Source organism: Bacillus cereus group sp. N21, assembly GCF_016483395.1.
Taxonomy (GTDB): Bacteria; Bacillota; Bacilli; order Bacillales; family Bacillaceae_G; genus Bacillus_A; species Bacillus_A pseudomycoides.
The window spans coordinates 173,014-216,373 of record NZ_JAEHBX010000003.1; the positions used below are offsets into that span (position 1 = coordinate 173,014).

The following is a 43,360-nucleotide window of genomic DNA, read 5'->3' on the forward strand; positions in this document are numbered from 1 at the left end:
TCAGATGATAAGAAGAATTCATATTCTTCTTGTGTAATTCCCATATTTTCATGGTAAGGTAATCTTTCTCCAGGTTGTACAGTTTTTAAATATTCCATGTACCAATCATAATTTTTCCGAATACTCGCTTGCGTTTTTTTCGTAATTTCCTCAAATTTTTGTTTCTTATCTTCTTGCATTTGTATTGTCATAATATCAGCAGGTGTTTCTGATTTTACTAATAATGGTGTGATGAAATCCTTTGTGCTCTGATTGGTAGGTGATAAAACTTCTTCAGTTTTTTTCGGATTGGTATCCTGTTTATCCTCATTTTTTGTAGATTTAGTTGTTTCTTCTGCCGCAATCTTTTTTGTATCGACTGGTTTACTTTCAGTAGAATTATTACATCCAGCCAATAAAAAGAAAGTTGTAAGTGTCCCTAGTATGATTTTTTTCATTAAAAATTCCCCCATATTTTTTTCATAAAAACAAACAATACCATAATTATACATTGGAAATATTACCATAACAATTCGCTATTTTTGAAAGTACTTTAAGTTCTTCAATTTCTAGTTATTAGTATTGATTATTTGCAGCTTATTACAGGTGATTCGACCAATAGAGGAAACGTGTTTCAAGAAATGGGTGAGGTTTCCCGTAAACTGCTAGCACGTGATTTAAACGTATGCGTCGTAGTGCTGTCGCAATTGTCCCACGGGGTAGAGTCGCGTCAAGATAAGCGTCTGCTTTGGTCTGATCTAAGGGAGAAAGGGCAGATTGAGCAGAATGCGGGTGTGATTATGTATCGGGATGATTATTATGATAAGGAGACGGAGTATAAAGATATAACAGAAATTCAGATAGCAAAGCACTGAAATGAACTTGTTGGGATGATGAAGCTGCGGTTTTTGAAGGAGTTTGAGAAGTTTATGGAGGGGCTAAAAACAGACTAGTTCAAACTGATAAAATTCTTGCACTAGAACCACAAAAAAGAGCAGTGCTAATGCTCTTTTTTATTAATTGTCCAAGTGAATACTGAAAAAAGCACTATTTAGTAGATAGATTACTGTCTACTTATGCTGCCTTCCTATTACAATACCGCTCACCATATATAAAACGGAAGCAATATAAAAAATGGTACCAATCGTTAAAAAATCTACTAGATACCCTGTTGCAATGACAGCTACTGCACCACCAATTGAAGTCCATACGTGGTATTTTCCTATTTCATAGCCTGCTTCTTTACTTTCTACTTTTCGGGCAAGTGATGTTTTTTCTGTGTTTCGTTGTACAGCACCTAAGCAGCCCATTATAATTTGCAGAATGTAAACATGCCAAACTTCTGTAGCAATGGGAAAAAAGAGCATTAATACCGCCATGGACCAAGCGTATACAATTAATAGTTTTTTATCTCCAAATTTGTCAGAGATCTTTCCGATTAGTGGATAGACTAAAGCGGAAGTTAACGCAAATAAGCCATATGCCCAACCAAATTGAGAGAAACTATCTCCAACATTCCGAAGCAGTAGTATGTAAAAGGGGAATACCATACTACCGGCCATCATAATTATACTTTGCGAAGTTACAAATCTTCTATATGTCATTCACTGTACTCCTTATAAAATAAATTTACAAATCGTTCTTGCGGATCACTCTCTTTCTTTTTTTGAAAGAATTCCTCTATACGTGGATATGCCTTCTTAAGTTGCTGCTTTGTTGGATAAGAATAATAAGGTAAATAATAACTTCCATTGTGCTTTAAAGTAACATCTATCATCTTCCCTAACACTGCTTTCGTTTTCTTTATTTCACTCTCAGAACGTCCTTGATTAATAAGAAGCACAAGTGCAAACATATCATCCTTTGCATAGGATAAAACCGCATTCTCATTTTTTTCTACATAACGGATCGTAATGTTAAGAAGGTTTAATTCTTCTTTGTTTAATACATTTCGCAAATCATCTATATACGCTGTAAAGTGATCGATAGGTACGAAATATTCTTGTAAAACCTCTGTTCGATTTGGATTTTCGTATTCCATAAACGTACTATCTGATCGCATCACATTATTTCGAGTTTCATATGTTCCATTTATGCGTTCAATGTAGTTCCTTTGCATATCCCAAAACGTATTCTTTCCCCAGTCACTATACCTTGATAATCCAAGGAATAATTTCGGTGCAGCAATAATATTTTCTTCCTTTAGTTTGCTGTATTCTTCCCGTTTATTTTGGTTCTCTGCTAAAATATAATCTGTCACATACATTTCTTTTAAAAATGAGGTTGGAGCTACGGAAATACGCGCTAGGTGCATTCGAACATTCTCGTCCTTTTTTACCTTCTCTTTAAAATAAGCTGTATACTCCTTATAATCTAGCGTTTTTGTCTGCATTTCATATAGTTCGTCATCCGTTAACTTAAGCGTCACATCTAAGATCACACCGAATAATCCGTAACCTCCAATAACATAAGGAAACAAATCAGCATTTTCTTCTCTACTTACATTTTTAACCGTACCATCTGCCATTAACAATCGAAATGATTCTACTGTATCAATGAGTGCTTCATGACGAATATCACGTCCATGTACATTTACACTTAATGAACCGCCAACTGTAAAAATATTTTGAGACTGCATCACTTGAACAGCAAGACCATATGGATTTACTTTCTTTTGAATATCATCCCATGTCACGCCGCTTTGCACGCGAATTCTCTTCTTCTCTGGATCAAACTCTAATATTTTGTTATAACCTTTCATATCTAGCACTGTACCATTTGGATAATAGGTCTGTCCGCCTTGGCTATGCTGCATTCCCGCAATTGAAATCTTCTCACCTGAAGCATTTGCATCTTTAACTAGCTTCTTTAAGGTCTGCTCATCTTCCACATTTTCAACCCGTTTAATCTTTGTAGGAAGCAATCTGCCCACATCACTCATAACAGGATTGGCTATTTGTTTTGTATATGTATATATAGATGCCATACATAATAAGCTGTATACAGTAATACCTATTATTATTGTTTGTTTTTTCAACACGCACTCTCCTTTTTTAGTTGTAATGTATATATGAGATTTATATTATATCTTTTTCTAAAGCCAAGGAACATTATGTAAATAAAAAAGCACGTTATCGGAAGAAAAATTTCTTCTGTGACAACGTGCTCGTTCACATGTATAGAACTCGATAGGAATACATCCTGAGAGCCATCAGCAGGGGAGGAGTGACCCCCTTACTGATGGTAATTTTACGTTATTGCACGCCACTTTCTAAAATCGAAAATGTTTTCCTTTCACAATCAATCTCTGCCATGACACCATAAGGCAAAATAAACTTAGGTTCAGTATGACCAAAATTTAAGTTATAAAGAATCGGTAAATCTTCTAAACGATATTCTTTCATAACTGTTAGAATTTCATGTTTATATTCTTCATAATATTTCTCGTCTTTCGGTTTGCCGAAAATGATTCCATTTGTGTTTTGTAAAATGCCTTGCACCGCATAATTTCGTAACCAATATCTTATATAAGTTGGATCTGGTTTGTCTTCAGATGTTTCAAAGAATAGAATGCTGTTATCCCAATATTTTTTCTCAGGCCAAAGTTCTGTTCCTTTTGCGAATTCCAGTACTTCTATACAACCTCCAATTAAACGGTCTTGTACGATACCGGAGCCTTGAAGTAGTTCATATCCAGTATTCTGCTGCATTGTCCGCCGTTTATTCTTGTTCGATTCGATCCATTCTAAACGCTCACTTGTCCATTCTGTAGCGGGTTGAATGTTGCCAATCGTCTCATTTGAAAAAAGGATTCGATTTACCATTTCAATCGTATATGGATCCATTTCAACGTTTTCAGCAAAATCGGTTAAAATAGCTGGACCGTAAAAAGAAGAAATGCCTGCTTTATGACAAAATAAATGTGGAATGGTCACATCTGAATAGCCCATAAAAATTTTTGGATTCTCACGTATAACATCAAAATCAATATAAGGAAGCAAGCGAATACTATCTGTACCACCAATATTCGCAAAGATGCCTTTAATACTTTTATCTTGAAATGCCGTCATTAAATCTATCGCACGAGCTTGTGGATTCTCGTAAATATAATCAGAGCCTTTCAAACTATTTGGCATAGGTACAACCACAAGACCAAAAACTTCTTCTAACCTTTTTATCCCTTGCTCATAACGCCATCTCAGTTCCGGATCACCTGCGCCCCCCCAAGAAGGACTAATTGTTGCGACGCGATCGCCCGGTTGTAATCTCTTTGGTTTTCTTAACACATTAACTCCCACCCTTAATCATTCGATTCACTATACGATTCACATAGTTGAAGAATATAGCATATGACTTTTTTCTACATCATCAAAAAATTCCCTGCTATTATGCTAGAGGGGGGAGAATTCAATTGTTTGTCTTTTTTCTTATTTTTCACCTGGATTATGGAATGGAAAAATATTATGTAATTCAAGTAAAAGTCGTCCTGTACGTTCTACGTTCATTGGATTTCCACTTTGCGCTGTATATTCCTCTAGTCTCCAAGAGGGTAGCTCTTCTCCTTCATTTGGTAAATCATAATCTCCACCGCATGGATCAGATAGACGATATAGAATCTCGTTAATAGCTGATCTAGCTATCCAGTACGCAAACAATCCTATCTTTTCAGGTGGTATGCCTGCTTGCACCATTTCTTTTATAATCAAGTTGTTTGTATCAGGTGTTGCTTGTTCATTCGCACGCTTAATAGAGTTTTGAACCCAGCTTTCATTATTATATAAATACATATCCAATATTTCTTGGAATGGCCTTAAAAAACGAAAGCTGGCAAGAACAGCTTCTTTACCTTCTATCTCATCTTTAGCCCAATATTCAGGGTACTGTACGCCGAATTCTTTTAATATTTCGGTTACATTTTCTTTCGTTGGTTCTTTTTTTAACTCTTCTAAAAGGGGGATTAAATTATCCTTCATATAATCCATATGGTTTCTCCTTTGTCTGTATTTTCTGGTAATCCTGTATTCATTATAATATTAAAAATTAAGATTCGGTTAAAACAGTAACAGTAATTCCTTTAAAAACTTTTGCAACTACTTGGCTGCAAAGGAAACGAGTTATTGTTAGCTTCGTGACAATAGGGTACTACTAAATAAGAAGAAACAGTTTGTTTACATACGAATGTTAGATTGGGGATGCTGAAAAATTTTGGAGGGACAACAATGACTAATTTTCGTAAAAAGATGATGGGACTAACATTAGCGGGAACGGTAGCACTAGGTTCATTAGGTGCAGGAAGCATGATGAACGATAACGAGGTAAAAGCTGAGGCAAAAAAAGCAGGGCAGCAACCCAAAAATGTCATTATGATGGTTATGGATGGGACAAGCTCTTCAGCCACAACATTGGCTCGATGGTATAAAGGTGCACCTCTTGCACTAGATCAAATCGTATCAGGAGGTGTTCGTACTTATTCGGCAGAATCAGCTATTACGGATTCTGCGCCGGCAGCAACAGCTTTAGCGACAGGAAATAAATCAAATTCAAGCTACGTGGGCGTATTACCTTCTGTTGTGAATTCACCTGGCTTAGAACCAATCAAAGAAGAAGACAAGTTTCGTCCAGTTGCCAACGTCTTAGAAGGAGCAGAACATTCTGGCCGCGCAACAGGAATTATTGCTACATCGGAAATTCAGCATGCTACTCCGGCTGGTTTTTCTGCTCACCATGTTATTCGCAAAAATTTTGAGGTGATTGGTGAGCAGCAAGTGTATCAAAATATAGAAGTCGTGTTAGGTGGGGGAAAGGCAGTACTTCAGCCTGCGGCAAGCAGTGGAATCCGGCAAGACAACGAAGATTTAATAAAAGTGATTCAAGACAAAGGGTACGACTTTGTGGAAACAAAGGATGCCCTGTTAAACTCCAAATCCGATAAAATTTGGGGCTCGTTCTCCAATACTGCACTTGCGTTCGATATGGATCGTGAAGCGACCAACCCTGAGCAGCCAACACTTTCCCAAATGACGAGAAAAGCAATTCAAACATTATCAAAAGATAAAGATGGTTTCTTCTTATTTGTAGAAGGCAGTAAGCCAGATTGGGCAGCACATGCAAATGACCCAATCGGGATGATTAGCGATGTATTGGCATTTGATGCTGCAGTTACAGAAGCGTTACAGTTTGCGAAAAAAGATGGGAACACGATGGTCATTGCTTTAGCGGACCATGGTAACAGCGGTATTTCCATTGGTAATAAAAATACTACAAAAGGATATGATACCACACCGGTATCTGCCTACATTGCTCCACTGAAAAAGGCAAAAATGACACTTGAAGGTGCTACAAATAAACTAAAAGATGATTTATCTAATATTAAAGAGGTAGCTGCACTTTACGGTTTAGATAACCTAACTGATGATGAAAAAGAAAAGTTAAAAGTTGCACAAAAGAAAGCCGATGTAGGTCCAATCTTTACTAAATTATTGGCAAACCGTGCGAACATCGGCTTTACAACAGGTGGTCATACGGGTGAAGATGTATTCTTATACTCTTACGGCCCCGGGAAGCCATACGGTTTCGTCCAAAATACGGACATTGTGAAGACAATGGCCAAAGCAATGGGCTTTCACTTAGGAGAATTAACAAACAAATTATTCTTAGATGCTGAAATAGCCTTTAAACAAATTGGTGCAACTGTAACAATTGACAAAAAAGATGTAGCAAACCCAGTGCTTGTAGTAAAACACAATAAAGCGAAGGCTCAATTGTTTGTTAATAAAAATATGATCCGTATCGATGGAAAAGATTATGAATTAGGAAGCGTCGTTGTAGAAAGCAATGGAAAATTCTATGTACCTGAAAAAGCAATTCATCTATTCACAAAGCATTCTCGCTAAACTAAAAAAGAATCAAAAAGGCCTGCCAACTGCTTAGCCTAGTTAGGCTAAGTGGTTGGCAATTTTCTTGATATTCTGTGCGGCAGCTATAAAGTGAAACTTTAATCAGTGGGGGTTTTCTCCATCCCCACTGATTATTAGCTGAACCAATCGGGCTTTTACGGACAGTTCATCTCCCACCTAACTTCTTCGCTTCCGCTGAATTTTGAGGTGGGAGTGTTACTGTCCGTTAATGCGGGATAAATCCAGTTGATTGGAAAACGAGAAAGGGAGAATTACAAGAGAAATTGCCTTTTTCATTTCCTATTATTTTAGGATTAGATGCTTCAGGTATTGTAGTGAAAGTAGGTACAAATATAACAAAATATAAGCCTGGTGATGAAGTGTATACAAAACTAGCGAATGTTATCATTCACAGCTAAGTATTCTTCATACTGATTCACCCTATGAGTCCCCACCATCGAATGAATCACTATGGCTTGCTGCATCGGAACTATCGCTGCTAGTTCCTGAATCATGGTCGATATTTGAATCTTCATTAGCATTTTTCATAGCTGCAGCAAGAAAAGATGTTGTCATCACTGCATTCATCCAATCTGCTTCAGCATCTTTGGTAGTTATGTTTGAGTCTTTATGTCCTGCCGTATCTGTTATTGAAGAATGTTTTTTTAGTTCTTTTTCAACAGAACGACGATTATTCATTTGTTTTCCGAAAATCTTCATGAGTACTAATAAGATGAAACAAACTATGGATATTATTAGGATAAACAAAATGAAGTATAAAGATAAATTCAATATCTCTGTCATATATATACCTTCCTTTCTTACGGGAGAGTTAATGCGTTAAATTCTTCCTGAAGTTTCGTATTTATCATAGGTACATTTCCTCCTTGAAATCCATTGTAAAGACTGAACTACATTATGTCCACATGACTATACTAGATCCAATTACACATAGACCTACTATTCTAGTTTTGTTTGTAAACATTTGGTATAATGTTATACTGGTATTATTATATTTATATTTTAAGGTTTATACATAATAGTTCATTACTCATGAAAGAAAAGAGGTACAAAATGATGAGTACGAAAAAAACAGTAGCAATATCCACACTAGCTTTAGCAATGATAACGGGAGCTGACACCATTAATGCTGAAGTTCCTGATACCGTCAAAATACACGATTCTATCAAACAACATGCAGAAGAGAGAGTATCTGAATTAAAGCAGGCGAAACAACATGCAGAAGAGAGAGTATCTGAATTAAAGCAGGCGAAGCAAAATGCAGAAGAGAAGGTCTCAGAATTAAAACAGGCGAAGCAAAATGCAGAAGAGAAAGTATCAGAATTAAAACAAACGAAGCAAAATGCAGAAGAGAAAGTATCAGAATTAAAACAGACGAAGCAAAATGCAGAAGAGAAAGTCTCTGAATTAAAACAGACGAAGCAAAATACAGAAGAAAAATTGTCTGAATTAAAGCAGATTAAGCAAAATGCAGAAGAAAAATTGTCTGAATTAAAACAGACGAAACAAAACGCAGAAGAGAAATTGTCTGAATTAAAGCAGATCAAGCAAAATGCAGAAGAGAAATTGTCTGAATTAAAACAGACAAAGCAAAATGCAGAAGAGAAAGTATCTGAATTAAAACAGACGAAGCAAAATATAGAAGAGAAATTAACTGAATTAGCACGTACGAAGCAAAATATAGAAGAGAAAGTCTCTGAATTAAAACAGATCAAGCAAACTATAGAAAATAAATTAACTGAATTAGCACGTACGAAGCAAAATGTAGCAGAAGAGAAAGTCTCTGAATTGAAACAGACGAAGCAAAATGTAGAAAATAAATTAACTGAATTAACACGTACGAAGCAAAATGTAGAAGAGAAAATAGCTGAATTAACACAGACAAAGCAAAATGTAGAAAAGAAAGTCTCTGAATTAACACGGGCGAAACAAACTAACACTCCTCTTAAAATGAAAAGCGATAACAGGGAACTTCCTAACGCCGGAGGTACAGAATCCAATACAATGCCTTTAGGGATGTTATCAATTTTAGGTGGAATTATATTAATAGTGCGAAATAGAATTAAAAATACGTTTCGATAGAATTCAACTAATAGTCTGAATTCTACAATATATACAAAAATTGTTATGGCGTATAGTGAAATGTAATCTTCCAAATGAGGTGAAGTAGATGACTTTCCGTATTGTTCGAAGTAGCTAGTTTTCGGGTTGAAAAAAACGCGTATCAGCGATCAAGGGAGAAGTCTGTCTTTTTTCGGAAATATAACCTTTGAATCCGTTGCGGTAGTCACTATTTTTATCACACTAAGGCACTGGACTATTTCGTTAACAAGTCTCAAAAACTTAGTTTTTACACTCTTTTGGAAGGTGGATACACAAAATGAATGAATTAGATTACAAAAATTTTTATGATAAAGTCGGAAGATCAAACGGTTGGGATTTTAGTAAACTGAAATACGTAACAGAAGGTGCTACGTGGGAGTTTTATGAAGAAGTCATAGAGAGATGCAAATCCTCAGATGTTTTGCTAGATATTGGTACAGGCGGGGGAGAGAATATATTAAGAATTGCACCGGCAGCCTTATTCATGATTGGGATTGATAATTCAAGTGGAATGATAGAAACAGCACAGTCTAATTTGGAAAAAGCAAGTGTATCAAACGTTAGATTTTTCAAAATGGAGTCCGAAGGCTTGATGTTTCCACATTCTTTTTTTGACATTGTGTCTTGTTGTCATGCGCCTTTTGTTGCAGCAGAAATAGCAAAAGTAATAAAAAAGGGTGGTATCTTTTTGACGCAGCAAGTCAGCGAACATGATAAATGGAACTTAAAAGCAGCGTTTGGAAGAGGACAATGCTTAGGGGAAAAAGACGGCACATTAAAAGAAAAGTATGTTCGAGAGTTGAAGTCTGCAGGCTTTACTGATGTGCAAATATTAGAATATGATGCGATTGATTATTACCAAACACCTGAAGACCTCCTATTCCTATTAAAACACACATCTATCATACCAAGGTTTGGTGAAGAGAAAGAGGACTTTGGTAATTTGGAAAAATTCATCATAACAAACAAAACGGAAAAAGGAATCCGTACAAATTCAAAACGGTTTATGATAATCGCTAATAAATCTTAATCTTTTTACATTAATAAGGGTGTTCAATATAAATGATAAAAGCCGATTTCCGTAGTTGATAGGAGAACGGCTTTTTTTGCGTGGTACCTGTGATTGTCTTGTGGTTAAAATTTCACTAAACGAATTTATACATAAGAATATCATCTACATATTTATTATCAGTCATTTTAAACTCTTTAATTTTACGACCTTCTTCAATGAAGCCCATCTTTTTGTACAACGATATTGCACTATGATTTGTTGAGAAAACTCCTAAACTTACTTTTTCAATGACAGGATTTTTCTCTGCCCAGTCTAATAAAGCTTGTAGTAGCATTGTCCCAATTCCTAGTCCTCTGTAATTTCTACTGATCATGATTCCAAAGGAACCTGTATGAGACAATCGTTTTTTATTTTCGCTAAGGAAAACGATCCAGCCAACCACTTCACCATCTTTTTCAGCAACAAGTAATGTTTCTCTTTCATTCTCCAATACGCCTTGTACCCATTCCTTTTGCTCGGATGACGTTTTATTAAATTCTTCGGATAACGAAATGAGAAACTTGCCTTCGGAAACAACGGATTTCTGTATGTCTAAAATGGCCTCGGAATCTTCTATTTTTCCTGTACGAATCATGTAGCTGGCAGTATCTTTTGAAATTGACAATTATATTCCCCCTTATAAAATATTTTGTTAATATTCTATCTTTCTTTTATAATCTCCTACTTAAACGAAAATGCTCCGTTTCTTTTAGAAGGAAGTTTTCATTTATTGGCGTATCTATTAAGTTGTCACGGGGTTTCAGAAACCTTGGCGATGGAAAGAATTAGAAGCATCGGGTTTGGTATTTACTTATATAAGGGAGTGGGGAAGTCTATGATTCATAAAGTTGGTCAAATTATGTTGTATGTAAATAACCAAGATGAGGCAGTGGATTTTTGGACAGAAAAAGTAGGGTTTACTGTAGTTTCTGAAGAAAATAACGATCAAGGAATGAGATGGATTGAAATTGCTCCAACAAACGGCGCAGAAACAAGCATCATTCTGCACAATAAGGAATTCGTTGCTAAAATGTCACCTGGATTAAATCTTGGTACACCTTCTTTAATGTTTTTTACGGAAAATCTCGATGAATTACGAAGCAACCTATTAAATAAAAATATCACAGTCGGAGAAATTGTAAATATGCCTTCTGGCAGAGTATTTAACTTTGCGGATCATGAAGAGAATTACTTTGCTGTGATGGAGAAGAAATAAATTGAAAAATCCGCTGCTTTTTGTTCAAAAAGCAGGGGGTTTTTCTATGTTTCATAATCGGATTTATTTTCAAAACGCTTTCATTTTACTATGTTTTCAGATAAAACGAATCCCCATACAATGATATTTGTAATTACTAAGCTCTTTCCACATATGTATTCGCTCCTAATCTGTTGAAGTTCTATAGTTCTTCTTGATGATATCTCGCATGTCTCTGATAAAGAATAGAAGGAACATTATACCTATGATGCCACTAATCCAAAAATATGTATTTCCGGTTGTGAATTTGTCATAGAAGGTATAGGCATTCCAAGTTATAAGGATTACTGAACATATAGTAGAGGTTACTAATGAACCTAAACTTCTCATAATTGTCACCTCGATTCAAAACGTTGTAATTTTATATAATTATACATATAAATAAAAGGATTTAGAAGTAGTCAGGTTACAGTAACTGGGATAATTGCTAGAAAAATATGCTTAACGTTGTAAAAACACAAAATCCTGACGCTACCCCATTAATTGGACAGAGCTTTTACTTTTTCAAAAAAATCTTTTAAGTGTATAAATTCCTCTTCATTTCCGCGGGTTGAAAAAACATCTTGATCTTGATGGGAAACAACAATAGAAGGAATCGTTTTAAAAAAGGCAAAAGGTTGTTTTTTCTCTTTTATTTTATGAATTTTATGGTAAGGTATCTGTAATGAAATAGGAAGCTCGCCAAATATTTCGCTATAAAATAAAAGCTGTCGTTCCGTGTAAGCTAGAATACCTCTCATAGGTGTAGAACTCCCATAGCCAGATATACCGCTTTGCATTTCATAATAAGCTGAAATCATACCTTGTATATTCTCATTTGAAGACATTTTCTGTTGAAATTCTTGCATTGCATGTTCTCTTAAACTCATATAAATACCTCCTTAGATTAAAATTCATTTTGAATTTTTCACAAAAAACGTGAGACGAAATATTAACAAGAAAGCTAATATTGCTAAAAACGGGATGGTTATAAATTTTTGAAAAATAAAATCAACAGCTGAGAAATCTTCATACAAATGACAAAAAGCACTTTTGGTATGCGTCATCTGTATTGTGTATTGATACGAAAAAATAAGTAATCCTATCCCAGAGAAATACTTAATATACTCATTTGCATGAGAATATTTTTTTATTAAAGATACAATATATATTATGAAAATCGGATATAAGCATATCCTTTGATACCAACATAAACTACATGGAACTAGTTTCATAATTTCACTTATAAATAAACTATCTATTGTTCCAATAAATGATATCATTGTCACATAGGACATATAATTATTATAACGTATTAATTTTGTAATATTCACCTATTTTTTTCATCTATGCTCACTCATTATCGTTATTTGTCACTATGCTCATTTAAAAACTCATTCAGTTTTTTCTGTAAGGGGTAGCAAACTTAAGTATTTGTAGTACAGAAAAGGATAGATAAGGTTTCTACTTTATCTATCCTCTTTTTATCACATATAATGTGGAATGTTTTTACCTAAAGATGTCAATTTTCTCGTTTTGGGGTATTTGTTTTTCTAAGCTTGATGGGCATGGCGTGCTACCCCTTAAAGAATTTTTGCATTTCCGGATTGTTTGGGAAGATTTGATCAGCTGAGCAACATAAAAATATACAAGAAATAGAAAATTGGGGTTAAACCGATGATAATATGTCCTATAAGGTTGACTCTCCAATGAATGTTTCGGACTCTATTCTTTCCTAACAGAAAAGTTATAACTAACACCGTTATAAGTGGACAGAAAAAAGAAATGGTGTCCCAAGGGCTGATTCTTTCAAAAATAATCCGATTTAATAATGGCAATAACAGAATAAAATTAATGATTAATAGAAGATATCCTATTACGATTCTCATTTTTCACCAACCTTTACATTTTTATCTTAATTTTAACATTCTTCTGATGATTACAAAAGAAGCTTCTTTCTTGTCCGTGACAAAATATGAAAGCCACCAAGCTTATTTTACTTGATGGCTTTCATTTTCTTTTGTTTATTAAAGAATTTTTGCATTTCAGGACTATTTGGGAATATCTCTTCAGCTTTATAAGAATGAAAATCTACTGGCTGGATCCGTTGTCGTTGTTTTAATTTTTCTTCGCCACGCATTACTCTAAGTACGTGCTAAACAGATTTAGGAAGTTCGCTTATTTGAATTTTAGTCATAATACCAACACCTCATTATATAAATCATTACAAATAAATTGTAGTTCCTTTTTCACGATTACTGGTCAAATCTCTTTACAATCCTCAAACCGAACATCGTAGTGAAAAACAAAACTATCATTACGTAGCCTAGAACGTAATCTACTCGTATCATTGAATCCTTATTGGAAATATATAAAGCAAATAGTATTACAGAGGTAGCACCACATTCCCATCAACTTAAGAATTTTATAACGCCCCAAAACAAAAAAATTGTACATTTTCACCTGGAGGTGTCAATATTGAGAAACCTCGCAGTTGCTTTTTTACGTTTTTTAAGAAGCAGAATGACATTCCTCAATTCAAATCTAAAAAGAATAAAGTTCAATCCTACACAATAAAACAAATAGAAATATTGCTATTGTTGAAAAAATCATGTTAATAAAACCCGGTCTCGTTACATTTGCAAAAAGCTAACGGGATTATGTTATTATTTTAGTAATTTACACAAGAGATAATTTCTTTTAAAGTAAATACGAAAATATATTTTAAATAGAACGGATGGATCTTGACATATATGAAAAATAATTCTCTTAAAGTCACCTTCGATAATTTGGAAGAGTTTGCTGATATAATCAGTGAGATTCTGCAATGCCCTATTACAGTAGAAGATGTAAATCATCGTCTCCTTGCATATAGTACCCATGACGAAAGAACAGACTCTGCAAGAATTGCAACTATTATGGGTAGGCGTGTACCTGAAAAAGTAATTAATAACTTATGGAAAGAGGGGGTTATTCCTACTCTTTTAAAAAGTCGTGAACCTATTCACGTAAAAAAGATAGATAATATTGGCCTCGGTGACAGAGTTGCGATTTCCATTTGGAATAAAGAGGACGTACTGGGATTCATTTGGGCTTTAGAAATCAAGCGCTCTTTAACTGAACAAGATTATGCCTTGATGAAAAAATCTGCTGAAGCTGTAAAAAGTAAGCTTCTTCAGCTCCAAACCAGAAAAAATAAAAAGGACGAACGTTCACAAGAATTTTTTTGGAAGCTACTAACTAATCATATACAAACAAATGAGGAAATTATTGAAAACTTTCAGGTACTTCATATTACGCCGGCTTCCTTATTTAACGTTGTCGTATTTCATTTTGAACAAGAAATTACGAGTGAAAAAGAAAAACAAATTTCTTATTTGTTAAAAACAAGCGAACATTTGAAAATTCTACTTTATACAATTGATCGTAACAAGTTAATTCTTCTTACTTCGTTAGATAATCTCAGTCAACCTTCTCATGAAATTAACAATTTCGTCGAAAGATTTGTTAACACGATGGAAAAACGATATGAAATTAAATCTATCAAACCAGCGTTCAGCAGTGTATATAGTGATTATCAAAAAATCAGTAAAGCTTATAAAGAAACATTAATCGTATTATCTATAAAGGAAAAATTTCCTTCCGACACAGCTAATATTCATGGCTATCAAAACATGGGGATTTATCAATTAATTGACCTTCTACTTGAGCAAAGAAAGCAGGAGGAGTATGAAAACCAAGCATTGCAGAAGCTCCATAAGTATGATTGTAAATATAATAGTAATCTTGTTGAAACGTTGGAAATATTTTTAAACAATGACAGTAATACCAGCGAAGTAGCTAAAGTTTTAAATATTCACGTCAATACACTAAGCTATAGACTTAAAAGAATCTGTGAAATCAGTGAAATCGATTTAAAAGATCCGAATCAAAAAATGGTTCTATACTTGGATCTTAAGTTACAAAAATTCATGTAGCAGCATCCTTTTGTGAAATTCCACAAAAGGATGCTGCTTTTTTCTTTTTTCTACACGATGAGAAAAAAGAAAAAAGCACTTTATAATTATATCGCAACAAAATAACTCAAAAATTTTTAAGTTACATCATATGTATTGTTAGCTAAAAGTGATTGGAGATATCATACACACTTATGTATGTGTGTATATTGATATAGAGATTTATCAAGAAAGGGATTTGATTCATGAGAAATTTTTGTAATACCCAAAAAATAATAATTACAATAGTAGCAATTGGTTATTATATGTTTCAATCGATTAATTCACCTGCAAAAGCTGTGGCCAAGCAAGAAAATACTGTACAGCTAGCAAGTGAACAACCAAAAATTAAAATAAAAAAAGCAACACCAACCCATTTTAATGGTAAGGAGAGAAAGGTTGTTTATCTTACTTTCGATGATGGACCAGGTAAATATACGGCTGATTTGTTAAACATCTTAAAAGAAAATGATGTGAAAGCAACATTTTTCTTAATTGGCGAAAATGTAAAACAGTTTCCAGAGTTGGTGAAACGTGAAAAGGAAGAAGGGCATTATGTGGGCATGCATAGTATGACACATGATTTTAAAAAATTATATACAAGTGGCGAATATGTAAATGAAATGAAAGAAGATCAAGGTTTAATAGCAAATATTATTAAAGAATCCCCAAAACTAACTCGTCCTCCATATGGATCCATGCCAGGATTAAATGAAGCACTTCGAAATAGAACAGTAGAAGCTAATTTAAAAGTATGGGATTGGACTATTGATTCTTTAGATTGGAAGTATAATAAGATGCCAGTTGATGCCGCTTCATCTCAGATTGTTCAAAATGTCCTAACAAATGCAAACCAGTCCAAAGAAGTGATTCTAATGCACGATATTCATCCACAATCTGTTGCTGCGGTACTAGCTATTATAAAAGGATTAAAAGAAAAAGGATATGAGTTTGAAGCGTATCATGAAGACGAGCATTTTTCAGTGAATTTTTGGCATGATAAACGTATATAACATCATAGGAGGAATTAACATTGATTTATAGGGAAATGGTATTAATAGGAATCTTATCAATTGGATTTCTAGGTGGTTGTTTGGGGGCAAAACCCGAAGATCAATTATATGTAGCTTTTGAAAATGCAGCAAATCAAGAAAAAGCATTATTTGATAATGTAAAAACATTTGAGCAGTTAGAAACAAAAGAACAGGAATTGTATAATCAAATTATACAAGAAGGGAAAGAGCAAAATGAGGGAGTAATACAAAAAATAGAGCAAGCCATTGCAACTGTAAATGAACGTGAAAAATTGGTAAAAGATGAAAAGGATGTATTAGAAAAAGCCCAAAAAGAAACCGCATCAGTTCATAGTTATATAGATAAAATTGAGGACAAAAGGTTAAAAAATCAAGCGGAAAAAGTAGAAGAAGTTTATAAAAATCGCTATGAAGTTTTTCAAAAAATAAATAATAGTTATAAAGAGGAATTAATAGCTGAAAAAGAACTTTATGAAAAGTTAAAAGGTAAAGAAACAAAACTAAAAGAGATTGGTGAGAAAGTTAAAACTATCAATACATTAAACGAGGAAACGCTAAAAGAAAAAGAAAAATTCAATCAATATACTAAAGAGTATAATGAGGGAAAACTAAAATTCTATGAAGACGCGAAGATTAAAATAAAAGAGAAAAAGTAAGAAAAATAATTATCAATTTAAGTATCTTGCCTCCTCATCCCTAAAGACAAATCAAAGTTCTAAATAGCATTTCGTTTAAAGGAGGTTTTTCATGAGCTATGATACTGTTTCATCTTTACAACGCATGCAACGACTACAGCAAGCAGCAACAGGACAAAAAGATGTTTTAAAACGAGTAAATTCAGGTTTGGAAATTGTAATGTTTATTACGGGAGTATTCTTAGCTCTCTCGACTTTCACATTATCTTTCTGGATATATTTCTTTTATTTTTTAATAAAGGAATATACTGCTAAAACATATCTAGTAAAAAACATGGATACTGGTGAAAAATTTCGAGTTGATAAACAAGAATTTAAACAATACAAAAAAGTGTTCAGAGCGAAAGAGGTAGCAATGGAATTGATTAGTTAGTAGCTTTAATAAGTAAAAGTAATAGGACTTTAAACGTAAGAATATAGGGGTAATAATTCTTTTTTGTGGTTATTTCCTGACTTAATTTATGAGAATATATTTTGCACATCATATCAAAAAGGAGTCTCTTATGAAATATTTCTCAATATGTTTAGTAATTTTATTTCTAATTGTGGTATTTAGTTGTATTATTTTGGGTTCTCATGCAAATAGCTGAAAGAAAGCGCCCTTGAGGATGTCTTTTTTTATAGAATCGATGAACAGACACAATATAAAAAATAATTAATCAAATAATTAAAAACGAGAAAACATTATAATGAAATGGGGGAATCAATTGTTACGTAAAAGACATTTGTATGTGCTTAGTGCTCTCTGCTCCATTATATTAGTTGGATGTAAATCTCAGGTTAAAGAAGCATCTTTAGTAAGTGATATAGGCGAGAAATCTATAGGAATAAAAGACATTGGGGATACACAGATAAATTTAGTAGATCCTACTAGTGGAAAAATAGTCAAACAAATAAATTTAACTTCATTAGGATATTTTCAAGATGAAAATCAATATAAATTAAATATTAAAAAAATCGCTAATGAAATAGGCAAACAGATTGATCAAAAAATGATACCTTCTCATATGACTAGTGATGGAATATGGAAAGAAGGAAAGCCTTCATATGAATTATTTGAAAAAGAGTTAGTAGAGGATTTAATGGATGTGGGAATGTGGGAACGTTCCCGTGCATTGCCAATTGTTAAGAAACGGCCTATTGCTCAATCAAAAGATGCAAATCGAAATAGCGAAGTAATTGGAAAATATGTGACGGACATAGTTGGCACAGCTAATGGTAAGATAGAAAACATTCGTTTGTCGGCAAATACTATTAATGGTGTAATATTAGGAAAAGGTGATCGTTTTTCCTTTAATGCTTTAATAGGAGATACAACACCTGATAAAGGATATCAGCTTGGAAAAGAAATCGTTGCGGGAAAATTAGTAGATGGTTATGGAGGAGGGGTTTGTCAAACTTCTTCTACACTTTATAATGCAGCGGATCAAGCAGGATTAAAAATGATAGAAAGATATAGTCATTCAAAGCCAGTTGGCTATGTACCTATAGGAAGAGATGCAACTATAGCGTATCCTTATTTCGATTTAGTATTTGAAAATACGAATGATGTACTGGTAGAGATCTTTATGAAGGTAGAAGGTAATAGATTAACCGCGGAAATACATAGGTTAATCTAAAAGATCTGTTTGGAGAGTTATTCTAATTCCTACCTTCCATTAGGTGTCCTGCCGCATGCCCATCAAGTTAAGAAAAACAAATACCCCAAAGCAAAAATGCCATCCCTTCTATTCTCTTTTTTTACCATCTTATTATCTGAATTGTACTAAAAAAGCATTGTTTTAGGATACAATAGAGTCAAAAGATGAACTATTAGAATAGATCGAATCATTGATATATCAATGTTAATAGAGGGGGAATTATATGATTCGTGAAGCTGAACCAAAAGACAGTCATGTAATTGAAAATCTATATAAAAAATTAGCACCACATAGTAAAAACATTAAGGTTTTACCAGAAAGAATTGAGCAGATAAGGAATGATTCTAATAATTTCTTATTTGTGTATGAGGAAGATTGTAAAGTTAAAGGAAGTATATTTATGACTTTTTGTCTTGATCCTGGATATCAATTTAGACCATATACCGTTCTAGAGTATGTGATTGTAAATGAAGATTTTCGAGGTAATGGGATAGGTGAAAAGTTACTAAAACATGTAGAACGGCTATCAATTGCAAGGGGATCCACAAGAATTATCCTATTAAGTAGTATAAATAGAATAGAAGCACATAAATTCTTTTCTAAAAATGGTTATAATGGCACTATAAGTAAGGGATTCAAGAAGTATATACCGATTAATTAAGTTTTCGTTATGGGGATAATTCAAAACCTTAGATTAATAGTAATTGTGTGTTTTTTAAATTGGATTTTTTGAGATATAAGCGGAGGGGAAAAGGCATGATAAATCAAGCTGAATTACTATGGAAACGTATAATTAATAGAGGTTCAAGCCTTGAAGTGAACTTTCAAAAAACATTAAACCTCCAACCGGGTGCAAGTGATGAAGATTTTCAGTTAATTGAAACTACACTGGGTATTACACTTCCTAAAGAAATGAAAAGTTTTTACAGGGTGTATAACGGACAAATTTGGGAACCTGGGGTTGAATCTTTTGTAAGAAATTTGGTTCTTTCCCCAACTTCTCAAATTATAGACAATTGGACATTTCTACAGGATGAATTCGATCCAGATGATTTAGAGTCGAATATTGAAAATGAACTTAAACCTGTTCTTTGGAATTCTAAGTGGATTCCAATTGCAGAAAATGGTGGTGGGGATTATCTTTGTATTGATACAGATCCATCAGAATCTGGAGTAGTAGGACAAGTGCTATATTTTTGGCATGATTGGGGAAAACGTTCTGTTGAGGCAAAAGGCTTATTTGAATTCATAGAAATCTGTTTGAAAGAAGATAATAGAATGCAGTGTTCTAATGAAAATTAGAGTTACAAAAGAGGATGTGAATTATTATTTACATCCTTTTTTGTTTTTTAAATTAAATCATCAGAATCGCACCAGTTAGAGCAATAGAATTGTAGATGAATTTACATCAACTTAAGAGTTTTAAGTAGACCCTAAACAAAAAAATTTCTTTACAGCTAGTTATTTATAAGAGCGCCTCTTATTTAAACCTATATTTTGATGCAATTTTGCATATCCTAATAAAGGGAATCTATATACAGAGTGTGATTGAATTATATTAATAACATTAAAGGTAATGAACATGCAGGTTTCCCTTTTTGTTTATTAGTTTCATCAGAAAAGAAGTCAGATCTTTGAAAGACTTTTGTAACATTTATGAAAGTCATTTGAAACATATTTAAACTAAGATGTACATGTCGAAGGTGATTTTATTTCAGTCGGAAGTAAAAAGTATTAGCAATGTATAGTATAATTTCATCTTTTGTATTCATGTAGAGATGATAAAAAAAGGGAGAGATTGCATAAATCTAATTTAAGAAAAACATATGATTATCCAGTAGGTATTTTATTAACTCTTACATCTAAGTAAAAAACAGAAAATCAAGTTCAGCTTCATTATCACTAGCATATAGAGATAACTTTTATTATCCTGGTAGATTCCTATACAGATATGATATTGTTGATCTATATTACTACAATGAACCTGGTCGTACTAAATCTATAGGATTAAATAATTTACAAAAGGCTCAAGTAATTTACAAAATATTTATCATTTAGCATATTCAATTTGATTTAAAACAATAAGATTATAAACCACAGAAAGGTACTCATTCGACACTCAGTAGAGTGCCTTTTTTTGTTCAAATTATATCAAAACGTATCATTTTCTTTTTGATATAGTATTCTAGTGTACAGAAATAATATGAAATATCATATTTTATATTATGTTATATTAATAATGTGTTTTTATGGATTTTATAAATGGAGGAAATGTTATGAACAAGAAATCAAAGTTTACCCAAATGATGCTCGGTATTAGTACAGTGGCCTTATCATTTGGAAGTATTCAAACACAAGTATCAGCGGAAGAAAATACACCTTATAATGTGTTACAAAAGAAACCAATTGGGATAGAAACTTCAACCGATGAAATTGCACATTCTACAAAAGCAGACGAAACATTGTCTTATGAAGAACGTTTAAAAGTGAGCGATTTTTCACAACGTCCAGCTCCGGTCGTGAAACGAGCAGCGGCAAAACAATTTCAGCAAAAGTATTCTGTGGCAGAGCTGAATAGAATGAGTGATGACGAATTAATTGATACATTGGCAAATGTTAGTTGGGATCAAATTACAGATTTATCTCAGTTTAATCAAGAAACAAAAGCGTTTTATCAAAATAAAGGGCGAATACAAGTTATTATTGATGAATTAGGTCGCCGTGGAAGCACATTTACAAAAGATGATACAAAAGGGATTGAGACGTTTGTTGAAGTATTATATTGCGGTTTTTATTTAGGCTTTAATAATAAAGAGTTAAACTATTTAAATGAGCGAAGCTTCCATGATAAATGTTTACCGGCATTAAAAGAAATTGGAAGAAATCCGAATTTTAAACTTGGTACAGATAAACAGGATAAAGTGGTATCTGCATATGGTAAATTAATTCATAACGCTTCTTGTGATGCTGAAACAGTTCAATATGCAGGGAATATATTAAAACAATATAACGATAATATTTCTACATATGTAAGTGATCCGAACAAAGGGGCTGCCATGTATAATCTCATACAAGGGATTGATGATGATATGCAGTCTTACTTGAATGAGACACGTAAAAAAGCGGATGAAACAATATGGTATGGGAAAATTGATAGTTTCATAAATGAAATCAGTCGAATGGCTCTTCTGAATCATGTAACACCAGAAAATAGCTGGTTAATTAATAATGGTGTTTATTATGCTGGTCGTCTAGGGAAATTCCATAGTAATCCAAATAAACCTTTAGAAGTACTTACACAAGCAATGCATATGTACCCTCGTTTAAGTGAAGCTTATTTTAATGCGGTAGAGCAAATTTCAACAAACTATGGTGGAAAAGATTATAACGGAAATACAGTAGATTTACAGAAAATACGTGAAGAAGGCCAACAGCAATACTTACCAAAAACGTATACATTCGATGACGGTTCTATTGTATTTAAAACAGGAGATAAAGTAACGGAAGAAAAGGTTAAGAGATTATATTGGGCTGCTAAAGAAGTAAAAGCGCAATATCATCGTGTAATTGGAAATGATGCGGCGTTAGAATCAGGGAAAGCTGATGATGTACTGACAATCGTAATTTATAATGATCCATATGAATATAAACGAAATAGCCAACTATATGGATATGATACGAATAATGGTGGCATTTACATTGAAGGAAAAGGAACGTTCTTTACATATGAACGTACACCACAGCAAAGTAGTTATACTTTAGAAGAATTGTTCCGTCATGAATTTACACACTATTTACAGGCAAGATACGAAGTTCCAGGAGCATGGGGACAAGGAGAATTATATCAAAATGAACGTATGACTTGGTTTGATGAAGGAAATGCAGAATTTTTTGCGGGATCTACTCGTACGAATAACGTTGTTCCGCGCAAAAGTGTAATTAAAGGATTATCATCTAATCCTGCAGAACGTTATACAGCAGAACGAACATTATTTTCGAAATATGGATCATGGGATTTTTATAATTATTCTTTTGCACTGCAGTCTTACTTATATACTCATCAATTTGAAACTTTCGATAAGATTCAAGATTTAATTCGTGCAAATGATGTGAAGGGTTACGATGCATATCGTGAAGCTTTAAGTAAGGATCCAAATTTAAATAAAGAATACCAAGACTATATGAAGCAGTTAATTGATAATCAAGATACATATAATACCCCACAAGTATCAGATGATTATTTAGCTGAACATGCACCAAAGCCACTAGCTGATGTAAAGAAAGAAATTGTAGATGTAGCAAAGATAAAAGATGCAACAATGACAAAGCATAATTCTCAATTCTTTAATACGTTTACATTAGAAGGAACATATACAGGCGGCGTAACAAAAGGAGAATCTGAAGATTGGAAAGCGATGAGCAAGCAAATCAATCAATCTTTAGAACAGTTAGCGCAAAAAGAATGGAGCGGCTACAAAACAGTTACAGCGTATTTTGTTAATTATCGTGTTAATGCGAACAATCAATTTGAATACGATGTTGTATTCCATGGTGTTGCAACGGGAGAAGAAGAAAAACAGACGATTAAAGTAAATATGAATGGACCATACAATGAGATGTTAAATGAAAAAGTTGAGTTTCATAGCGATGGTACAGAAAGCACAGGTGGAAAAATTGTTTCGTATCTCTGGGATTTTGGCGATGGTACAACAAGTACAGAAGCAAATCCTACTCATGTATATGGAAAAGAGGGAACATATACTGCAAGGCTAACAGTGAAAGATAATAAAGGAAACGTAGGCCGAGGACAAACAACGGTTACCGTAAAAAAGGATGAGCCAGTAGGTCATGGATATGACAGCGCAAAGGCAATTCGTTTTAATAAGCTTTTCAAAGGAAATATGGATATGCCTAATATGGCGTATATGTACACATTCAATGTTACATCTCCAAAAGAAGTAGATATTTCCTTTATAGATGAACAGGGAATTGGAATAAAATGGGATGTATATCACGAATCAGATTTAGGAAATCCTGTCATTACGGGTCAAGCGGATGGAAATAATATGAAAGGGAAATTTGAAGCGAAACCTGGGAAGTATTATGTAGTTGCATTTTTTGAAGAGGAAAACAGAAAGGGAACATATTCATTATTAGTAAAGTAAATTCGTTTAATCGTATATAACGACGAGAAGTAATGAATAAGAAACTTTTGCTATTCCTTGTTCATCTGTTTAACAAAGAATAATTTAATATTCGAGAAAAAATTGAATTAAATAAAAAAGAATCCCTTTTGGGATTCTTTTTCTTGTTTAAAGTTTGCTCACACAAATGATCTGCACATCAATCCATCTTTGATATACAGATCATTTGTATGATAATTTTTATAAATAATTGCGGAATAAGAAACTTACATAAATGCTTTTAAAAGCTCTTGTACGAATGGAAGTACTCCACCTACAAATTTTAAAACTGCCATTGCGATTGCCATGTTATTTCCTCCTCTTTTTATGTGTTAAGATGTTGTACATCTTTATGCTTTTATTATAGTAAGCGCTTACATTAATATCAATACATTTCGATATGCAATATTGCATAATTATATATAATTTATATATATAATTAAATAAATTAACGATGAAGCTAATGAACATGCAGGTTTCCTTCTTTGTGTGCTAGTTTCATCAGCAAATACGTCAGACCTTTGAAAGACTTTTGTAACATTTATGAAAGAGAAATGAAAGATTTGTTAGCTAGGATGAGGCTTATCTACTAGTAGAAGATGCGCGCAGATAGTAAAACCATTAGTGAAAATAAGGAGAAGTTAAGGTATGTTTATGAAAAGAAAACTGTCTATATTTGCATTTTTAGCACTAATATTTAGTTTGATAGTTACTGTTTTTCCTACAAATTCTGCTTATGCAGAGGAAGAAGATCGTATACTTGATATTTATGGTGATCCAATTACTACAAATAAAGACTATATATTAATAAATAAGTACTTGGACGTGGTGGGAGTTCATCCTTCACAACGTATAGCACCTGTAGGTCAGAATAGATTTGGAGTAACTTATGAGAAGTACGCTGGTTGGCATTATGCAATTCAGTATAGAAAAGCATCTTATTATGGATCAGCGGAAATACATAAAGATACAAAAGGCAATGAGTACTATGGTACACCTATAAGTTTTGAAACTCCAGATGGATTAAACAGTGATGGATATATAAGACATAATACGCCAGTTACCATGTCAATGTGGATTGGTGGACCAAATGCTGAGGCAGGAGGAGTAAAAAAATATATAAATGCAAAGGATGCTGGCTGGATTTATTTTAGCGACCAATCAAAAAGCAAGTTAATCGTTCAGAAAGTAAATTCGAAGGAAATAAACTTAGCAACAGGCACCACCGAGATTCTTAGAGATAAATTTGGTAGACCTTGTGATTGGTACAGTGCAGATCCAAAGAACTCTTATTATGGGGTTACATCAACTTTCCAAGTACAGATAGCACAATACCCAGGCTCAGATCACGAGAAAAGGTGGGCGATTTCTGCTCCTAAAAGCGTTGCTGGTTATGAATTAGTACCTTTACCATAGAGCATCTATTACATTTAGATTTATATAACTGTACTTATTAATATGTAATGTGTCTTTCAGTAAGGTAAGAGAAGACCCTATGAAAGAAATTTAAATTATATATCAAATGGAGGAATATTTATGAAAAGAAAAATTTTTGCTATAGCTTCTGTCATTGCTTTAACAGCGCCTGTTCAGAGCGTGGCGTTCGCACATGAAAATGATGGGCAATTTGATCCACCTATTGCTCAAAGATGGTCAGCAGAATCAATACATAATGAAGGAGTAAGTTCTCATTTATGGATTGTCAACAGAGCTATTGATATTATGTCCCAAAATACGACTGTAGTGAAGCAAAATGAGACAGCTCTATTAAATGAATGGCGTACTAATCTAGAGGAAGGTATTTATTCTGCAGATTATAAAAACCCATACTATGATCATTCCACATTCGCTTCACACTTCTATGATCCTGATTCAGGAAAAACGTATATTCCATTTGCTAAACAAGCAAAGCAAACGGGAGCAAAGTATTTTAAATTAGCTGGTGAAGCTTATCAAAATAAAGATATGAAAAATGCATTCTTTTATTTAGGATTATCACTTCATTATTTAGGGGATGTCAACCAACCAATGCATGCAGCAAACTTTACTAACATTTCGCATCCATTTGGCTTCCACTCAAAATATGAAAACTTCGTTGATACAGTGAAGGACAATTATAGAGTAACAGATGGAGATGGCTATTGGAATTGGAAAAGTGCAAATCCAGAAGAGTGGGTTCATGCATCAGCATCAGCAGCAAAGGCTGATTTTCCATCAATTGTTAATGATAATACAAAAAATTGGTTCCTAAAAGCAACGGTATCACAAGACTCTGCTGACAAATGGCGTGCTGAAGTAACACCGGTAACAGGAAAACGTTTAATGGAAGCACAGCGTATTACAGCTGGATATATCCATTTATGGTTTGATACGTACGTGAATCACCAATAACAAATACACTTATGCATGGGAAGGCACTGAAAAAGTGATTACTTTGAAAAAATAACGTGTATTTTATTAATATGTAGAAAATGGAAAGGAGTTCATTACCTGTATATAGTAGGTGGTGAACTCCTTTTTCTTATTAAGTGGGCTTTTTCAGTGGCCTTATATATGGCAAAAGTTATTTATGCTATAAAGTGAAACTTCCATCAGCTGAATATACTTTAAAACCAGGTTCCGTAGTTGCTGGAGTTGTAAATAAAACAATCAATTCACCTTTTGCACAGTTCTGGCAAGGTGGCCACCCACCTAACTCAAGAGGCATCCGCACCTTCAAACTGACTATTATAAAGCGAAGCATAGAAACCATCAGCCTTCAATAACTCTTCATGATTACCTTGTTCTACAATATCCCCGTCTTTCATGACAAGGATTAAATCGGCATCACGGATTGTTGATAATCTATGAGCGATGATGAAGCTTGTTCTGCCTTCCATGAGGTTTTCCATGGCTTTTTGAATCAGCACTTCTGTACGAGTGTCAATGGAGCTTGTTGCTTCGTCGAGTATGAGTATTTTCGGATCCGCTAGAAGGGCACGGGCAATTGTTAGTAGTTGCTTTTGTCCTTGGGATACGTTGCTTGCTTCTTCGTTTAGTTCCATTTGATATTTATTTGGTAAGGTTTTTACGAAGCTGTGAACGTGGGCTGCTTTCGCTGCTTCAATCACTTCTTCGGCGGTTGCACCCAGTCTACCGTAACGTATGTTTTCCATGATGGAACCGTTAAATAGCCATGTGTCTTGCAGCACCATCCCGAACATGCTGCGCAAGTCTTCGGGGGTGAAGTTTTTTATATCGTGACCGTCTATACAGATGGCACCACTGTTTACATCATAAAAACGCATTAATAGTTTTACGATCGTTGTTTTACCTGCTCCGGTTGGTCCTACGATGGCTACCTTTTGTCCAGGTTTAATATTAGCTGAGAAGTTATTGATGATGATTTTATCTGGATTATATCCAAATTGAACATCTTTGAATGTAACTTCTCCTTTAACTTCTTGAAGCTTCACTGGGTTTTCTGCTTCCGGAATTTCTTCTTCTTCATCTAAAAATTCGAAAACTCTTTCTGCAGCAGCTGCAGTGGATTGAAGTACGTTAGCGATTTGGGCCACTTGAGCGATTGGTTGCGTAAAGCTTCTAACATATTGCACAAATGCTAAAATATCTCCAACAGCAATTGTTCTCTTTACAGCGAGCCATCCGCCTAAAATGGATACAGCTACGTAACCGATATTACCGATAAACATCATAATCGGCATCATCATTCCAGATAAAAATTGAGATTTCCATGCAGAGTGGTAAAGAGTATCATTCACCTCTTCGAATTTTTTCACTTCTTCTTCTTCAGTGTTAAAAGCTTTTACGATATTGTGACCACTATAAATTTCTTCGACCTGACCGTTCACGTGTCCTAAATACTCTTGTTGGGACTTAAAGTATTTTTGTGATCTTTTTACGACGCCCATTATGAGTGTCATTGATACTGGTAATATTAAGAGAGCTACTAATGTCATTTGCCAGCTGATTGATAACATCATGATGAGTACACCGATGATTGTAATAACGGATGTGATGATTTGCGACATACTTTGGTTTAAAGTTTGACTCACAGTATCTACGTCATTTGTAACTCTAGATAATACTTCTCCATGTGTCGTTTTATCAAAGTACTTAAGCGGCATACGGTTGATCTTTTCATCAATTTCTTTTCTGAAGTTATAAGATACCTTTTGTGCGACTCCCGAAATGATATAGCCTTGGATAATGCCAAACGCAGTGCTCGCTATATATAATCCAAGGAGCAGGAGCGCAATGTTTCCGATATAGGTAAAGTCAATGGCAGCACCGTGCACGCCTGTTACTTTGTCTACGAGTCCTTCGAAAAGTTTTGTTGTCGCTTTACCTAAAATCTTTGGACCGACGATTGCAAAGGCAGCACTACCGATTGCGAAAATAATAACGATTAGGATTGAGAACTTATATGGCTTTAAGTATTGAAGTAACTTATTCATCGTTTCTTTGAAATTTTTTGCCTTCTCAATCTTCCTCATGCCGCCGCCCATATGACCGCCGCCATGGCCACCTTGTCTGTTATGTTCTATTTTTCTATCACTCATGATGACAACTCCTCTTTTGAAAGTTGTGATAAAGCAATTTGCTTATAAACTTCACAGTTTTCCATAAGCTCTTCATGAGTACCAGTTCCGACTATTTTTCCTTCATCAAGTACAATGATCTTATCTGCATTCATGATTGTACTTATTCTTTGGGCAACAAGTAGAATAGTACTTCCCGCAATCTCATTGTTTAAAGCCCTCCGCAAGGCTGCGTCTGTCTTAAAGTCAAGAGCTGAGAAACTATCATCAAATATGAAGATTTCCGATTTTTTCGTAAGAGCACGCGCAATAGAAAGTCTTTGTTTTTGACCACCGGAAACGTTCGTACCACCTTGTGATATTTCTGTACGGAAGCTTTCCGGTTTCGCGTTAATAAACTCCATAGCTTGCGCGATTTCTGCCGCTTTTGCGAGTTCTTCTTCAGTTGCTTCTTTCTTACCGTATTTCAAATTACTTTCGATCGTACCTGAGAATAGAACTCCTTTTTGCGGTACATAACCAATTTTCTCTCTTAATTCCTTCTGAGATACTTCTCTAGTATCCGTGCCATCTATTAATATTTGGCCGCTTGTTACATCGTAAAAGCGTGGAATTAAGTTGATTAATGTTGATTTACCACTACCTGTACTTCCGATGAAAGCTGTCGTTTCTCCAGGTTTTGCGGTAAAGGTAATATTGGAAAGCACATCTTCTTCTGCACCTGGATATTTAAAGCTAACATTTTTAAATTCAACGTAGCCTCTCTTGTCAGAAGCAAATGTTTTTGGCTCCGCTGCGTCATGAATAGAAAGATCAGTATCTAAAACTTCTGCAATGCGCTGCGCGGATACAGAAGCACGCGGAACCATAATGGATACCATAGAAATCATTAAGAAGGCCATGATGATTTGCATTGTATATTGCATAAATGCCATCATATCACCAACTTGCATATGTCCCATATCCACTTGGTGTGATCCAACCCAAATAATAAGTACAGTAACGGCATTCATGATAAGCATCATCATTGGCATCATAAATGACATTAAACGGCTTACAAATAAATTGGTTCTTGTTAAATCTTGATTTCCTTTTTCGAATTTCTTTTCTTCATGCTTTTGATTATTAAAAGCACGAATCACGAGCATACCTGTTAAAGATTCACGAGTGATCAAGTTAATTTTATCTACTAACTTTTGGATACTCTTAAACTTAGGGATCGCGATGCTAAATAGACCAATGACTAAGCTTAAAATCGCGATAACTGCAACTGCGATAATCCATCCCATTGAAAGGTCTGTAGTAAGTACCTTAATAATTCCGCCTATGCCTAAAATCGGTGCATAGAATACGATACGAAGCAGCATAACCATAAGTGTTTGCACTTGTTGAATATCATTTGTACTTCTTGTGATTAGAGATGCAGTGGAAAACTTATCAAACTCTGTATTAGAAAAGCTTGTAACCTTTCGAAATACTTTCTTTCTAAGATCTCTACCTAATCCAGCAGCCACTTTTGCAGCAAGTAAACTCACGATAACGGTAGCTGCCATACTTACTAAGGATAAAAGCAGCATTTTTCCGCCAGAAGTAAGAATATAATTGGATTGAAGCTTATCTGTATTGATACCGATCTTTTTATATTCATTCTCAATGAATGAAACGGCTGACTGTGTTACCATGCTGCCTGGCATATTCTTAAACTTTTCATCCGCCTTTTCTTTCATTGCATCGATTTGATCTTGAGGTAGTTTAGCAATTACTGCAAAAGGATCTGTATTTGGCGGAAGCTTCGCCGGTGCTTTGTTATCACCTGGCGCAGTGAAAGCAGATGAGCCGCCTTTTTCAATTCCTTGTGTAATTAACATTGGTTTCCCGAATATATCGTTAAGTTCGTTAATTGTATTTTTATCCTCTGTATGTAGCTTATAAAGCGGTTCTTTATCAAGCTGCGGATAATCTTTTAAGTCATTTTTCAGCTCACTTTGAGAAAGATTGTTCTTATCTAAAAGTACATAGTTGTCATCTACTTTTTTCTTCTCATTTTCATTCATAAAGAGTGTAAGTTTATCGAGCTCACTTTTACGAATAACCCCAGGTACTGCGTTTTCTACACCTTTTTGCTGAATACCTACATTCACAATGTTAGACATGTAGTCTGGCAGTGACAGGTCACATACGGCTTGTATGGATAATAGGCATATAACTGCAATGATTGAGGTAACAAATGGTTTTAAATGTTTGATGATCTTTAACATTTAATTCATCTCTCCATTTTCCTTTTCTAATTTTTTTAGCTTTTACTTCGGTTCCTTCCTTTATCCTTCGTATTCTCAGTAATGAATTCTAGCAGCTCTTTACGTACTTTCAACCACAGATTAATTCTATGACTCTATGAAGATATGATGCAACTTTTAGGGTATAGAATTTCATAATGAATTTGTTAAAGAATTTTAAACTATATATACATCAATTAAAAAACGGACATAAAACCCCTCTTTTTAGGTAAGAGAGAGCATCTGGCCATGCATAGAAGCGGTCAGGGCCTTTTTCTGCCACATGCGAAGTAAAAACAGAAAGCGCAAACGAGTGTAGGTTACTTTTTATTCTGTATAGCAGGGTTTTAGATGTCGAAAAATTAATTCACAAATTCGGTTTCAACTAAAGGAAAAAGGAGAATTCTCTGAATGGTCTGAGGACATTAGCATTGTAATGTTCCGTATTCTTCAGGAATCCATTACAAATGTAATACGTCATTCTGGTGCCAATGAAGTAGATGTATGTATACAAGAACATGCACAAGAATTATCGCTCATTGTTTCCGATAATGGACAATTTTTAAGTGAAAATTTATACCAAAATGGTTTTGGAGTAAAAGGAATGATTGAACGGTGTCAATCTGTTGGGGGAACTTGTAATTTTTCGGTTAATTCAGACGGGGGATTGAAGGTGGAAGCGATTATTCCTTTAATGAATCGTGTATGTGATGAAGCCTAGAGATAGGAGGGACGACGAATGAAAACGATAAAAAAATTCGAATCATGTTAGTGGACGATCAACCAATCATCAGACAAGGGCTGACGTATATATTTAATAGTCAATCAGATATGGAAGTTGTAGGTGAAGCAGATAATGGTAAGGATGCCGTAAAGATTGCTTTGCGCTGCATACCTGATATCGTGTTGATGGATGTACAAATGCCGCAGGCGACCGGCATTGCTGCAACTCGCAATATTGTGCAATCTTTTCCAGATACAAAAATAATATTGTTGACAACCTTTGATGTGCAAGACTATGTATTCGATGGGATTCGTGCTGGTGCCGCCGGATATTTATTAAAGGATACTCAAACGAAAGAGCTATTAGATGGTGTACGTTCTATACAGCGCGGCGCCACTTTATATAATAGTATGACAGCGGAACAAGCGCTCGCAAAGATTATAAATTCTAGAGATAATATTTCAACAAATCAGCCTAAGGCTTCATCTTTTATAGAACCATTAACAGATCGAGAAATTGAGATATTGCAACTCATAGCATATGGAAAGAAGAATAAAGAAATAGCAAATATACTGTATATTTCAGAAGGAATTGTTAAAACCCATGTACATAACATTATTCAGAAACTTGAGGTGGCAGACCGCACGCAAGCTGTAGTTTTAGGGATTCGTATGCAATTAGTAAGATAAATTGTTCTGAGGTAGAGAATTCGATTTATTATAAAGGGGGGAAGATACACTTTTGTAAAGATAATATTGGGGTAGCACCACATCGTCATCAACCTAAGAAAACAGGTCACCCCCCATAACGAAAATTTTACCTTTTTACAGTTATTTATGAGAATTCGACTCATCTTTTTCGTTTTTGGGACAATTAATCCCTTAAGTTGATAGATGTGTAATGATACTTACATTGTAACTAGAAAGTAACAATAATTACATTAATGGATATTTTGTGTCGTTAAATTAAAAAAAGATTACATTTTTGTTACAAAAACTATTGATTATATTTAAATATCATAATATAATTCTGTTTGTGGAAATAAAAACTAAAATTATTCATTATTTGGGGGATATGGAAAATGAAGAAAGCTATTTTACCAGTTTTAATGTCTGCAATGTTTGTAGTGCCTGCAGTATCTCATGCTGAAAACCAAGAAGCTGTAAAACAACTTACTCCAAAAACAGAACAGGCAATGCAGAAAACAGGGTGGGTAAAAGAGGGAAATACATGGTATTTCTATGATCAAAATAGTGTGAAGAAAACAGGGTGGTTAAAAGATAATGGTACATGGTATTACTTGAATGCGGATGGGGCAATGAAAAGTAATGGCTGGTTAAGTGATGCCGGAAAGTGGTACTACTTTGCTGAAAGTGGAGCAATGAAAACTGGTTATATTCAAGATCAAGATGCAGGTTACTTATTAGGAAAAGATGGTGCCATGTACTCTAAAGAGGGCTGGGTTCAGTATGAAGAGGATTGGTATTACGTTCAGCAAGGTGGAAGTCTGCATTATGGTACACTGAAGTATAATGGTAAGACATATTTATTGAATCCAGACAACGGGAAAATGTGGAAAAACAATTGGGTAGGTTCATATCCTGATGGTAATTATTTCTTATCTGATGGAGCAATGGCAACTGGTTGGAATTTGATTAATAATGAATGGTACTACTTCGAAGAAAGCCGGACGCATTTTAATACTCATAATGGTTGGCTAAGTTATAAAGGAAGCTGGTATTACTTTGTGGCTTCTAAGATGCAAACAGGTTGGATTGAAGATAATGGGAATTGGTACTACCTGAATGCAGATGGAACGATGAAAACAGGCTGGTTAAAAGATAAGGGCACATGGTATTACTTAAATGCAAATGGCACAATGAAAAGCTCAGCTAATGGGTGGGACGAAGGTTGGTTAGATGAGGGAGGAAAGCGTTACGTTTTCGCTGACAGTGGTGCCATGTGGACAGGGAAAATGTGTGAAGGAGGTACTTGTTGGTACTTCAATCCAGATGGATCAATGTTTACAGGCTGGAAATTAATTGATGGTGAATGGTATTACTTTGATGATAAAACTGGAGCAAGCCACGCAGGTTGGCTAAGTTATAACGGGAAATGGTATTACTTTTATGATGGCCCGATGACAACAGGCTGGGTACAAGATAAGGGCACATGGTATTACATGAATGAAGACGGAACGATGAAAACAGGCTGGTTACAAAAAGATGGAAATTGGTATTATTTACAGTCTAGTGGTGCAATAGCAACAGGCAAACATTTTATTGATGGGAAATGGTATTCATTCAAAGATAATGGCGTTATGATGTAACAAAGGTTTTTTTATTGAATAAATGACATCAGATATCTATTTTAAGATATTTCTATAATGAAAAAAGACACCTGTGAAGGTGTTTTTTTCATCTCTTCTTATTAATCTAGGAAGAATAACGTTTATAACAATAATGGGTAGTAAGTACTTTTAAGTTGATGGTAATGGGATAGCACCACACATCCATCAACTTAAGCATTTAGGCTATTCTTAAAGTAAAAAGCACGTTACTATTCTCTTATGTTAATGAGAATAGTAACGTGCTTTTTATGAATATACATCAGTTTGAAATGAACTCAATATATAATCTTTTATATTAAATCGATACTCACTTAAAAAGTTGATATGCTCCCATCCTAATGATGAGATATGTTTTAATAGTTCTTCATTAAACTCATACTTACTTTTTAACATTTCTACAGATTTACTTAAATATACGGCGTTCCATATAATAATGGAATTAATCGGAATACTTCATAAATTCGCTCGTTGTATTTGATCCTGGAGAGCACGTTTAGGTATATCATATAGCTTTTTCATAATTGCATTTATTGCAAGCGTTTTCAATTTTAGGGATTGTTATAATCTACATTTTTCACAAAACATTTCTTAGCATATTTAACTTTAAGCATTGGTAACAAAACCCTTATTGTTTATAGTTTTTAACTATGATTTTTCCCTATTTTTAATATATAGATTCCTAAAATAATAAATCCTAGTCCTACAAACGGGACAGTTGGAAACTTCGTTCCTGTTGATGGCAGGTGATGCTTTTCCTTACTTGCAAGATCATTTTCCATTGCGCGCTCTTTACTTTGTATATCATAAGATTGTTTAGCATTTCCATATGTAGCATGCACTTTTTTAATTTCCAGGCCACTTGTTATTTTTTGATTCTTTATTTCTATTTCTGCTATCTCGCCAGTTTTTACTTCCATTTTTTTTATTGTAGGATCAAGTACATAACCTTCTGGAGCCTGAATTTCTTTTACAACATACGTACCGGTAGGAAGTTTATTTAATGTAGCAATCCCATTCTCAGTTGTAGTGATTTCTTGTCTAAAATCCCCATTTTCACTTACAACCTCAAACACTGCCCCTTTTAAAGCCTCTCTATTTTCTCCTACCTTCATAATTTTTAATGACCCCAAAAATTCCCATCTTACTACTATATCTGTACTGCTTTTTTCACTCATTCTTGGTAATAAAGCAGTTACATCTTGAATCCTTTGTTGGCCATCAAAGGTAACTGCTTGTAAGCTCTGCAATTTTGCATTTACTCTGATCTTGAAATTTCCACTTGTTGCGTTTTTGGGAATCATAACTTTAAATTTTTCCTCTATAGAGAATTCATTCTTTTTTTCACCTTGTTCATTTATAATTTTAGCTCCTTCTGGTGCACCCTCCATTTGAACTGAGTATACTCCAGATACTGAATTTGATTGAACTCTATATAAATTTGTTTCGAAATATTCCCCATTTTGCTCTACAGTTTGTTTTCCAGTAGGTATTACGTTCAAATATGTTTCCTGAACTTCAGTACCTTTAGAAGCTTTTTCTACCAAATGCTTTACAAGGTTATATACCTGTTGGTTTTCTGGCTTTGAATCGGCAATTTCAATTTTTTTAGATGCAATCCAGATAGCTAGTTGAGTTGCATAGTAGGCTTCCTCTTTTGTAGAAACTCCTAATTCAGCCGGCGTTTTTTGAGGGTATCCATAAAGTAAGACACGATATACAAAATCATTCTCTTTTCCAATTTCAGAAAGATCATCTCCATTAGGTGAATTCAAATCAGGTGATAAACAATATGCAACATCTTTTGATGACGTTCTTAGTAAGTCTGCCTTTACCTTTACTTCAGTACCTTTGAATTTAATATAATTCCAGTTCATTTGAAACTTTTCTTGATGTATTATCTCGGCTGCTGCTTGTGGAATAGAAACCCCTAGCAACATAATGATTAAACTTATAATTCCAAAATATTTTGTTAACATTCTGCGTTTCATTTCATTCCCACCATTCATCAAATTTTCAGGAAAAACCTTACATGCTGATTATATTTGCTGTAAAAGAATATTAGTTTGATTATTCAGAAATTTATAGGTGTAAATAATGATTGTTTTATAATTTCATATTTTCTTATAATCTTTATCGTTTAATTGGATTTACCATATTTGTTAAAGATACTACTTACTTAACTAAATGTACGGGCGTAAATATTATTCTATACTATTAAAAACTAATTCAAAAAATCAATTTTTAGAATTTAAATCTATGTATTTAAAAATAAATACACTTAACAATCCACCTATTAAATGAATGTTTTTTCTATTCAATTTACCTTCACAAAACACCGGCTGCATCCTTAGGGAATTTAGCCATATTTTACATTTATTATTTTTAGAGAATACATGACTTGCAATTCTTTTTTTATGTTATGATATTTTGTTTATTGATTCTTGTACAAGAATATACTTCTCAAAAGTAAAATAATTTTAATCCTTTATCATTCTTTTAGCTATTTATATACATTCATGGATAGATTGAAAATCATATATACGCATGTGCATTGTAACTTAGACGGTTAATACACGGGACCATCAAACTGTTCCAACAGAAACATAAGGGACACTATTTGATGACTGGTTGATAATTTCATTATATAACAAATATTAACAATTAAAGATTTTAATTTTTAAAATTATGTGAATTAATAAAATAAAAAAATATCTTATTTTTAATTCCTGAAAAATCCCAATGTTTCATTTCACATAAACTACTTGGTTCTGGTGCAAAAAATACTATCATTGTGTACACTGAAAATATTCATAAATAAAGGACGTGTACGACGATGAAAAAACCAGTGGATTTTAAATGGAAGCACTATGAGCCGGAGAGTTTGGTTATACAATTTATCAATCCGCCATTTTAGAAGGAGGAAGAGATCCATTTTATCAGTGGATTAATGACAATGACAAGATAGAAAATTATGAACTGGAAGGAGCACAATTCATCTTTGGTAAAATGACTGGAAGTAATGTAAAGGGCATGAAAATGATTGTTCCTGCAAAAGGAAAGGACAGTACTTATCAAGTTGTAATCATTGATGATGTTTTAAATAAGGCTGAATTAGAGAAAATCATGATTTCCTTTTTGAAATAAAAACAGAGTCTCAAGAAAAGAATCTTGAGACTCTGTTTTTATTTGAGTTCGAACGAAATCTTCATGTGATAAAAGAAATTAATAATCTATAAAACAAAAAAGTGAGATGAAATTTTTGTTTTGGGGGTACTTCAAAATTTTAGCTTGATGGCGATGGGGTGGTACCCCAAAGATAAATTATATCTTAGCAACAACAAAAGAGGAGGAAATAATATGGCAATCACAATGGCAGTTTTATCATTTTTAGGTGGAGTACTTCCTTTAGTATCAGAACTTTTAAAAGCAGTAATGTAAGTTCATTATTCCGCAACTATTTATAAAAATTATCATACAAATGATCTGTATATCAAAGATGAATTGATTTGCAGATCATTTGTATGAGCAAAGTCCCTTTATATATTTAAAGGGACTTTTTTAGGTTTCTACATAATTGGAAATATCCTAAGTTTCGGTAATTTGATGAAAGACTTTTGGAGCAAATCACCAAAGAAGATGTAATTATGCATACCCAAATAAAGGGAATGTCTATACATTGTGTGATTAAATTATATTAATAATATTTAAATTCTATTTAAATTTTTCCGCAGATTATAATAGTTATTTTTTTGCTGAATATATCAAGTTGTAACTATTATAATTACTGAAATGAAATTAAGCAATAATTTTAGAAATATAATATTTTTACTAATATTAATACGTAATAATAGAATTAATAAATATATTCGACAAAATTCTACTATTTACGCATTGGAAATTTAATGTTTTAATAAAGGTGTAATTGGTATGACCACTGGGGAGAGGAGAAGATTATACGAATAAAAGTGCAGTAAAGTTGCAAGTAACATTATGTCAAGTTAATTTTCGGAACACTCAGTTAATTCCATTTGGAAACGATCTAGAATCATAAAATTATCACATTTGTAAAAAATAGCATTCTAAGTCTCTACATAGCAATTAGGATCTTATTTTATTCCGAGATGAAAGTATAAGCAATGTACAGCATAATTTCATCTTTTGTAATCTTGTAGAGATCATGCAGACAAAACTAGGGGGGAATAATGTACAAATATTTATAATCTATATTTAGGTTCCCATAATATACATCTTTATAACAATCTATAACGATTAATGGTTGTAAGGCTAGATTTCATATTAATAAAAATTAAACCTTTAAAATTTAGTCCAACTATTTTATCAAAAAACACCAATTAATAGGAGGAATTACCATGAAAAAAGCGTTAGTCGCAGGGTTATTAGTTACAGCAGTATCTACAAGTTGCTTCTTACCTGTAAATACTTTTGCAGAAAGTAAAACAACTTATTCACAACTAACAAGTAGTACAAATCAAGTTGCTATGAATAGGTTATCAGATTCGATTAAGACATTAGGATCACAGACGCCATTAATTCAAGGATATGGGCTAATCATATTAAAGCAACCAAACCTTGAAGTAACTGCCATACCTGGAATAACAACTGATCAAGGTACTGCAAGAAACCATGTTCAAGACTGGCTGGATAAATATAATCCAAAACTATTCAATGTAAATCAAGACCTGCAGGATTTTGGGACAAGATTTACAAATTATTATGATATATTGGTTGAACTAGCTGGAAAAGTGAATGACGATTCGCAAGCAAAAGAGGACTTTGTAAGTATTTTTAATGCACTTCAAGATCAAATGCAAGCAATTCAGTATGATATGAAAGGAGCTTCAGTAGACTTAAACAATTATAAAAATGACTTGGTTGAAGATAGTAAGAGCTTTTCTAGTAAAGTTAGCAGAGCGATTGAACTTTATAAGGGATCAGGCGGAGACATTGAAAAATTCAGAACGGAAATTAGACAACTTGATGAAAACATTCAAGATGATTATACAAAACTTCTAGCTCTACCAAAAGAAAATGTAAAAGGTTCTATAAATATTGGAAAGACGGTTATTGATATTTGGATAGACGCAGGTAAGGATCAAACTTTAGACACATCTAATTTGGAAGTGATTTATAACCAAGTTGGACAAGTCCAAAATGATGAAGTAACAAAACTGAATAATGATGTTCGTCAGAAGCAACAACAAAAAATTCTATTGCTACAAAAATTATCGAAAATTGAAGTGCAAGCAACTCAAATGACACTTATTGATCTACAGTTAAATAACTTTACAAGAGTAGTTAAAAAGCAAATTGAGAGTTTTGACAAGCTAGTAAGTAGTTGGGACATCTTTAATGACACAATGATTCAAATGAAGAGAAGTCTTAGTACTGATGCGAAAATAGATTCTAATGCATTACAAGCACAATTAAAAGAACTCAAAACGTTTACGGATGAATTGAATAAACAAACAACGGAATATGAAAATAGTGTTACAAACATAAAAGTAACAGAGGCAAAATAGTAGAATGAAGAAAAAAATTCTTAATAATATAATATAAGGAGATAGGAATATTATGAAAAAACCTTATAAAGTAATGGCTTTATCTACATTAATTGCAACAATCGCAGCGGGTAGCATTACGCCATCATATGTTTCGGCAGCGGAAAATACAACAAAATCAGCACCTATTTATGCAGGTGCAGAAAATAACTCCCCTGAGTACCCTGAGTATTCACTTGGACCAGAAGGGCTTAAAGATGCGTTAGAGAAAACTGGATCCAATATGTTGGTAATGGATCTGTATGCTTTAACTATTGTTAAACAAGCAAATGTTAATTTTGATGGTTTAACTGTAATTAACAATGATTTACAAAAAAGCATTAAGGACAACCACGATGCTTCTAAAAAAAATGCAAATCAATGGTTAGATGGTTTGAAACCGCAAATAATCCAGACGAATCAAAATATTATCAATTATAATACACAATTTCAAAATTATTATGATGTTTTGGTAGAAGCTGTAAATAATAATGACAAAGAAACGCTAAAAGCTGTGCTTACAAGTTTAGATGATAGTATTTCAGAGAATAAAGGTGCAGTGGACAGGTTAGTGCAAGATTTGAAAGCCTTTCGCGGCAAATTAGAACTGGATACACAAAATTTAAAAACTGATGCTAACAAAATCACAGATATTTTATCTGGTCAAGATGCTGGAATTCCATTGATGCAGAAACAAATCGAAACAAATCAAACATTAATTGATGAGAATAACAAGGTTTATATTGGATCTTCGGTTGCAACTGCTCTCGGTGCATACTTAACTGCTACAGTTATCTTTGCGCCTATTGGTGCAGGTGCATTAGGAGGCGGGATATACGGAGTTGTTACATCGCAGCAGCAGATAAAGAAAGCACAAGAAGAGATTAAAAATCTAACAGAAAATATTTCCACTGCAAAACAACAGGTAGCTAAGTTAACGATCTTGAAAAATAATACTAATAATTTAACAGAAACAATTGATGCAGCTATTACTGCCCTTGAAAATGTAAAGAATCAGTGGCAGACAATGGGGGCAAAATATAAATCATTGAATGACAATGTTGACAGAATTAACCCAGACAAGCTTGCTATTATTATAAAAACAGATCTGAAGATAGCTAAAGGTAGCTGGGAACAGGTTAACAAGTATGCTGAAAATATTCAAAAGGCTGAGATTTCATTCGTAGAAGAGAAAAAATAATATTACTTCAAGAAATTTCCGAAGTAATGAAAAATATAATATACTGACTTTCCCTTTTGAAGAACACATAATGTAAGTCTCCTGTTCAAGTTTGAGCAGGAGATTTCCTATTTAGTTATGAAACTTGATAAAGATTATAGAATAAGAAAGTATGAAAATCTCTATTTTAATATGTTGTTTTATTTGCAATGATCGTAATTCATTAGAAGTAAAGAATAGAAGCTTATGAATTTAAAAAAATACGTGATACATTTGAGAGAATAGGTGAAAAAAGGTGAATAAAAAATTGTATAAGAAAGTTATTTTATCAACGATCATTACTGGAATGGCAGCGAGTAATGTAATCCCACTTCATACCTTTGCAGCAGAACAAGCTGTGCAAAATAGTGTGTCCCAACAGCAAGAAGATAGTAAGAGCGATGATTTAGGTCCTGATAAATATAAAGAAGTAATGGAGAAAATGGGGGCAAGTATCCTTACAATGGATTCATATGCTCAAACAATTCGTAATCAAGAACAGACAGATTTAAGTAAAATAAGTTCTATAAATGGTAATTTACAAGCAAACATGATTAAGCATCAAAAGGATGCGCAAAGGAATGCAACATATTGGTTAGATAATCTAAAGCCTGATATTATGAAAACGAATCAGAATAGTGTAAGTTATAATGATACCTTTCAAGCGAGTTATGATCAATTACTAGCTGCTTTAGATCAAAAAGATACAGTGGCATTTAAAAATGAACTGGAGAAATTATATAATAGTATTTTGAAAAATAGCCAAGAAGTGGATGGACTACTAGAAAAGTTGAAAACATTTCGAAATACAATGGCTGAAGATACAAGAAGTTTTAAAGACGATTCTAATCAATTGAAGTCTATTTTAGAAAGTACGAACGCCGGTATTCCACTTCTACAACAACAAATCAGTAATTATAATAATATAATTAAAGAAAACTATGATAAGCGTGGTGGCTATATAGCTGCAGCTGTATTAATGCCTCCAGTTGGTATACCATTGATTGTCACTGCTGACAAGAATATCGCATCTGCACAACAAGAAATAGAACAATTAAAGTCCAGAATTTCTGGAGCAGAGGCAGAATTAGTTATTTTGACAGATGCCAAAAATAAAACGGAACATATGACTGCAACAATTGATACAGCTATTACTGCTCTTCAAAATATATCGAATCAGTGGCATACAATAGAATCAAAATATGATTCTTTACTAAAAAATGTTGATAAAATTAACCCAGACAGGCTTGCTTTATTAAAAATAGATTTGAAGATAGCGAAGGATAGCTGGCAGGACCTTAAAAATTATGCAGATAAATTATATGAAGGTGCTAAGATTGTACAAACTGGAGAGATTGTACAAATAGGACAACCAATAGAAGGGATTGTACAAAAAGGACCGGATTGCACCTGAGTACATGTAAATAATATTAAAAACATACAACCTTGTATTTGTTGGCAAGGTTGTACGTTTTTTTATAGAGATGTAACAACTTCAGGTACCGTCAATATTTTTGTGTAAATAAAGAATTCCTTTTCTTGTAGGGGAACGGAAACCATTCTGGGTATGAGGGGTCACTCTGGGATTTAATTACAAATTAAAAAAGAACTTTATTCAAGTTCTTTTAATCTACGATACAGAACCTAAACACTCATGTAAGCATCCAAATAGGTTGCTTTTTTCTCCGTTATATAGAAACTACATAATAAAAATAAAATTCAATAAAGTAGACATTAATTAAATATTCCCCCTATAGCTAGCTTTTGATAAAGTACCTTATTCTGATACTGTAAGGAATAAAATATCAGTCTGAAAGACTAGTACATCATATTCTTCAAATAATTATTTGTTTACTTTTTCCCAATAAATTTCTTCATTATATAAGTAAAAAAGAGATAAGAACACTTTAATTACGTGCATTATCTCTTTTCGAATATATATGGCATATCCCATGTAAAATTACCACATATTTTAATGGGACTTACAGTTTGCTCTTCAACAAAAATTATACCTCATTTTTTGTGAAAATATGCAATTTTAACTTTTCGTAAAATACATCATGGAAACATCTGTAATATGGACGTGTTGAAATATTATTGTTAGATATATCTATAATCTCATATTGGGGTACTGCCACATGCCTATCAACTTAAGAAAACAAGTTATACCCAAAAACAAAAAATCCCTCAGACAAGCCAAGGGACCACTTATTTACACAAAAATATTGACGGTACAGATTTAATTTTTGGATAAACTCTATTCGATCTATAATCTTGTGGGAATTTTTAACAGAAACAACATCTGAAGGTTGTCGAAGCCATGATAAATACGAGAACTTGTATCCTTTTCCTACACTTAATAACTTGTCTAGTTGCTTACATTGAGAAGGAGTAAGGTCTCTTGTCAATTGTTTGAAAATTTTTCTATGCGCTCGTTCACGTACAGCCCATGCTAAATGTTCAACTGCATATATGGCTGGTAGAATAATTTTACTTTTCCTCATTTCTGTAATAAGAGATCCCGCCACATTGCCATCAAGTTAAGAAATTCTTTGTTCCCCAAAACGAGAAAAACGAACTGAATTCCTATAGATAACTATAAAGAGATAAAATTTTCGTTTTGAGGATACTTTAAAATATTAACTTGATGGGCATGTATAGTGACCCTTTATAGCAATAAAACCAGCTTATGTAATATTGCATATTAAAATGTATTGATATATATGTAAGCGCTTACTATAATAAAGGTATAAAGATTTACAACATCTTACTATACAAAAAAAGAGGAGGAAATAATATGGCAATCGCAATGGCAGTTTTATCATTCTTAGGTGGAATCATCCCATTAGTAGGAGAGCTTT

General features: G+C 33.5%; 34 protein-coding genes and 5 pseudogenes (1 of these 39 cut by a window edge). 23 read left to right on the forward strand and 16 right to left on the reverse strand.

Translation table 11 applies throughout. The features are described from left to right. A protein-coding gene (locus JDS96_RS02900; RefSeq protein ID WP_242479839.1) for a hypothetical protein crosses the window boundary here: on the reverse strand, nucleotides 1–437 show its 5' portion. It extends 376 nt beyond the left edge of the window; the window shows 437 of its 813 coding nt (coding positions 1–437); the start codon lies at nucleotides 435–437; the stop codon falls past the left edge of the window. Nucleotides 438–548: 111 nt separating this feature from the next. Between JDS96_RS02900 and JDS96_RS02905 the strand changes: the two are divergent. Next, nucleotides 549–932: pseudogene (locus JDS96_RS02905) on the forward strand (DnaB-like helicase C-terminal domain-containing protein); the annotation flags it as partial. 117 nt (nucleotides 933–1,049) lie between these two features. On the opposite strand, the gene JDS96_RS02910 reads toward JDS96_RS02905, so the two are convergent. The 4 genes from JDS96_RS02910 to JDS96_RS02925 all read right to left on the reverse strand — a co-directional run bounded on the left by JDS96_RS02910 (nucleotide 1,050) and on the right by JDS96_RS02925 (nucleotide 4,961). After that, nucleotides 1,050–1,583, reverse strand: coding sequence for an MFS transporter (locus tag JDS96_RS02910; RefSeq protein WP_199665959.1), 534 nt, complete (start codon nucleotides 1,581–1,583; stop codon nucleotides 1,050–1,052). Next, a complete protein-coding gene (locus tag JDS96_RS02915) occupies nucleotides 1,580–3,016 on the reverse strand; it encodes an FAD-binding oxidoreductase (RefSeq protein WP_199665960.1) in 1,437 nt (478 codons plus the stop codon). The genes JDS96_RS02910 and JDS96_RS02915 overlap by 4 nt, the downstream gene beginning before the upstream one ends. Before the next feature lie 217 nt (nucleotides 3,017–3,233). Continuing rightward, nucleotides 3,234–4,265 carry a S66 family peptidase gene (locus tag JDS96_RS02920; RefSeq protein WP_199665961.1) on the reverse strand — a complete coding sequence of 344 codons (1,032 nt, stop codon included), beginning with the start codon at nucleotides 4,263–4,265 and terminating at the stop codon, nucleotides 3,234–3,236. 141 nt (nucleotides 4,266–4,406) lie between these two features. Beyond that, on the reverse strand, nucleotides 4,407–4,961 hold the full coding sequence (locus JDS96_RS02925; RefSeq protein ID WP_199665962.1) for a hypothetical protein: 555 nt from the start codon (nucleotides 4,959–4,961) through the stop codon (nucleotides 4,407–4,409). Between the two features lie 237 nt (nucleotides 4,962–5,198). Between JDS96_RS02925 and JDS96_RS02930 the strand changes: the two genes are divergently transcribed. Both JDS96_RS02930 and JDS96_RS02935 read left to right on the forward strand, forming a co-directional pair. Further along, nucleotides 5,199–6,872 carry an alkaline phosphatase gene (locus JDS96_RS02930; protein WP_199665963.1) on the forward strand — a complete coding sequence of 558 codons (1,674 nt, stop codon included), beginning with the start codon at nucleotides 5,199–5,201 and terminating at the stop codon, nucleotides 6,870–6,872. Between the two features lie 239 nt (nucleotides 6,873–7,111). Further along, nucleotides 7,112–7,279, forward strand: a pseudogene (locus JDS96_RS02935) (alcohol dehydrogenase catalytic domain-containing protein); the annotation flags it as partial. A 37-nt stretch (nucleotides 7,280–7,316) separates the two neighbouring features. Here the strand turns inward: JDS96_RS02935 and JDS96_RS02940 are convergent. Continuing rightward, entirely contained in the window at nucleotides 7,317–7,679 is a 363-nt protein-coding gene (locus JDS96_RS02940; RefSeq protein ID WP_018767120.1) for a hypothetical protein, read from the reverse strand. 270 nt (nucleotides 7,680–7,949) lie between these two features. Between JDS96_RS02940 and JDS96_RS02945 the strand changes: the two genes are divergently transcribed. Together JDS96_RS02945 and JDS96_RS02950 are read left to right on the forward strand one after the other, a co-directional pair. Beyond that, complete coding sequence (locus JDS96_RS02945) at nucleotides 7,950–8,978, forward strand: LPXTG cell wall anchor domain-containing protein (RefSeq protein WP_199665964.1); 1,029 nt, start codon at nucleotides 7,950–7,952, stop codon at nucleotides 8,976–8,978. Nucleotides 8,979–9,276: 298 nt separating this feature from the next. Beyond that, nucleotides 9,277–10,029 carry a class I SAM-dependent methyltransferase gene (locus JDS96_RS02950; protein ID WP_199665966.1) on the forward strand — a complete coding sequence of 251 codons (753 nt, stop codon included), beginning with the start codon at nucleotides 9,277–9,279 and terminating at the stop codon, nucleotides 10,027–10,029. 115 nt (nucleotides 10,030–10,144) lie between these two features. On the opposite strand, the gene JDS96_RS02955 is transcribed toward JDS96_RS02950, so the two are convergent. Beyond that, nucleotides 10,145–10,675, reverse strand: a complete 531-nt coding sequence (locus JDS96_RS02955; RefSeq protein WP_199665967.1) for a GNAT family N-acetyltransferase — start codon at nucleotides 10,673–10,675, stop codon at nucleotides 10,145–10,147. A gap of 210 nt (nucleotides 10,676–10,885) precedes the next feature. Here JDS96_RS02955 and JDS96_RS02960 point away from each other — a divergent pair, with 210 nt between their 5' ends. Next, nucleotides 10,886–11,266 carry a VOC family protein gene (locus JDS96_RS02960; protein WP_199665969.1) on the forward strand — a complete coding sequence of 127 codons (381 nt, stop codon included), beginning with the start codon at nucleotides 10,886–10,888 and terminating at the stop codon, nucleotides 11,264–11,266. A 165-nt stretch (nucleotides 11,267–11,431) separates the two neighbouring features. Here JDS96_RS02960 and JDS96_RS31860 read toward each other — a convergent pair whose 3' ends face one another. From JDS96_RS31860 to JDS96_RS33215, 3 genes are all read right to left on the reverse strand, one after another. Further along, complete coding sequence (locus JDS96_RS31860; RefSeq protein ID WP_077295241.1) at nucleotides 11,432–11,635, reverse strand: hypothetical protein; 204 nt, start codon at nucleotides 11,633–11,635, stop codon at nucleotides 11,432–11,434. Nucleotides 11,636–11,784: 149 nt separating this feature from the next. Then, nucleotides 11,785–12,174, reverse strand: coding sequence for a GRAM domain-containing protein (locus tag JDS96_RS02965; protein WP_016113374.1), 390 nt, complete (start codon nucleotides 12,172–12,174; stop codon nucleotides 11,785–11,787). A 24-nt stretch (nucleotides 12,175–12,198) separates the two neighbouring features. Continuing rightward, a complete protein-coding gene (locus tag JDS96_RS33215; protein WP_374220971.1) occupies nucleotides 12,199–12,582 on the reverse strand; it encodes a disulfide bond formation protein B in 384 nt (127 codons plus the stop codon). A 1,455-nt stretch (nucleotides 12,583–14,037) separates the two neighbouring features. Here JDS96_RS33215 and JDS96_RS02975 point away from each other — a divergent pair. The 8 genes from JDS96_RS02975 to colA all read left to right on the forward strand — a co-directional run bounded on the left by JDS96_RS02975 (nucleotide 14,038) and on the right by colA (nucleotide 23,813). Continuing rightward, nucleotides 14,038–15,261, forward strand: a complete 1,224-nt coding sequence (locus JDS96_RS02975) for a PucR family transcriptional regulator (protein ID WP_016113375.1) — start codon at nucleotides 14,038–14,040, stop codon at nucleotides 15,259–15,261. A 224-nt stretch (nucleotides 15,262–15,485) separates the two neighbouring features. Beyond that, the gene (locus tag JDS96_RS02980; protein ID WP_199665973.1) at nucleotides 15,486–16,292 is read left to right on the forward strand and encodes a peptidoglycan-N-acetylglucosamine deacetylase; all 807 of its coding nucleotides are present in this window, start codon (nucleotides 15,486–15,488) and stop codon (nucleotides 16,290–16,292) included. A gap of 35 nt (nucleotides 16,293–16,327) precedes the next feature. Next, complete coding sequence (locus JDS96_RS02985; RefSeq protein WP_374220972.1) at nucleotides 16,328–16,969, forward strand: YkyA family protein; 642 nt, start codon at nucleotides 16,328–16,330, stop codon at nucleotides 16,967–16,969. Nucleotides 16,970–17,060: 91 nt separating this feature from the next. Further along, on the forward strand, nucleotides 17,061–17,381 hold the full coding sequence (locus tag JDS96_RS02990) for a hypothetical protein (RefSeq protein ID WP_003195641.1): 321 nt from the start codon (nucleotides 17,061–17,063) through the stop codon (nucleotides 17,379–17,381). A 316-nt stretch (nucleotides 17,382–17,697) separates the two neighbouring features. Further along, nucleotides 17,698–18,627: a VanW family protein gene (locus JDS96_RS02995; RefSeq protein WP_199665974.1), complete on the forward strand. Its 930-nt coding sequence runs from the start codon at nucleotides 17,698–17,700 to the stop codon at nucleotides 18,625–18,627. 244 nt (nucleotides 18,628–18,871) lie between these two features. After that, a complete protein-coding gene (locus JDS96_RS03000; RefSeq protein WP_003195645.1) occupies nucleotides 18,872–19,309 on the forward strand; it encodes a GNAT family N-acetyltransferase in 438 nt (145 codons plus the stop codon). Nucleotides 19,310–19,404: 95 nt separating this feature from the next. Then, nucleotides 19,405–19,950 carry an SMI1/KNR4 family protein gene (locus tag JDS96_RS03005; RefSeq protein ID WP_003195646.1) on the forward strand — a complete coding sequence of 182 codons (546 nt, stop codon included), beginning with the start codon at nucleotides 19,405–19,407 and terminating at the stop codon, nucleotides 19,948–19,950. 974 nt (nucleotides 19,951–20,924) lie between these two features. After that, on the forward strand, nucleotides 20,925–23,813 hold the full coding sequence (gene colA / locus JDS96_RS03010; protein ID WP_199665981.1) for a collagenase ColA: 2,889 nt from the start codon (nucleotides 20,925–20,927) through the stop codon (nucleotides 23,811–23,813). Nucleotides 23,814–24,058: 245 nt separating this feature from the next. Here colA and JDS96_RS32975 read toward each other — a convergent pair. Then, nucleotides 24,059–24,245, reverse strand: a pseudogene (locus JDS96_RS32975) (hypothetical protein). A 234-nt stretch (nucleotides 24,246–24,479) separates the two neighbouring features. Between JDS96_RS32975 and JDS96_RS03015 the strand changes: the two are divergent. Then, nucleotides 24,480–25,247 carry a hypothetical protein gene (locus JDS96_RS03015; protein ID WP_016113381.1) on the forward strand — a complete coding sequence of 256 codons (768 nt, stop codon included), beginning with the start codon at nucleotides 24,480–24,482 and terminating at the stop codon, nucleotides 25,245–25,247. A 120-nt stretch (nucleotides 25,248–25,367) separates the two neighbouring features. Continuing rightward, the gene (locus tag JDS96_RS03020) at nucleotides 25,368–26,222 is read left to right on the forward strand and encodes a phospholipase C (RefSeq protein ID WP_199665983.1); all 855 of its coding nucleotides are present in this window, start codon (nucleotides 25,368–25,370) and stop codon (nucleotides 26,220–26,222) included. Between the two features lie 305 nt (nucleotides 26,223–26,527). Here JDS96_RS03020 and JDS96_RS03025 read toward each other — a convergent pair whose 3' ends face one another. Together JDS96_RS03025 and JDS96_RS03030 are read right to left on the reverse strand one after the other, a co-directional pair. Next, complete coding sequence (locus JDS96_RS03025; RefSeq protein ID WP_199665984.1) at nucleotides 26,528–28,393, reverse strand: ABC transporter ATP-binding protein; 1,866 nt, start codon at nucleotides 28,391–28,393, stop codon at nucleotides 26,528–26,530. Next, complete coding sequence (locus tag JDS96_RS03030) at nucleotides 28,390–30,630, reverse strand: ABC transporter ATP-binding protein (protein ID WP_199665985.1); 2,241 nt, start codon at nucleotides 30,628–30,630, stop codon at nucleotides 28,390–28,392. The genes JDS96_RS03025 and JDS96_RS03030 overlap by 4 nt, the downstream gene beginning before the upstream one ends. A 454-nt stretch (nucleotides 30,631–31,084) precedes the next feature. Here JDS96_RS03030 and JDS96_RS03035 point away from each other — a divergent pair, with 454 nt between their 5' ends. The 3 genes from JDS96_RS03035 (at nucleotide 31,085) to JDS96_RS03045 (ending at nucleotide 33,701) form a co-directional block, all read left to right on the forward strand. Beyond that, nucleotides 31,085–31,369, forward strand: coding sequence for a sensor histidine kinase (locus tag JDS96_RS03035; protein WP_098114441.1), 285 nt, complete (start codon nucleotides 31,085–31,087; stop codon nucleotides 31,367–31,369). 44 nt (nucleotides 31,370–31,413) lie between these two features. Further along, nucleotides 31,414–32,061: a response regulator transcription factor gene (locus tag JDS96_RS03040; RefSeq protein ID WP_199665986.1), complete on the forward strand. Its 648-nt coding sequence runs from the start codon at nucleotides 31,414–31,416 to the stop codon at nucleotides 32,059–32,061. Between the two features lie 392 nt (nucleotides 32,062–32,453). Further along, the gene (locus tag JDS96_RS03045; RefSeq protein ID WP_199665987.1) at nucleotides 32,454–33,701 is read left to right on the forward strand and encodes an N-acetylmuramoyl-L-alanine amidase family protein; all 1,248 of its coding nucleotides are present in this window, start codon (nucleotides 32,454–32,456) and stop codon (nucleotides 33,699–33,701) included. Nucleotides 33,702–33,968: 267 nt separating this feature from the next. Here the strand turns inward: JDS96_RS03045 and JDS96_RS03050 are convergent. Then, nucleotides 33,969–34,217 (reverse strand): annotated as a pseudogene (locus JDS96_RS03050) (Tn3 family transposase); the annotation flags it as partial. A gap of 146 nt (nucleotides 34,218–34,363) precedes the next feature. Beyond that, nucleotides 34,364–35,710 (reverse strand): SpaA isopeptide-forming pilin-related protein, encoded by a 1,347-nt coding sequence (locus JDS96_RS03055; protein ID WP_199665993.1) that lies wholly within the window; start codon nucleotides 35,708–35,710, stop codon nucleotides 34,364–34,366. Between the two features lie 1,276 nt (nucleotides 35,711–36,986). On the opposite strand from JDS96_RS03055, the gene JDS96_RS03065 reads away from it, so the two are divergent. The 4 genes from JDS96_RS03065 (at nucleotide 36,987) to nheC (ending at nucleotide 41,913) form a co-directional block, all read left to right on the forward strand. Continuing rightward, nucleotides 36,987–37,160 carry a hypothetical protein gene (locus JDS96_RS03065; protein ID WP_155895722.1) on the forward strand — a complete coding sequence of 58 codons (174 nt, stop codon included), beginning with the start codon at nucleotides 36,987–36,989 and terminating at the stop codon, nucleotides 37,158–37,160. A 932-nt stretch (nucleotides 37,161–38,092) separates the two neighbouring features. Beyond that, nucleotides 38,093–39,262: a non-hemolytic enterotoxin subunit A gene (gene nheA, locus JDS96_RS03070; protein WP_003204425.1), complete on the forward strand. Its 1,170-nt coding sequence runs from the start codon at nucleotides 38,093–38,095 to the stop codon at nucleotides 39,260–39,262. 52 nt (nucleotides 39,263–39,314) lie between these two features. Continuing rightward, nucleotides 39,315–40,481, forward strand: coding sequence for a non-hemolytic enterotoxin subunit B (gene nheB, locus JDS96_RS03075; RefSeq protein WP_199665988.1), 1,167 nt, complete (start codon nucleotides 39,315–39,317; stop codon nucleotides 40,479–40,481). A gap of 274 nt (nucleotides 40,482–40,755) precedes the next feature. Further along, entirely contained in the window at nucleotides 40,756–41,913 is a 1,158-nt protein-coding gene (nheC, locus tag JDS96_RS03080; protein ID WP_199665989.1) for a non-hemolytic enterotoxin subunit C, read from the forward strand. 820 nt (nucleotides 41,914–42,733) lie between these two features. On the opposite strand, the pseudogene JDS96_RS31865 reads toward nheC, so the two are convergent. Beyond that, nucleotides 42,734–43,018: pseudogene (locus tag JDS96_RS31865) on the reverse strand (hypothetical protein); the annotation flags it as partial. Between the last annotated feature and the right edge of the window lie 342 nt (nucleotides 43,019–43,360).

What these genes read in the sequence shown, in the direction of transcription:
- JDS96_RS02980 (WP_199665973.1), top strand. Translation starts at nt 15,486, where the DNA reads ATGAGAAATTTTTGTAATACCCAAAAAATAATAATTACAATAGTAGCA.
- JDS96_RS02950 (WP_199665966.1), top strand. Translation starts at nt 9,277, where the DNA reads ATGAATGAATTAGATTACAAAAATTTTTATGATAAAGTCGGAAGATCA.
- JDS96_RS03045 (WP_199665987.1), top strand. Translation starts at nt 32,454, where the DNA reads ATGAAGAAAGCTATTTTACCAGTTTTAATGTCTGCAATGTTTGTAGTG.
- JDS96_RS31860 (WP_077295241.1), bottom strand. Translation starts at nt 11,635, where the DNA reads ATGAGAAGTTTAGGTTCATTAGTAACCTCTACTATATGTTCAGTAATC.
- JDS96_RS03035 (WP_098114441.1), top strand. Translation starts at nt 31,085, where the DNA reads ATGTTCCGTATTCTTCAGGAATCCATTACAAATGTAATACGTCATTCT.
- JDS96_RS02910 (WP_199665959.1), bottom strand. Translation starts at nt 1,583, where the DNA reads ATGACATATAGAAGATTTGTAACTTCGCAAAGTATAATTATGATGGCC.
- JDS96_RS03055 (WP_199665993.1), bottom strand. Translation starts at nt 35,710, where the DNA reads ATGAAACGCAGAATGTTAACAAAATATTTTGGAATTATAAGTTTAATC.
- JDS96_RS02940 (WP_018767120.1), bottom strand. Translation starts at nt 7,679, where the DNA reads ATGACAGAGATATTGAATTTATCTTTATACTTCATTTTGTTTATCCTA.
- JDS96_RS03040 (WP_199665986.1), top strand. Translation starts at nt 31,414, where the DNA reads ATGTTAGTGGACGATCAACCAATCATCAGACAAGGGCTGACGTATATA.
- JDS96_RS02995 (WP_199665974.1), top strand. Translation starts at nt 17,698, where the DNA reads ATGAAATGGGGGAATCAATTGTTACGTAAAAGACATTTGTATGTGCTT.
- JDS96_RS03005 (WP_003195646.1), top strand. Translation starts at nt 19,405, where the DNA reads ATGATAAATCAAGCTGAATTACTATGGAAACGTATAATTAATAGAGGT.
- JDS96_RS02930 (WP_199665963.1), top strand. Translation starts at nt 5,199, where the DNA reads ATGACTAATTTTCGTAAAAAGATGATGGGACTAACATTAGCGGGAACG.
- JDS96_RS02965 (WP_016113374.1), bottom strand. Translation starts at nt 12,174, where the DNA reads ATGAGTTTAAGAGAACATGCAATGCAAGAATTTCAACAGAAAATGTCT.
- JDS96_RS03025 (WP_199665984.1), bottom strand. Translation starts at nt 28,393, where the DNA reads ATGAGTGATAGAAAAATAGAACATAACAGACAAGGTGGCCATGGCGGC.
- nheA (WP_003204425.1), top strand. Translation starts at nt 38,093, where the DNA reads ATGAAAAAAGCGTTAGTCGCAGGGTTATTAGTTACAGCAGTATCTACA.
- JDS96_RS02975 (WP_016113375.1), top strand. Translation starts at nt 14,038, where the DNA reads ATGAAAAATAATTCTCTTAAAGTCACCTTCGATAATTTGGAAGAGTTT.
- JDS96_RS03000 (WP_003195645.1), top strand. Translation starts at nt 18,872, where the DNA reads ATGATTCGTGAAGCTGAACCAAAAGACAGTCATGTAATTGAAAATCTA.
- JDS96_RS02925 (WP_199665962.1), bottom strand. Translation starts at nt 4,961, where the DNA reads ATGGATTATATGAAGGATAATTTAATCCCCCTTTTAGAAGAGTTAAAA.
- JDS96_RS02985 (WP_374220972.1), top strand. Translation starts at nt 16,328, where the DNA reads ATGGTATTAATAGGAATCTTATCAATTGGATTTCTAGGTGGTTGTTTG.
- JDS96_RS33215 (WP_374220971.1), bottom strand. Translation starts at nt 12,582, where the DNA reads ATGTCCTATGTGACAATGATATCATTTATTGGAACAATAGATAGTTTA.
- JDS96_RS02945 (WP_199665964.1), top strand. Translation starts at nt 7,950, where the DNA reads ATGATGAGTACGAAAAAAACAGTAGCAATATCCACACTAGCTTTAGCA.
- colA (WP_199665981.1), top strand. Translation starts at nt 20,925, where the DNA reads ATGAACAAGAAATCAAAGTTTACCCAAATGATGCTCGGTATTAGTACA.
- JDS96_RS03020 (WP_199665983.1), top strand. Translation starts at nt 25,368, where the DNA reads ATGAAAAGAAAAATTTTTGCTATAGCTTCTGTCATTGCTTTAACAGCG.
- JDS96_RS03015 (WP_016113381.1), top strand. Translation starts at nt 24,480, where the DNA reads ATGTTTATGAAAAGAAAACTGTCTATATTTGCATTTTTAGCACTAATA.
- JDS96_RS03030 (WP_199665985.1), bottom strand. Translation starts at nt 30,630, where the DNA reads ATGTTAAAGATCATCAAACATTTAAAACCATTTGTTACCTCAATCATT.
- JDS96_RS02990 (WP_003195641.1), top strand. Translation starts at nt 17,061, where the DNA reads ATGAGCTATGATACTGTTTCATCTTTACAACGCATGCAACGACTACAG.
- nheB (WP_199665988.1), top strand. Translation starts at nt 39,315, where the DNA reads ATGAAAAAACCTTATAAAGTAATGGCTTTATCTACATTAATTGCAACA.
- JDS96_RS02960 (WP_199665969.1), top strand. Translation starts at nt 10,886, where the DNA reads ATGATTCATAAAGTTGGTCAAATTATGTTGTATGTAAATAACCAAGAT.